Genomic DNA, 56062 nt, shown 5'->3' on the forward strand with positions numbered 1-56062 from the left:
TGGGCGCCCGCGGGGTGGCCGTGGTCGTCATGACCATGACCGTGGTCAGCATGGCCATGGCCCTGATGGGCGTGGTGGTCGCTGTGCGCGTGGGTGCTCATCGCAGCGCTCCCATCAGATAGACGAAGGTGAACACACCGATCCAGATGACGTCCAGGAAGTGCCAGAACATGCTGAGGCACATCAGGCGCCGGCGGTTGGCCGGGATCAGGCCGCGGCGGGCGACCTGGACCATCAGCGTCACCAGCCACACGCTGCCGAAGGTGACGTGCAGGCCGTGGGTGCCGACCAGCGTGAAGAAGGACGACAGGAAGGCGCTGCGGCCGGGACCGGCGCCCTCATGGATCAGGTGCGCGAACTCGAACAGCTCGATGCCCAGGAAGGCGAGGCCGAACAGCAGCGTGATGAACAGCCAGGCCTGGGTCTGGCCGGTGCGGCCCTTCTCCATCGCCAGCATGGCGAAGCCATAGGTGATGGAGGACAGCAGCAGCATGGAGGTGTTCAGCGCCACCAGCGGCAGGTCGAACAGCTCCTTCGGCGTCGGGCCGGCGGCGTAGCTGGTGCCCAGCACGCCGTAGGTCGCGAACAGCACCGCGAAGATGAGGCAGTCGCTCATCAGGTAGATCCAGAAGCCGAGCGCGGTGCTGGCGGCTTCGTGGGCGTGCTCGTCCCTCACATAGAAGACGGGCGGGGTGGCGTCACGCGGGGTGTCGTGCCCCACGTGACGGTCGTGCATGGCTTCAACGGTCGTCGTCATGCTTTACACCTGTCCGGAGAGCAGACGGGTCCGCTCGCTCTCGGTCCGCACCACCTCATCCACCGGGATGTGGAAGTCGCGGTTGTAGTTGAAGGTATGGTTGATGGCGACCGCCAGCAGGCCGATGAAGCTCACCGCGGCCAGCCACCAGATGTGCCAGACCAGGGCGAAACCGAGCACGGTGCTGATGCCGGCCAGGATGACGCCGGTGCCGGTGTTGCTCGGCATGTGGATCGGGCGGAAGCCTTCCAGCGGACGGTTGTAGCCGCGCTTCTTCATGTCCCACCACGCGTCGTTGTCATGAATGACCGGCGTGAAGGCGAAGTTGTAGCCCGGCGGCGGCGAGGAGGTCGCCCATTCCAGCGTACGGCCATCCCACGGGTCGCCGGTGACGTCGACCAACTGCTTGCGCTTCAGGACGCTGACGGCGATCTGGATCAGGAAGGAGCCGATGCCCAGCGCGATCAGGACGGCGCCGAAGGCGGCGATCTGGAACCAGATCTGCAGCGACGGATCCTCGAACACGCGCAGGCGGCGGGTGACGCCCATCAGGCCCAGGACATAGAGCGGCATGAAGGCGAAGTAGAAGCCGATCACCCAGAACCAGAAGGACATCTTGCCCCAGAACGGATCCAGGCGGAACCCGAAGGCCTTCGGCCACCAGTAGTAGATGCCGGCGAACAGGCCGAACAGCACGCCGCCGATGATGACGTTGTGGAAGTGGGCGATCAGGAACAGGCTGTTGTGCAGCACGAAGTCGGCGGGCGGAACCGCCAGCAGCACGCCGGTCATGCCGCCGAGTACGAAGGTCAGCATGAAGGCGATCGTCCACATCATCGGCAGCTCGAACCGGATGCGGCCGCGGTACATGGTGAACAGCCAGTTGAAGATCTTCGCACCCGTCGGGATCGAGATGATCATCGTCGTGATGCCGAAGAACGAGTTCACGCTGGCGCCCGAACCCATGGTGAAGAAGTGGTGCAGCCACACCAGGTAGGACAGGATGGTGATGACGACGGTCGCGTAGACCATCGAGGTGTAGCCGAACAGCTTCTTGCCGGTGAAGGTGGAGGTCACTTCCGAGAAGATGCCGAAGCACGGCAGGATCAGGATGTAGACTTCCGGATGGCCCCAGATCCAGATCAGGTTCACGTACATCATGGGGTTGCCGCCCATGTCGTTCGTGAAGAAGTGCGTGCCGACATAGCGGTCCAGCGACAGCAGGACCAGAACGGCGGTCAGGATCGGGAAGGAGGCGACGATCAGGACGTTGGTGCAGAGCGAGGTCCAGGTGAAGACCGGCATCTTCATCATGGTCATGCCGGGGGCGCGCATCTTCACGATCGTGCAGATCAGGTTGATGCCCGACAGCGTCGTTCCGACGCCCGCCACCTGCAAGGCCCAGATGTAATAGTCGGGGCCGACGTCCGGGCTGGCCTCCAGACCCGACAGCGGCGGATAGGCCAGCCAGCCGGTGCGCGCGAACTCGCCGACGAACAGCGAGGCCATGATCAGCACGGCGCCGCCGACGGTCATCCAGAAGCTGAAATTGTTCAGGAACGGGAAGGACACGTCGCGGGCGCCGATCTGCAGCGGCACGACATAGTTCATCAGCCCCGTCACCAGCGGCATGGCGACGAAGAAGATCATGATCACACCGTGGGCGGTGAAGACCTGATCGAAATGGTGGGAATTGAGGTAGCCCTCGCTTCCATTGAAGGCCATGGCCTGCTGGGCGCGCATCATGATGGCGTCGGCGAAGCCGCGCAGCAGCATGATCAGGCCCAGCACCATGTACATGATGCCGATGCGCTTGTGGTCGACGGTGGTGAACCACTCCGTCCACAGGTAGCCCCACAGCTTGAAATAGCTGAGGGCGGCGACCAGCGCGATGCCGCCGAGCACCACCGCGAAGAAGGTCGCGACGACGATCGGCTCGTGATAGGGGAAGGACTCCAGGCTGAGGCGCCCGAAGAGGAAGGTCGTCAGTGTCTCAAGCATGCCGGTGTGCCCAATCAGGGATTGGCCAGCCGCTGCGGCCCGGCCGGGGAGGCGGACGCGCTGATCGGCGTGACGGTGGGGCGCTGCACGGCGCCCGAGTTTGACGCAGCGGCTTCAACGGCCTCGGCGACGGTGCACAGGCCGGTCGGCTGGGTGTCCGGGAAACCGGCCAGCGTGTTGGCCCGCAGGATCGCCTCGGCGGCGGCCTTGCCGCCCGCGTTCAGCCCGCCCGCGCGGTCGATGGCGGCCATGTCGCTCATGCACATGGTGCCGGGGCGAACGCACATGTTGACGACGGCGTTGAACAGCTTCGGATCGACGCTGCCGTAATGCTGGACCGGAACCGCCTCGCTCGGCTTTTCCAGCGCCAGATAGGCGTTGCGGTCGAGCGACCCGTTGGCCGACTTCACCTTCGACACCCAGCCGTCGAAATTCTCGTTCGACAGGCCGAGGAAGTTGAAGCGCATGTGCGAGAAGCCGGCGCCGCTGTAGTTGGACGAGAATCCCTTGTAGGTCCCCGGCTCGTTGATCACGGCGTGGAGCTTCGTCTCCATGCCCGGCATGGCGTAGATCATGCCCGCCAGCGCCGGAACGTAGAAGGAGTTCATCACCGACGACGCGGTGATGCTGAAGCGGATCGGCCGGTCGACCGGCGCCGCCATCTCGTTCACGGACGCGATGCCGTATTCCGGATAGACGAACAGCCACTTCCAGTCGAGCGCCACCACCTGCACGTCCAGCGGCTTGGCGCCGGCGGGAACGGGCTTGTCCGCCGCGATGCGGTCGAGCGGACGGTAGGGGTCGAGCTTGTGGGTGGTCACCCAGGTGATGGCACCCAGGCAGATGATGATCAGGAGCGGGGCGGCCCAGATCACCAGTTCAAGCTGCGTCGAATGGTCCCAGTCCGGTTCGTAGCGGGCCGTGCTATTGGACTGACGATAACGCCAGGCGAACAGCACGGTAAGCGCCATGACCGGGACGATGATCAGCAGCATCAGCAGGGTGGAGATGACCACAAGGTCTCCCTGCTGGCTTGCAACGTCGCCGGCCGGGTTCAGCACGACCAGGTTGCAGCCACTCAACGCCGCCATCACTGGCAGCAGGGCGATTGCGCGATAACGGCTCAAGGCAGGACCTGTTTCATAAGGTTTGCTTTGGGGAGACAGCTAGCGGCAATAGCCTAGCTGTGACATTGGACAATTTGTCCAATGCCTCACGCCTGCGCGCTTGACAGGGCACTGAAAGTTGGTGCCCCATATTGTATGATCTGCGGATCATCGCAAGCGAAATAACGCAGCCGGAGCCGACATGATGACTTCATCGATTGCGGCGGTTGAACGGGATGCGAGGCTGGTGAACGCGCGGCATCACGGGGTCAACCCCGGAGAAATTGCCATCGGCGTGATCATCGGCCGAACGTCCGAGTTTTTCGACTTCTTCGTTTACGCCATTGCTTCCGTGATCGTCTTCCCGAAGCTGGTGTTCCCCTATGTCGATCCGCTGACCGGGACCCTTTGGTCTTTCGCCATCTTCGCGCTGGCCTTCGTCGCGCGACCGATCGGCACCTTCATTTTCATGGCCATCGACGAGAGTTACGGGCGCAGCGCCAAGCTGACCATCGCCCTGTTCCTGCTGGGCATCTCCACGGTGGCGCTGGCCTTTCTTCCGGACTACGAGGCGATCGGCGTCGCCGCCGCATGGCTGCTGGCACTGTCGCGCATCGGCCAGGGCATCGCGCTGGGCGGCACCTGGGACGGTCTGGCCTCGCTGCTGGCGATGAACGCGCCGGAGAATCGGCGCGGCTGGTACGCCATGATCCCGCAGCTGGGCGCGCCGATCGGCCTGATCGTGGCGAGCGGCCTGTTCGCCTACATGGTCAACAGCCTGTCGGCGGAGGATTTCTTCGCCTGGGGCTGGCGCTATCCCTTCTTCGTGGCCTTCGCCATCAATGTGGTGGCCCTGTTCTCCCGCCTGCGTCTGGTGCAGACGCCGGAGTTCGAACGCCTGTTCCTGAACCGCGAACTGCAGCCGGCCCCCGTGGTGGAAACGCTGCAGATGGAAGGCAAGCGCGTGGTGATCGGCGCCTTCGCCCCGCTGGCGAGCTTCGCCCTGTTCCACATGGTCACCGTCTTCCCGCTGTCCTGGATCTTCGTGTATGCGCGGGACGAGACCGGCGTCTTCCTGATGATCGAGGTGATCGCCGCCGTCTTCGGCACGCTGGCCATCGTCGCGTCGGGCTACATCGCCGACAGGGTGGGGCGGCGGACGCTGCTCGGCACCTGTGCCGCGGCGATCGCGGTGTTCAGCGGCTTCGCCCCGATGCTGCTCGACGCCGGCAAGGTGGGCGAGCTGGTGTTCATGGTGCTGGGCTTCGTCATCCTCGGCCTGTCCTTCGGCCAATCGTCGGGGTCGGTGGCGTCGGGCTTCAGCCAGCAGTACCGCTACACAGGCTCGGCGATGACCTCCGATCTGGCCTGGCTGTTCGGGGCCGGCTTCGCGCCCTTCGTCGCGCTCTACCTGTCCAGCCATTTCGGGCTGTTCGCGTCGGGCCTTTACCTGCTGTCGGGCGCGATCTGCACGCTGGTGGCGCTGCGGATCAACAAGACGCTGTCGTCCTGACGGGGTTGCGCCCGCCCGCCGCCACTCTTGCGGCGGGCGGGCAACCCTCATGACTTGTCGGATACGCCGTCACCGCCAATCTTGATCGGTGCAACGAACCGGAAAAGGCGGCCCGTCCCCATGCGATTGTCATCCCATTCCCGTCCCGCCTTCCCTGGTCGCGGGCGTCTTCTCGTGGTGACGCTGGCCGCCCTGGCGGGCCTATCGGCCTGCGCCGGGTTCGAGCCGGACTACCGCAAGCCGGGCGCCCAGCGCCTGACCGGGCCGGAGCTGTCGACGCTGCTCGGCGGCCACACGCTGAGCATCGTGAATGCACGCGGCAAATCCTACCTGAACCGCTTTTCCAAGGACGGGTCGATCGTCATTTCCGGCGCCAAGGGCAACGAATACGGCCATTGGACGGTGTCGGACGACCGTTATTGCCTGACGCTGGAGATCGATCCGCGCCAGCAATGCATGGAGATCTACAAGCTTCCCGATGGCCGCTACCAGATGGTCAACGCCGACGGGTCGCTGCGCAACACCTTCACGGTGGATTGACGTCAGCCTGACTCGAGTGCGTTGACGGTCAGCCGTCCGGCCGGCCAGGAGCGGACGAGGCCGGCGGCGCGAAGTTCCGGCAGGACGGCGCCGACCTGCTCCGCCGACAGCCCGGTCGCCTGGACGATGGCGGGGCAGGTCTGCGGTCCGCTTGCCAGCGCCGTCAGCACCGCGCCAGCGGTTGCGGACAGTGCGTCAGCTGGGCGTGGCGGGGTGTGGCTGCGGGCGGCGGCGACCATGACCGCGAGCATGCGCAGCTGACCGAGTCGCTGCATCGCCTCCCCGCCCGGATCGTCCTGCAAGGACAGCGCGGTGTGGCAGCGGGCGGTGATCCGGGCGAACACGGCAAGATCGTCGCTCCGGCCGGCGACGATGGCAGCCGCCGCTTCCTGAGCCAACGTCTCCAATTCCGCATCGGCGACCGCCCAATCCCCCCGCTCGACGGCGGCAAGCAGCTCGTCGCCCAGCGTCCGCAAGGCCGCTTCCAACGCGCTCATTCGCTCCCCTCCGGTTCCGGGTCGGGCAGGGCGGGCCAGTCGGCCGGCGTCCAACGGGCGCAGGCATAGCCCGGCGCCGGATCGGCGAGCGGCAGGGTCAGGCAGGCGATGCGCGGGGCGCTGGCCTGGCTCGCCCGCGGCTGGAACAACAGGGCGACGCCGCACGCCTCGATGATCTTGTCCTCTTCGCCGTTGGCGCGGCAGTAGCGGTTGAAGCGGTGCGACAGGGCCATGCTGTTGGCGACGATCACCCGGCAATAGCCGGCGCGCGACGAGGCTCCGCCCTCCTTCGCCTGCCAGCGTTCGGTGGTCAGTCCGCTGTCCATCACCGGGGTGACCAGCCAGTCCACCATCATGCCCGAGGCGATCCAGGCGCTCGGTTCCGTCCGCCCCAGATCCTCGCAGATGGCGACGGCGAGCCGGCCGAGGTCGGGCAGTTCGAACAGGGTGAAGCGGTCGCCGGTCTCGATGTTCTCGCGCGCGCAGTCCAGCAGCCGGCCGTTGCGGTCGCGCAGGTCGTAGGAGCGGCACTGGTCGCTGTCGAGGTCCCAGCAATGCAGCTTGGTCTGGCTGGCGATCACCCGGCCGCAGCGGTCGAGCAGGATCACGCGGTTGCGCGGCCGGCCCTCCACCTCCTCTTTCACGCCGAGCAGGGCATAGCGGATCGGCCCATCCACCGCCTGGGCACGCAGCGCCTGCTGGATCGCCGCCAGCGAGTCGGCATGGACCGAGACCTCCGGGAACAGCACGAAATTGGCGCCCTGTTCTGCCAGCCCGGCGATGGCGTCGGCGGCGCGGCGGCCAAGCGCGCGCGGGGCGGGGTCGTACCAGTCCTCGCCGTCGCGGCGGAACTGGTGGATGGCGAGTTCGTCCTCAGCCTCGGCCAGCGGGACCACGCCGACGATGGGCGTCCAGGCAGGATCGCTCGGGTCCTGGTCGGACACCGCGGCGATGCGCCGGTACTCCACCGCGATGCGCCGTTTCGGATCGCCGTCGCGCTCCGCCTCGATGGTCAGGCTGGGCGGCACCGCCAGCAGGTTGGTGAACAGATCGACGGGATCGAACGCCTCCGGATCGGCGCCGGGTGAAAGGGCGTTGGGCGGTGCCGTCTCGCGGATGTTCATGGCGCGGGCGAGCAGGCCGGGCCGCAGGATCAGCTGCCCGTCGGCCGGATCGGCGTTGAACCGCCCGTCGCGGTTCAGGCGGCGGCGCGCCTCCAGCCGCTCGGCGGGAAGAGGGTCGTCGGCCCGATGGCGATAGCGGCAGGCCAGCGGCGCGAACCATGCGTCGATGGCCTGCGCCGCCGCCAATGTCCGGTCCAACTCCGATCCGGCCCACTCCTCCAGCGCCCGGACACCGGACCGCAGGCGCTCCGCCGCCTCGTCGGCCAGCTGCCCGGCGCGGGCGTGGTCCGCCTCCAGCTTTTCGGCCAGAATGCGGACCTCGTCGCGGCGCTCCTGCAACCGGCGCCACAGGCTCATGAACAGGTCGGCCGGGTGCTGCATCTGGGTCAGGAGCTTGCCGGCTGGACGGCCGCCGGCTGGAACTGCAGGATCTTCGGCGTCCGCATGTCCTCGGCGATGGGGGCGTCGCTGGCCGCACCGCGCATGGCGGAGACGGGGCGGGGGAAGCCGCTGCGGTCGCTGTAGTCCGGCACCGGCAGGCTGCGGTAATGGGCCTCCTCCTGGTGCAGCTTCTGGGCGCAGACGATGTCCACCGCCGTCGCCGCCAGCACGGCGCCGAAGGCGATCCCGGCATTCCCGGCGCGCGGATTGTCCCGCATCCCCTCCGCCAGCGTCGCCATGTCGACGGCGTCGCCGGCGATGCGGCTCCAGATCCAGGGCTTGGGATCGCCAAGAGCCAGCAGGCCGACGCCGGCGGTGATCTCCCGCACGCCATAGGCGCGGATCAGGTTGGTTTTGTCCTCCATCCCCATCCAGCGGGCGATGGTTCGGCCGGCCATCAGCTCGGCGACGCCGAGGCCGATGCTGAACCAGCCCAGCCCGCGGGCGAGGTTGTCTCCGGCCGAGGAGCGGTTGTAATAGGCCATGTCTTCACCTCAGGGCTTGAGGACCACCTTGATGCAGCCGTCCCGCTTGTCGCGGAAGGTCTTGTACATCTCGGGTCCCTGATCGAGCGGAACGGTGTGGGTGATGACGAAGGACGGGTCGATCTGTCCTTCCTGGATCCGGTTCAGCAGATCGTCGGTCCAGCGGTTGACATGGGTCTGGCCCATGCGCCAGGTCAGGCCCTTGTTCATCGCCATGCCGAAGGGCATCTTGTCGATCAGCCCGCCATAGACGCCGGGGATCGACAGCGTGCCGGCCGGGCGGCAGACATAGATCATCTCGCGCAGCACATGGGCGCGGTCCGATTCCAGCATCAGCGCCTGCTTGGCCCGGTCCATCATGCTGTCGATGGTGGCGGTGGCGTGCGCCTCCATGCCGACGGCGTCGATGCATTTCTCCGGACCCTTGCCGCCGGTCAGCTCGTTTAGCCGCTCGACGACGCTCTCCTCCTCGAAATTGATGGTGATGGCGCCGCCGGCCTTGGCCATCGCCAGCCGTTCCGGCACGCGGTCGATGGCGATCACCTGTTTGGCGCCGAGCAGGACGGCGCTGCGGATCGTCATCTGCCCGACCGGGCCGCAGCCCCAGATCGCCACGGTGTCGGTCGGCTGGATGTCGCACTGGGCGGCGGCCTGCCAGCCGGTGGGGAAGATGTCGCCCAGGAACAGAACCTGTTCGTCGGTCAGCCCGCTGGGGACCTTGATGTGGGTGCGGTCGGCCATCGGCACCCGCACATATTCGGCCTGCCCGCCGGCATAGCCGCCGGTCAGGTGGGTGTAGCCGAACAGCCCGGCGGTGGTGTGGCCGAACAGCTTGTCAGCCAGCGCCTTGTTGCGGTTGGAGCGCTCGCAGACTGAATAGTTGCCGCGCTTGCACTGGTCGCATTCGCCGCACCAGATGGTGAAGGGAACCACCACCCGCTCGCCGACCTTCAGCGCGCTCTTGGCGTCGGATCCCACCTCGACGACTTCGCCCATGAATTCATGGCCGACGATGTCGCCCTTCTCCATGCCCGGCATGAAATTGTCGTGCAGGTGAAGGTCGGACCCGCAGATGGCGCAGGTTGTCACCTTGACGATGGCATCGCGCGGATGCTCGATCTCCGGATCCGGGACCGTGTCGCAGCGGATGTCGTTGGCGCCATGCCAGACCAGTGCTCTCATCGATATCTCCCCGACTCTTGCCTTCGTGACGGTCGCGTTCAGCAACAGGACCGGCGGCCGGAGCGTTCCGATGCCGTCCGGTCCTTTGTCGAAAGGCGATGGTCAGAGGATCAGTGCCTTTTCGCGGGCGACGCCGCCCGACATGATGGCGGTCTGGCCGTCGTCCAGGCTGTTGCGCAGGGCGGGGAAGTCGATCTCCTCCTCCTGCCGGATATGGCCGTCGACGATGCGTTTCAGGTCCAGCGCGACGGCGAGCCAGCGCGGATCGTCCTTCGGCGTCTGTTCCAGGTCGAACAGGTGCATCTTCATCTCGGCATGCTCGCCGTAGAGATGCTTGGCGTCCTCCTCCTTCCGCGCCTGGTCGTGCAGCAGCGGATAGACGACGTCCTCCTCCGCCATGGCATGGGCGGCCAGCCGGCGCTTCAGGCGAAGCAGCAGCTGGGTGCGGCGGCCCGGCGCGTCCATCGGGGTCTGCACCATCTCCACCAGCAGCGACTGGATGTGGCGGTGGTCGTCGATCAGCGCGTCGATGCCGTCGCGCCCTGCGGCATGGCGGGCGGTGCCGGCCAACTGCGCCACCACCGGCGGCAGCAGCCGGCTCGCCACCAGCGCCAGCGCCGCCCCGCCGGCCATCATCGCCAGCCCGCGCGCCGACAGCCAGCCCGTATCGTCTCCGTGCGAATAGCCTGCTCCCGAATACCGTGCCATGGCGGGGCTCCTTCCTGCCGGTTGGGTGATCTGGCTCACCAACAGGCGCGCGAGCCCCGGCGTTCCGGCAGGCGTTCCGCTGACCGTCAGCGCGCGGGCAGGGGCGGAGCGGACGGTTGCCGCGACGCCCGCGGCGTATCCGCTGTCGTCACCAGCAGGTGGAGCAGCAGCAGGGCGGTGAAGAACAGGTAGGATTGCAGGACGTTGAGGGGGGTATCGGCAAGCTCGTTCAGGGGATGGAAGAAGTCGTTGCTCACGATCGCGAATCCGATGCCCAGCAGCAGCAGCTTGCCGAGGCCGCGGCGCCGGTCCCGGGCGGCGAGGTCGATCAGGACGAACAGCAGATAGGCGCAAACCGGCAGCAGCACGCCGTAATGCGGGATCCAGGCGATCGGCGTGCCGATGGTGAAGCAGGTGCCGGCCACCAGGAAGGAGGCGATGGGCTGCCGCCGGTCGCCCATTTCGCCGCCGGCCCCGTCCCGGATCCGCCACAGCAGGCCGAACAGGACGAACAGGATGCCGGAGACCAGAGTCGCGCCATGGACGAGCGCATTGTAGGCCGGGAAGGCGCTGCCCCGCCATTCGGCCTCGCCGTTGGTGTTCAACAGCAGGTTGGGACCGTTCTGCAGCAGGCGGTGCAGAAGCCCGTTCAAGGTCTGGTTGGCATAATAGCTTTCGCCATGCTGGCCCAGGAACGACAACACGTCGAGGTAATGCAGCGACGGGCCGAAGCCGTAAAGGGCGCTGGCGGCGGCGAAGCCGGGAATCACCACCGCCGCCCAGCCGATGGCGAACCCCCATTCCCGGCGCAGCAGCGCCCAGATCAGGAAGAGCGACATCTGCGGCTTGATCAGCGTCGATGCGCCGAGCAGCGCGCCGGCGAGCGCCCGCTGGTCGCGCACGTAGAACAGGGTGGCGAAGACGAAGGCGGCGTTCAGCCACACCTGCATCTGGCCGACGGCGAAGGCCTTGACGATCGGGAAGAAGCACAGCGTCGCCACCGCGCCGAGTGCCGCGAGCGTCAGCCGGCTGACCCCGTTGCGCACGGTGTGGTCGAAGCCCATGCGTTCGGCCAGTTCGCGCATCAGCAGCGCCATGCCGCCGGCGGTGGCGACGACCATCAGCAGGTTGATCAGGGCATAGATCCGCAGATGGAGCAGACCGAGCGCGGACATCGCCTCCAGCACCAGCAGCGAGGTCAGCGGATATTGGAACTTCACATGCTTGGTGAAGAAGATGGCGTCGTAGACGTTGCCTTGCCCATTGTCATGCAGCCAGGTGAAGGCCGTCATCATGGGTTCCCAGGAATCGAGCGGCAGGTGTTCCGGCGACTTGCCCAGGATCAGAAGCAGGACGTCCCAGACCGTGGTGTCGAGCGCTGCATCCAGAAAGGGCCTGAGAACGACGCCGAGCAGCGTGTCGACACTGAGAACGAACAGAAACGCGACGGACAGCATCCAGGCGGCGAAGCGGTGGTTGCCGATAACGCCAACCGCCGCACCGCCGCCATTGCTCAAGGGCCCATCCCCCAAGGGCCCATCCAATGATCCGTCTGCCGCGCTTGCGAATTCCTTCGAGTCCATCGGCGACCACTCCCTGGCGTTGTGCCCGGCTTCAACTGCCGGCAGGTCCGCGAAACTATGCCAGAGCACTGCGGATGGGGAATGTGCCCCGCCCGTGCCGGATGGGAGTAATGCCATTAAACGCCAGACACCCGCGGCGGTAGCAAGCTACCCCGCCGCGGCGGCGCCGGCGCGTTCGGAGGAAGAAAGAAGGGGCGGGAAGCAGGGGGCTCGCGCGGAATCGCTCAGCCCGGCTTTCCCGCTTCCCGGTTGCGCGGCCGCTTGCCGGCATCCTCCTTCGGGGTCGGCGGGGCGGCGTGCTGGTCGGGCAGATCGCGGCGCTGGCCGGTGCCCTCGCCGACGGTGACGGTGGTCGACGGCCCGCCGCCGACGGTGTGCGGCAGGTCGTCGGAACTGCCGGTGCCGACGCCCATGCCCTGGCCGGCGCGGCCGGGAGTGACCGGTCCGCCCCCCTGGGCGCCCGGCTTGGGGCTGTCGGCGTTGGAGACGTGCCGGTCCTGATCCTGATTCCTGGACTTGTCCATCTGGTTCTCCCGGTTTTGGTTGTCCTTCGGCCAACATCCCGTCCCGGCCGGAGTTCCGGCACCGGCCAGACGGACAGGGACCGGAACGCCCGCATGCCGCCACGGTTTTCTGTCGGCGGCGGTCACGGCGACCGCGGAATCATGGAGACAGCCGAACCGCCGCCGCAGACCACGGAGACACCATGTCGGCACAACGCCCGCCCACCTATCCGCCGCCCCAGGCCAGCGGTCTCAGCGCGGTGCTGGAGCGCAACATCCACGCATTGCAAGCCCGCCGCAAACGGGAGGAGGTGGAGGCGACGCTGCAGGACCGCATCGCCGATACCGTCACCCGCTTCACCGGCAGCATGCGCTTCGTCTATCTGCACCTGATCCTGTTCGGCGGCTGGATCCTGATCAATCTGGGTTGGCTGCCCATCGTCAAGCCGTGGGATCCGTCCTTCGTCGTGCTGGCGATGATCGCGTCGGTGGAGGCGATCTTCCTCTCCACCTTCGTCCTCATCAGCCAGAACCGCATGGCCGCGGTGTCGGACAAGCGCGCCGACCTCGACCTGCAGATCAGCCTGCTGGCCGAGCATGAGGTGACGAAGCTGGTCACGCTGGTCTCCGCCATCGCCGGCCATCTGGGGGTGGAGACGGAGGTCGACGCCGAACTGGACGTCATCCGCCAGGATGTCGCCCCCGATGCCGTGCTGGATGAAATCGAAGCGACCCAGGCAAAGAACGAACAGGAGTGAATCGCCCGCCGCCGCCGGTCTTCCGGCAACCCGCCGTTGCCGAACGCATGGAGGTTATGCGTTTAGGGAATCCCTTGTTTCTGCTTGAATTATTGTTCTTGGGCCGGAAAGTATTCTAAGGTCAAACTCCCCACAATTTCGGGTCCGGCACAGGAGCCGTCCCGACAGAGACCAGCTTCAGGCCCCGGTGACCCGACGGTGATGGCGTCCTCTCACATAATCGTCGGTGGCGCCACCTGGTTCTACCTGTCGAGCCGGTACGGGATGACCTTCGACGCGGTCGCCTTCGGCGCGGCGATTCTGGGGGCGCTGGCGCCGGACATCGACCATCCGAAGTCGACGCTGGGGCAGATGGTCAAGCCGCTGTCCACCGCGATCTCCAACATCTTCGGTCATCGCGGCGTCACCCATTCGGCGCTGGCCATCGCCGGCTGCCTGTGGGTCCTGCACGAACATGCCGCCTACCAGCGCCTGCTGATCCCCTTCATTGTCGGCTATCTCACCCATCTGGCCGGCGACCTGCTGACCCCGGCCGGCCTGCCGCTGCTGTGGCCGATCAAGCGGCGGCGCAATTTCGCCCTGCCGATCCTGAAGACCGGCGGTTTTTCCGAACAATTGGCGGTGACGCTGATGGCGGGCTGGATGATCTCCGGCCTGTTCGCCAACGGCTGGCCGGAATTCCCGCTGCAACGGCCCTGGCGCTCTGTCGTCGCAGCGGCGCAGACCTATCTGGGGGAGAGCGGCATGGAGAAGGCCGCGCCGCCGATCCCCGTGCGCAAGCCGCCGGAAACCAGCCGGCCCAAGCCGCTGAAGGGCTGAACCCCGGCCGTTCGGGTGTTCGGTCCATTAATCCATCGAATTTGCGGAATCCTGCCGGACATTCCCCCTGTACCGTCGGCGGGAAGCCATCACTGCCGACTTTTATTCGGTAAAAACGGATACTCCCGCCGTGTGGCCGCGAAAACCGGCCGGATGTTCTGAGATTTTGCCGCAGTGCTCATAATTCATTCTGCGTGAGCGCCTATAATCGGAATTTAAATCGGAGAAATGGCGAAAATACCAGTTGGAAAGGAACCCGGAAAATCGGTTAGCCTGACAGGCATCGGATCGGCCTCCGCAACCCGTCGGACAGGTGCCGCTCCACGCCCCCCGACCAGAGCCAGCCACGCGATGAACCAGATGACCGACCCGAGCGCCGCCCCCGCCTCCGAGCCGTCCCTCTCCAGTGGAACCGGCCCCTTCGCCGCCTTCGCCCCCGTCGTTCGTCCGGCCAGCCCGTTGCGTCAGGCGATCACCGCCGCCTATCGCCGGCCGGAGCCGGACTGCGTGGCGTGGCTGGTCGATCAGGCGACGCTGCCGGCCGAGGTGACCAATGCTGCGGCCCAGACCGCCCGCACGCTGATCGCCGCGTTGCGCGCCAAGCCGCAGGGACGCGGGGTGGAGGGGCTGATCCACGAATACAGCCTGTCGAGCCAGGAAGGCGTCGCGCTGATGTGTCTGGCGGAGGCGCTGCTGCGCATTCCCGACCGCGCCACCCGCGACGCGCTGATCCGCGACAAGATCGCCGGCGGCGACTGGCGCGCCCATCTCGGCAACAGCCCGTCGCTGTTCGTCAACGCCGCGACCTGGGGGCTGCTGGTCACCGGCAAGGTCACGGGTGTGCTGGCCGACAGCTTCGGCGGCGAGCAGGCGCTGTCCTCGGCGCTGACCAAGCTGATCCTGCGTGGTGGCGAGCCGCTGATCCGCCGTGGTGTCGACATGGCCATGCGGATGATGGGCGAGCAGTTCGTCACCGGCCAGACCATCGACGAGGCTCTGTCCAACAGCCGCAAGATGGAGGCGGAAGGCTTCCGCTATTCCTACGACATGCTCGGCGAAGCGGCGACCACCGCCGCCGATGCCGACCGCTACTACGCCGACTACGAGAAAGCCATCCACGCCATCGGCAAGGCGTCGGCCGGGCGCGGCATCTATGACGGCCCCGGCATCTCGATCAAGCTGTCGGCCCTGCATCCGCGCTATTCGCGCGCCCAGGCCGACCGCGTGATGGCCGAACTGCTGCCGCGCGTCACCGAACTGGCCCGGCTGGCCCGCAGCTACGACATCGGCCTGAACATCGACGCCGAGGAGGCCGACCGGCTGGAGCTGTCGCTCGACCTGCTGGAAGCGCTGTGCTTCGATCCGGACCTGAAGGGCTGGAACGGCATCGGCTTCGTCGTCCAGGCCTATGGCAAGCGCTGCCCCTATGTCATCGACTTCGTCGTCGATCTGGCCCGGCGCAGCGGCCACCGGCTGATGGTCCGTCTGGTGAAGGGCGCCTATTGGGACAGCGAGATCAAGCGCGCCCAGGTCGACGGGCTGGAGGATTTCCCGGTCTACACCCGCAAGCTGCACACCGACGTGTCCTATGCCGCCTGCGCCCGCCGGCTGCTGTCGGCGCCCGACGCGGTGTTCCCGCAGTTCGCCACCCACAACGCGCAGACGCTGGCGACCATCTACCAGATGGCCGCGCATCTGAACGGCGCGTTCAAGGTCGGCCAGTACGAGTTCCAGTGCCTGCACGGCATGGGCGAGCCGCTCTATAAGGAAGTGGTCGGCCCGCTGAAGCGGCCCTGCCGCGTCTATGCCCCGGTCGGCACGCACGAGACGCTGTTGGCCTATCTCGTCCGCCGCCTGCTGGAGAACGGTGCCAACAGCTCCTTCGTCAACCGCATCGCCGACAAGAGCGTGTCGATCGACGATCTGGTCGCCGACCCGGTGGCCCAGGCCCGCGCCGCCCTGCCGGTGGGCGAGAAGAACCCGCTGATCGCCCTGCCCAAGGATCTCTACGGCGCGGAGCGGGCGAACTCCGCCGGTCTCGACCTGTCGAACGAAACCACGCTGGCCGACCTCTCCGCCGCGATGCGCGACAGCGCCGCCGTGACCTGGACCGCCGCCCCGCTGCTGGCGGATGGCGAACGTCATGGCGAGCGCCAAGGCAAGGCCCAGCCGGTGCTGAACCCGGCCGACCACCGCGACGTCGTCGGAAGTTGCGTCGAGGCCAGCCCGGCCGACATCGCCGACGCCTTCCTGTTCGCCGAAGCCGCAGCCCCGGTCTGGGCCGCCACCCCGCCGGCCCAGCGCGCCGCCTGCCTGTTCCGCGCCGCCGACGAGATGCAGGCGCGCATGCCGACCCTGCTGGGCCTCATCATCCGCGAGGCCGGCAAGTCCACCGCCAACGCCATCGCCGAGGTGCGCGAGGCCATCGACTTCCTGCGCTATTACGGCGCCCGCGTCCGCGACGGCTTCGACAACGGTACGCACCGTCCGCTGGGCCCGGTGGTCTGCATCAGCCCATGGAACTTTCCGCTCGCCATCTTCTCGGGCCAAGTCGCCGCGGCGCTCGCCGCCGGCAACCCGGTGCTGGCCAAGCCGGCGGAGGAAACCCCGCTGATCGCGGCGGAGGCCGTGCGCATCCTGCACGCCGCCGGCGTTCCCGCCGGTGCGGTCCAGCTTCTGCCCGGCGCGGGGGAGGTCGGCGCCGCCCTGGTCGGCCATGCCGGCACCCGCGCGGTGATGTTCACCGGCTCCACCGAAGTGGCCCGCCTGATCCAGCGCCAGCTGGCCGGGCGCCTGTCGCCGGACGGCGCGCCGATCCCGCTGATCGCCGAAACCGGCGGTCAGAACGCCATGATCGTCGACAGCTCCGCCCTGGCGGAGCAGGTGGTCGGCGACGTCATCGCCTCCGCCTTCGACAGCGCCGGCCAGCGCTGCTCGGCCCTGCGCATCCTCTGCCTGCAGGAGGATGTCGCCAACCGCACCCTGACCATGCTGAAGGGCGCGATGCGCGAGCTGCGCCTCGGCAGCCCCGACCGTCTCGCCATCGACGTCGGTCCCGTCATCACGGCGGAGGCGCGCGACGGCATCACCCGCCATATCGAGGCGATGCGGGCCAAGGGCCGCCGGGTGGAGTCGCTGCCGCTGCCGCCGGAGACCGCCAACGGCACCTTCGTCGCACCGACCATCATCGAGATCGACGGCATCGCCGACCTTCAGCGCGAGGTGTTCGGCCCGGTCCTGCATGTGCTGCGCTTCCGCCGCGATGATCTGGACCGGCTGGTCGACGCCATCAACGGCACCGGCTATGGCCTGACCTTCGGCCTGCACACCCGCATCGACGCCACCATCGACCGCGTGACCAGCCGGATCGAGGCCGGCAACCTGTACGTCAACCGCAACACCATCGGCGCGGTGGTCGGCGTACAGCCCTTCGGCGGCCATGGCCTGTCCGGCACCGGCCCGAAGGCCGGCGGCCCGCTGTACCTGTCCCGCCTGCTGTCCGTACGTCCGTCCCTGGAGCTGGGCATGCGCGGCAGCGACGCCGTACGTGCGCCGGCGCATGCGCTGGCCGACTGGTTGGCCGACCAGGGCAAGGCGGACATCGCCACCAACGTCCGGGCGCTGGCGAAGCGCTCCCCTGTCGGCGGCAGCGTCGAACTGGCCGGTCCGGTGGGTGAGCAGAACATCTACAGCCTGATCCCGCGCGGCCGAATCCTGCTGCTGCCGCAGACGGAGGAGGGGCTGTACCGCCTGCTGGGCGCGGCGCTCGCCACCGGCAACGAGGTGGTGGTCGACGGCGACGGCACCGTCACCGCCGGCCTGAAGGGTCTGCCGGCCGAGTTTGCCGCCCGCGTTCGGGTGACAGCGGCCTGGACCGGCTTCGGCCCGTTGGCCGGTGCGCTGGTGGAGGGTGACTCCGCCCGTCTGCTGGCCGCCAACCGCCGCATCGCCGAACTGCCCGGCCCCATCGTCCTGACCCAAGGCGTGCCAATGGGCGGCAAGGGTGTGGAGATCGCCTGGCTTATGAACGAGCGCTCCGTCAGCACCAACACCACCGCCGCCGGCGGCAACGCCAGCCTCGTGGCGATGAGCTGAGAACGGGAAGGGGAAATCCCCCTCTCCCCGCTATCGCGCAAACTTCGTTTGCGCTGTCGCGACAGGCGGATCAAAGATCCGCCGAAAGCGGGGAGAGGGTCGGGGTGAGGGGGATGCATTGCGTGGATCTGGTGGGGAGTGGGGAGTGGGCGATTCTTGAAGATCCTCGCCGCGCACCCCCCTCACCCTAACCCTCTCCCCGGGGGGGGGAGGGGATTTCAGCAAGCGTCCGGCGCAGCCGCTCCGCCGTTTCGGCATCGGCCGGAAAGAACGCCTCGATCGCCAGTTCCGACAGCGTGACATCCACCGCCGTCCCGAAGACGGTGGTCGTGCTGAACAGGCTCAGCAAACCAACGGACGTGTGCAGCCGCAGCGGCACCACCACGTCGGGATGGTGCCCAGCCTCGCCACCGCCATCATCCAATGACGAGGCCGGCGCCGGATACCCCTGCAACTCGCTGCGCAGAGCCACCAGCACCGGATCGGCGCTCGCTTCGATCTGGCGGGTCAGGCGGGACAGCACATGCTCCCGCCATTGCGCCCAGTTGCCGATGCGGCCGGCCAGCCCCTCGGGATGCAGGCTGAGGCGCAGGACATTGACCGGCCCCGCCAGCAACTCCGCCGACACCCCCTCCAGCAGCGGCGCCACCGCCCGGTTCGCCGCCAGCAGGTGCCAATGCCGGTCCACCGCCAGCGCCGGAAAAGGTTCGTGCCCGGTCAGCACCAGATCCACCGCCTTGCGCGCCGCTTCCATCGCCGGATTGTCCAGGCTGTGTTCGCTGTAGACCGGGGCGAAGCCGGCGGCGACCAGCAGGGCGTTGCGGTCCCGCAACGGCACGTCCAGCCGTTCCGCCAGATGGATCAGCATGCCCCGGCTCGGCTGCGACCGGCCGGTTTCCAGAAAGCTGACATGCCGGGTGGAGATGTCCGCCTCGCAGGCGAGATCGAGTTGGCTGAGGCCGCGCCGCTGCCGCCAGGAGCGCAGCAGGGCGCCGACCGGCGGACCCGCCGGTGCCCTGCCGTTGCGGCCGGTGGTCTGAGAGGTGCCATGGGGCATGGGACGTGCTCCGAACCGGGATCTTCTGCCATCGTTGCCGTCATCCGCGGGCGAAGGCCAGCAGTTCCGCGTTGAAGCGGTCGCGGAGGGTGATGAACAGGCCGTGCGGCGCCCCCTCGTAGAAGGACAGCGTGGCGTTCGGCATCAGCGCCACCGTGCGTTCGGCGAGCGCCAGCGGCGTCGTCACGTCGCGGTCGCCATGGACGACCAGCGTCGGCACGGCGATGGCCGGCAGCTCCTTGCGAAAATCGGCCGAGGTGATGGCGCGGTTGCACTCCAGCAGGGCCAACAGCGAGGATTGCAGCGCCATGTCCACGATCCACCCCTTCATCTCCGCCGAGGTCTCCTCGTTCACGAAGGGGTCGATGTTGTCGCCGAGCCATTTCGGGAAATCTCGCAGCAGCTGCTCCGTCCGGAACGCCTCGAACAGCGCCGGATCGACGCCGTCCGGGTTGTCGTCGGTGCGCGCCATCAGCGGTGTGATGGTTCCCACCATCACCACGCCTTTCACCCGCCCGGAGCCATGCCGGGTCAGATAGCGCACGATCTCCCCCGTCGCCATCGAATGGCCGACCAGCGTCACGTCGCGCAGATCCAGCCCGTCGATCAGAGCGGCGATGTCATCCGCCAGCCGGTCGAAGCCGTAGCCGGACGGTGACTCGTCCGATTTCCCATGGCCGCGGCGGTCGAAGGCGATGCAGCGGCAGCCCTGTTCGGACAGCGGCGCCATCTGATAGGCCCAGGCGTCGGAGGTCAGCGACCAGCTCGACACGAACAGGATCGGCTGGCCGCCCTCTTTCTTGCCCCAATCGCGGTAAAACAGGCGCACGCCGTCGTCGGTCTGGAAGAAGCCCATGATCGATCTCCCTGCGAAAGAATTGCGGTTCAGGCCGTCGGCATCTGGTCGAGGAAGCCGGTGACGCTGCGCAGCCGGCCGTCCGCCGCCAGCAGGGCGAAATCGGTGCCGCGGGCGAGCGGCTCGCCGCCCTCCGGCCCCAGCGCCCAGGAGAAGCGCAGCCGGTCATTGTGCCCGTCCACAGCCCCGAGCAGGCTGAAGCGCAGGCCGGGGAACTGCCGCTGCACCGCGTCGATCAGTGCGTCCAGCCCATCATGGCCGCTCACCTCCGCCAGCGGGTCGAGATAGCTGGCATCCTCGCTCCAACCCTGCGCGATCAAGGCGCGGCGCTGCTGCGGGTCGGTCTCGTTCCAGGCGGCGATGTAGAGGTCGGCGATTGCGGCGGGGGTGTGGGTCGCGTCGGTCATCGTCAGGTCCCTTTCTCGGTCCGTTGTCCTGGCCGCCGGATTGTCCCGGCGAACCCAGAATTGCCCGATGGCGGGAGCTGAATCGATTACGTGCCAGGTAATGCCGTACACGAATGATCCCGCGGCGCGCGCATGCCTGCCATCACCGTCGCACTGCGGTACGCATGCCCGCGATCCGGCTAAGGTCCACAACCATCACCTTTGCCGTCACCGCCGCCGTTCGGATCCTTCATGCGTCTCATCTTCCTGCTCGGCCTCGCCGGCTTTGCCAGCGCCTTTTCCCTGCGCACCACCGATCCGATGCTGACGCTGATCGCCGACGATCTCGGCGTGACGGTGCGGCAGGCGGCGCTTCTGGCCTCCGCCTACACGTTGCCCTATGCGCTGATGCAGATCGTGCTGGGGCCGGTCGGCGACGCCATCGGCAAGTCGCGGCTGGTCCGGCTTGCCCTGTCGGTCCTGACCGTCGGCCTTGTGCTGTCCACCATGGCGCCGAGCTACGGCACGGTGATGGCCGGGCGCGTCCTTGCCGGCGCCTTCGCCGGCGGCATCATCCCGGCCTCCATGGCGCTGATCGGCGACCGCGTGCCCTATGAGGAGCGCCAGATCGCCATCAGCCGCTTCCTGCTGGCTGTGATCCTCGGGCAGATGTCGGGCTCCGCCGTCTCAGGCGCCTTGGCCGAGGCCTTCGGCTGGCGCATGGTGTTCGGCCTGTCCGCCGGGCTGACCGCGCTGATCTGCGTCGCCGCCCTCATTGGCTTGGCGCGCGAGGTGGAGACCCGCTCCCCCCTGTCGGTGGCGGATGCGCAGCAGCGCTATGCCACCGTGCTGACCAACCCGGCCTCCCTGTTCGTCTTCGCCACTGTGGCGGCGGAAGGGCTGCTGATCTTCGGCGTCTTCCCCTTCGTGGCGCCGGTGCTGATCGAACATGGCGCGGCCGGAGCCTTCCAGGCCGGGCTGACCATCGCCGCCTTCGCCATCGGCGGCGTCGCCTACAGCGCCGTGGTGCGGCGGCTGATCGCCTCGCTCGGCCAATGGGGCATGATGAAGGCCGGCGGTCTGGCGGCCGGTCTCGCCTATCTGGTCATCGCCTTCCCGGTGCCCTGGCCGGTGGTGAGCCTGTGCTTCCTGGTCGCCGGCTTCGGCTTCTACATGCTGCACAACACCATGCAGACCCAGGCGACGGAGCTGGCGCCGACCGCCCGCGGATCAGCGCTGGCCCTGTTCGCGTCGAGCTTCTTCATCGGCCAGGGGATCGGTCCTGTGCTGTACGGCACCATCTCCACCCACACCGGCTTCGGCCCGCTGTTCCTCGGCGTCGGCGCGCTGACCGCCGGTCTGGGCTTCGCCTCGGCCCGGCTGATCCAGCGGGGGCGGGCGTAGGCCCCGTTACAAACAAGCCCTGATATAGGGCCGGTTCGCCTCCCACAGCTCGTCCAGGATGGCGACGGCTGCCGTGCTGGAGTTGATGACGGGATCGATCAGCAGGGCCTGCAGCGCCAGCTCCTTCGATCCGCGCAGCGCCGCCTCCACCGACAATTGCTGCACGTTGGCCTGGACCGACAGCAGCTTGACGATACCGTCGGGCAGGCGGCCGAGCGAGATCGGGTGGACGCCGGCGGCGTCTGCCACCAGCGGCACCTCCACCGCCAGCTCGTCGGGCAGGCCGGGGATCACGCCGCGGTTGATGACGATGCCGCTCTCGATGAAGCGCTTCTGGTTGTGCAGTTGCCCGGCGATCACCGCCACCGCCCGCTCGCCCCAGGACGGCTTGGTCCAGTCGTCGGGGATCGGCTTGCTGCCGTCGATGACGCCGTCCATCAGGTCGCGCAGGATGACGCGGCCCTCTTCGTCATGCTTGAAGTCGAAGCCATGCTCCCCGGCCTCCCAGCCATAGGGCAGGAACTCACCGGTGTGGTCGTCGCTGGGGGTGACCCACAGGCCGAAGGCGTGGAACAGGCGCCGCGCCAGCGGGGTGAAGGACGGGTCGTGCGTCGCCTCCTTCTCCCGCAGCAGCGGGTAGAGGTCGCGCCCCGTCGCCTTCTCGCGGATCGCGGTCAGCCATTGGAAATGGTTCAGCCCGGCGCCCCAGACATCGACCTCCTTCTCCGCCATGCCCAGGATCTGGCAGATGAACCAGCGCGCCAGAAAGATGCCGTGGCAAAGCCCCAGCGTCCGCACGGAGGTGCAGCGCGACAGGCCCAGGACGATGCGGCTTTCCGGATTCGACAGGTTGATGAACAGTGCGTCCGGGCAGATCGCCTCGACGTCGCGGACGATGTCGACGATCAGCGGCAGGGTGCGCAGGGTGAAGAACAGACCGCCGGGACCGCCGTTCTCGCCCAGCGTGTGGCGGATGCCGTGCTTCTTCGGCACCTCGAAATCCAGCCTCCACAGCCGGTTGCGGTCGATGGCGATGGCGCACAGCACGAAACCGGCGCCCTGCAGGGCCGCTTTGCGGTCGGTGGTCTTCTCGATGGTGATGCCGGCGTCACCGTGGCGGTTCATCACCTCGGCCAGCGCCGCCATGCGGTCGAGCGCCTCGGGGTTGGTGTCGACCAGCGTCAGGGTGCTGCCGGCCAGTTCGGTGGTGGAAAACAAATCTTGGAACAGGCTGAGCCCGAAGGCGGCGCTGCCGGCGCCGATGAAGACGATTTTCGTGGTGTTGGGCATGTCGGGTTTCCTCCGTGGTCGGAGCGGCTGACCGCCGTCTTATCGGAACAGGCTACGCCTTTCGGAGAGGTCCGCACAGTACTCGCGTGCACTCGCTCCCGGATGCGCCACCGCGTCGCGCCCACATCATTCGCATGCTTGTCCCATGGCGAAGACGGTCCGGCTGCGGCATGCTGGGAAAAACGAATGTCTCCGTGGGAGGATAGCAATGGACAGTTTCAGCCAGCCCGTGTCCCAGGCCGCCGATGCCAGACCGCTGAGTTTCCCGCCAGATTTCCGTTGGGGCGCGTCCACCGCCTCCTACCAGATCGAAGGCGCGGTGGCGGAGGACGGGCGCGGGCCTTGCGTGTGGGACACCTTCACCGCGCAAGGGCGCATCATGGACGGCAGCAGCGCCGCCGTCGCCTGCGACCATTACCACCGCTATCCGGAAGACATCGCGCTGATGAAGGCGGCGGGCTTCGACAGCTACCGCTTCTCCATCGCCTGGCCGCGCATCCTGCCGACGGGGACCGGGGCGGTGGAGACGCGTGGCCTCGATTTCTACGACCGGCTGGTCGACGGGCTGCTGGAGGCCGGGATCACGCCGATGGCCTGCCTCTATCACTGGGACCTGCCGCAGCCGCTGGAGGATGCCGGCGGCTGGCAGGGGCGGGAGATCATCGGCCCCTTCGCCGACTACGCCCGCATCGTCGCCGCCCGGCTGGCTGACCGGGTCAAGACCTGGATGATGCTGAACGAGCCGAACGTGGTCGCCATCTTCGGCTATGGCGTGGGGGAGCACGCCCCCGGCCACAAGTTGGGCGAACAGGGCATCCTGCGGGCTCTGCACCACCAGAATCTGGCGCAGGGCGCGGCGTTGCGCGCCATCGCGGCGGAGCATTCCGGCCTGACGCTGGGCACCGTCCTGAACCTGCAGCCAGCCGTTCCCGACAGTGACCGGCCGGAGGACGTGGCCGCCGCCGCCCGCTGGGACGCGGTGTGGAACCGGGTGACGCTGGACGGGGTGATGCGCGGGCAGATCCCGGCGCTGCTGGCCGACCGGATGGCGGATTTCGTGCTGCCCGGCGACGAGGAGGCGATCCGCTATCCCATCGACCTGCTGGGCATCAACTACTACTCCCGCATGACGATGAAGCATGAGGAGGGCCGGCCCTTCAATGTCGGCTGGGGCGAGGCGCAGTGCCGGCGCTGGACCGGCATGGCCTGGCCGGTGCAGCCGGAGGGGCTGTACGACCTGCTGACCGAATTCCGCACCGACTACGGCAACCCCGCCGTCTTCATCGCGGAAAACGGCTGCGCCTATGACGACATCGTGACGCCGGACGGCCAGATCCACGATGCCGAGCGGGTGCTGTACTACCGCGAGCATCTGGAATCGGTGGCGAAGGCGCTGGCCGACGGCTGCAACGTGAAGGGCTATCTGTGCTGGAGCCTGCTGGACAACTTCGAATGGGCCTTCGGCCTGTCGAAGCGGTTCGGCATCGTGCGGGTCGATTATGATACGCTGGAACGCACGCCGAAGGACAGCTATCGCTTCCTTGCCGAGGTTGTGAGAACGGGGAGGCTTTAACCCTTCTTTCGCCCCTGACCCTGTACTTTTGGCGATAGACGTCCTATTCGTTAGCCATACGGACGTTAAGGATTGAGGGCGGGAGCCCGGGATGGGCGACATGACCGACGACACAGACGGCAAGACCGACGGCGGCAAAACCGGCGGTGACCAATCCGCCGCCGGCAGGCCGGACAATGGCGCACCGGGCTTTACCCGCCGCTTCCTGATGCTGGCGGGCGGCTATTGGTTCGGACGGACCCGGGTGACCGTCTGGGCGATGACCGTGGCGCTGGTCGTGCTGACGATCGGGCAGGTGTCGATCCCGGTGCTGATCAATCTGTGGAGCGAGCGGCTGTTCGACGCGCTCGAACAGCGCTCCATGGACCGGTTGATGACCATGATCGGCCTGGTCGGGCTGATCATCGTCTACAACATCGTCATCGTTGTGCTGCATCTGCGGGTGAAGCGCCGGTTGCAGATGGGCTGGCGCGACTGGCTGACGCGCAAGCTGCTGGAGGACTGGCTGCGCCGCGGCCGCCACCACCAGATCGCCTATCTGCCGGGCGAGCACGACAACCCCGACGGCCGCATCGCCGAGGACATCCGCATCACGGCGGAGGTCGCCATCGACCTCGGCCATTCGCTGACCTACTGCGCGCTGCTGCTGGTCAGCTTCACCAACATCCTGTGGATGCTGTCCGGCACCCTGACGGTCACGGTCTTCGGGTCCGAGCTGTCGGTGCCGGGCCATCTGCTCTATGTGGCGCTGATCTATGCCGTGGTGGGCACCAGCATCGCCATGCTGATCGGCCAGCCGCTGGTCAACGCCGTCAACCGCCGCCAGGGCTACGAGGCCGATTTCCGCTTCGCGCTGGCCCGCATCCGCGAGAACGGCCAGACCATCGCGCTGCTGCACGGAGAATCGGCCGAGCGCGGACATCTCACCGGCCTGTTCGCCGGGGTGGCGCGGGGCTGGAACCGCCAGACCGCGGCGCTCGCCAATATGATGGTGTTCAGCGCCAGCTATTCCGTGCTGTCGGCGGCTTTTCCGATCCTGGTCGCCGCCCCCCGCTATATCACCGGCGCCATCACGCTGGGCGTGCTGATGCAGACGGCGCAGGCCTTCCAGCAGACGGTGGGCGCCCTGTCCTGGCCGATCGACAATCTGCCGCGGGCCGCCGAATGGCGCGCGTCGGTGGAACGCGTGCTGAACCTGCACGACGCGCTGGTTCGGCTGGACCGCGAGGTCTGCGACGTCCCGGACGGCCATATCCAGGTCGTGCGCGCGGACGAGCACAAGTCCCTGACCTTCACCGGCGTCGCCATCGACGAGCCGAACGGCACTGCCGTGGTCCATTCCTTCGATCTGGAGGTGCGGCCGGGCGACCGCGTGCTGATCGGCGGCGACGCGACGGCGACCATCCGCCTGTTCCGTGCCGTGGCCGGCGTCTGGCCCTGGGGCCGCGGGCTCATCACCCTGCCGGCCCACACCCGCGTCTTCTTCATGCCCGAGCGTCCCTATCTGCCGCATGCCACCCTGCGCGCGGTGCTGGCCTATCCCGGCACGGCCTCGTCGTTGGCCGACGACAAGGCGGCCGACGCGCTGGTCAGCGTCGGGCTGCCCGACCTCGTCGACCGGCTCGACAGCCTCGACCGTTGGGACGAGGTGCTGTCGGTGCCCGAACGCCAACGCCTGGGCTTCGCCCGGCTGCTGATCCGCCGCCCCGACTGGATCTTCCTGGAGGACGCCACCGACAGCCTCGACCCCCCGGCGGAGGAGGAGCTGCTGACGCTGATGGAGCGGGAACTGCCGAACGCCACCCTGTTGACCATCGGCCACCACGCCGGGCTGGACGCCCACCACGGCCGCAAGCTGGTGCTGGAGCGCACCAACGGCGCCGTCACCCTGCGCGAGGAGGTGCGGGAGGTCCTGCCGGCGACGGAAAGCGCGGCCTGACTCTCCCCGCTCCCGAACCTTGGGCGCGAACCTTGGAACCGATCCAAAAAGCTGCCACACTGCGCGGCGGACACCGTTCGCACCCACAGCATCGCCGCCCCGCACAACCATGGACATGAGCGTGAAGAAGACCAGCATCAACGCGGCATGGCGGGGGCTGGCGAACTGCCGGGGGTGCGGCATCCGGGAGTCGGCGCTGTTCGCCGATCTGACCGAATCCGATTTCAACCTGATCCACCTGCCGATCGACGAGATGACGGTGGCGCCGGGCGCCGCGCTCTACCATGTCGGCGACGAGCCGGCCGCGCTCTTCACCGTGCGCGGCGGGCTGGTGAAGCTGGTGCAGTATCTGCCGAATGGCGGCCAGCGCATCGTCCGGCTCCTGCGCACCGGCGACACCGCCGGGCTGGAGGCGGCGCTGGGCGAGCCCTACCGCCACACCGCCATTGCCATCCACCCCGTCCTGACCTGCCGCATCCCCCGCGCGGTGATCCAGCGCCTGTCGGAGGAGACGCAGCACCTGCACCAGCAACTGATGCGGCGCTGGCATCAGGCGGTGGAGCGGGCCGACGCCTTTCTGGTCGAACTCGGCACCGGCAGCGCCAGGGCGCGGGTCGCCCGGCTGTTCCTGACCCTGGTGGACGACCAGGGCGAATGCGACTTCTTCGGGCGGGAGGATGTCGGCGCCGTGCTGGGCATCACCACCGAGACCGCCAGCCGCGTCGTCGCCGAACTGAAGCGGCAAGGCCTGCTGGACGAGCTGCGGCCCAACCGCTTCCGCTGCGACGTGGACGCCCTGCGCGAGCTGGCGGACGGGCCGTAGCCCGCCCCCCTGGATCCGAACGCCGTCCTCAGGCCGCCCGCATCTCCTCCACCAGCCCGTCGACCTGACCGGCCAGCGTCCGCAGTTGATCCTGCACGGTGGAGGAGGCCGACAGCACGCGGTTGGCCGACTCCCCCGACTCGCGCGCCGCATCGGCGACGGAGTCGATGTTGCCGCGCACATGCTGGGTGCTGTCCGCCGCCTCGCCGACATTGCGGGCGATCTCGCGGGTTGCGGCGCTCTGCTGTTCCACCGCGGCGGCGATGGTGGCGGCGATCTCGTTCACTTCGCGGATGGTGCCGGCGATGGAGCGGATGGCGTCCACCGCCTCCTGGGTCACCGATTGCATGGCGGCGATCTGGGCGGAGATGTCCTCCGTCGCCTTGGCGGTCTGGGTGGCGAGGCCCTTCACCTCGCTTGCCACGACGGCAAAGCCCTTGCCGGCTTCCCCGGCGCGCGCCGCCTCGATCGTCGCGTTCAGCGCCAACAGGTTGGTCTGGCCGGCGATCGACTGGATCAGCCCGACCACCTCGCCGATGCGGCCGGCGGTCTGGGCCAGCCCTTCAACCGTGCGGTCGGTGCGTTCGGCCTCGTCCGCCGCCTTGCGGGCGATCTGGCTGGAGGCATGGACCTGGGTGCCGATCTCCTGGATCGAAGCCGACAGTTCCTCCGTCGCCGCGGCGACCGCCTTGACGTTGCCCTCCGCCTGCTGCGAGCTTCCGGCGGCGGTCGTCGCCTCCCCGGCGGTCAGGTCGGCGCTGCGGGTCATGCGCTCGGCCATGTCCTGCATCTCGCCGGCCGCCTGGGCGACGCGGTCGAGCACGCCGCGGACGCTGCTCTCGAAATTCTCCGCCATCTCGACCATGGCGCGGCGGCGTTCGCCGGCGGCCCGGCCGCGTTCGGCCTCCGCCCGCGCATTGGCGGCGTTCGCCTCGTTGGCGGTGTCGCGGAAGATCATCAGGGCGCGGGTCATGTCGCCGATCTCGTCCGCCCCGGCGGCGGGGATCGGCGCATCCAGCCGGCCCTCGGCGATCTCCCGCATGGCGTCGGACAGCGCGCTCAGCCGGGCGACGATGTGGCGGCCGACCACCAGCCAAGCCAGCGCTGCGGCGCCGATCAGGCTGCCGACGGCGAACAGGATCAGCATCTTGCGGCCGGCGGCGATGGTGCCTTCGGTGCCGGTCACCGCCGCCTTCGCCTGGTCCCGCATGGCGGCGATTTCGCGGTCGACGGTAGCGGCGAAGCGCTGGGCCAGCAGCCGGTTCTCGGCCAGCATCCGCTCGGTGTCGGCCGCCGCCGCCAGTTCGGCGCGGCGCAGGGCGATCACCCCTTCCTCGCCGCGGCCGAAGCCGATCAGCGCCTTCGCCAGCGCCGTCAGCACCTCGGTGCCGGCGGTATCGTCGCCGGACTGCCCGCGCAGGGTGCCGACGCGCTCATAAAGCGACGAGGACGCGGCGGTGAAGCGCTTTTCCAGGAGATCCAGGCGGGCGGCGTCGGGGGCCTGCGCCGCCTCGTTCAGCGCGCCGGTCAGGGCGGTGCCGTAGGTCGACAGCTCCAGATTGGTGCGGAAGCGCTCCAGCCCGCTGCCCAGCAGGTCCTGCACCGCCTCCTGCACCTGCGAGCGGATGTCGAAATTGGCGCGCTTGATGTCGCTCTGCACCTTGCGCAGCGGCGCCTTCAGCCCGTCGAGCAGTTGGGCGGCCTGCGTCCTGGCGGCGGTCAGTCGCTCGGCCAGCCGGCGGTCGACCGCCCCGCTGCTGTTTTCGGTGCCGTCCAGGGCGGCGCGGCGCAGGTCGAAAACATTGTCCTTGCCATAGCCGAACAGGAACAGCGCGTCGATCTTGCCGGCGGTGTCGGGGGCCAAGCGGTCGCCCAGCGTGCCGAGGGTCCCCGTCACCTGCGACGACGCCTCCAGATAGGATTGCTGCAGCTCGCCGATGGTCTTGGCGTCCTGCGCCGTGCCGGAGCGGTTCATGGCGTCGAGCGCGCCGGCGATGCCGCTGCGCAGATCATAGAGCGCGATCATCGACCGCACGGCGTCGGACAGCGTCCCCATGTCGCGATCGGTGCCGCCGTCCAGCGCCATGCCCTTCTGCTGCAAGGCCTCTCCGGCGCCATCGACCAGCGGCGCCAGCGTCTTGAGGAAGCCGTCATAGGTCTGGGCCAGCCGGGTGGACGCGGCCTCGCGCCGGTCATGCACGGACAGGCGCCGTGCCACGCCGTCGTTGATACCGTCCAGCGTGGCGATCAGCGCGTTGCCGGTCTCGCGCACCTCCGTCAGCAGCGGGTCCTGCGGCCGGCGCCCGGCCAGCTCGTCGACCAGCGACAGGAAGCCGCGGGCGCGTTCCTTGGCTTCGGTCCGGATGCGCTCCCGCTCCTCCTGGCTGGCGGCGCCGTCCAGGGTGGGGGCGGCCGAGGCAATGGCGCCGCTTGCGCCGGCCAGCCGGGTCGCCAGTTCCATCTCCGGCAGGCTGGTGTCGGCGATCTGCGCCATCGGCCGCTCCACCGCGGAGAAGGACATCAGGCCGACGGCGCTGGCCGCCACCGTCATCGCCGCCATGCCGGCGAAGGACAGCATCAGCTTTGCCCGCACGCCGAGACGGCGCCCGGTTTTGGCTGCGCCGGACTGTGGGACGGCGGGTGCGGCAGTGGTCATGGCGTCGGTTTCCCCACAAAGCAGGTAAGGGTGGGCTGGTAAGGGCAGGCAGGTAAGGGCGGATATGGTCGCTGCCGGCCGCAAGCCCGCATTGTGCGCAATCATGGAGCTGCAAGCTTCAAGACGTGCTTGCGACCATCGGCCACACCGGCCCTTGCATGATTTTCGAGGCGGTGAGCAGCCGTCAATCTCTTTTCCGCTAACTCGAAAAGATAGTCATAGACCTTCCGATATGCGGAAAACCCGACCATCGCGGGTGTGATAATTTCTTCGACGGGAAACTCCGTAACCCGCTTCCGAACTGCCAAGCCCAGGTCTATGCGCGTGGATCATAGCCATAGCGGGCAGCACGAAAGGCATCCCGGCCATCGACCGACCCTATCCCTGTGCTTACCCCCACCGGTGAAAAACCGATCACTTGGATAGCGGGACGGCCATACCGATGCCGAGTGGAAGCACCGGGGTGGCGTGGCTAGCTTGGGATCAGCACGTTACCCAAGGGATTTCGAGAATGCCGCAGGATGCCAGCCACCCTTTCGCCAGTTCGTCCTTTGAGGGCTCCATGACCGTTGGGACCGCCGGGCTTCCCCCTTCAGCATCCGGTGGTTCCGACGACGGGATGATCGCCGGCATCCGCTCCGTCCTCGCGGAGTGCGGCGGGCTGGCGGTCGATGCCGGCACCCTCGCCATCGACGACGACCTCTATTCCGCCGGCCTCACCTCGCACGGCTGCGTCGGCCTGATGCTGGGGCTGGAGGAGCAGTTCGACGTCGAATTTCCGGAAAAGCTGCTGAACCGCCGCACCTTCGAGAGCATCGCGGCGATCCGCGACGCGGTGCGCGGTCTGGTCGACGGGGGCGAGGCGTGAACGCCGCCCCGGCCGCCCTGGCCGAGCGGGCGACAGCCTCCGCTCCGGTCAATGTCGCGGCCCGTGCGCGTGCCGTCGGTGCCGAGATCGCCGCGCGCCATGCCGATGCCGTCGACCGCGACGGCCGCTTCCCCACCGAGGCCTTCGACGCCCTGCGCGAGCAAGGGCTGCTGGGCGTCATGGTTCCGGCGGACCTCGGCGGTGCCGGCGCCTCGCTGTTCGACGTGGCGGCGGCCTGCCATGCGCTGGCCCGCGGCTGCGCCGCCACCGGCATGATCTATGCCATGCACCAGATCCAGGTCGCCTGTCTGGTCAATCACGGCACCAACGATTGGCACCGCGACCTGATGGCGCGCATCGCCGCCGAACAGCTCCTGCTCGGCTCCGCCACGACGGAGAAGGAGACCGGCGGCGACATCCGCAACAGCGTCTGCGCCGTTCAGGCTGAACCGGGGGCCGAAGGCGGGCGCTTCACCCTGGCGAAGAACGCGTCGGTCATCTCCTACGGCGACCAGTCCGATGTGATCCTGGTCACCGCGCGGCGCAACCCCGACGCGCCGTCGTCGGATCAGGTGCTGGTGGTGGTGACCAAGGACGATTACCGGCTGGAGAAGACCTCGCTCTGGGACGCGATGGGCATGCGCGGCACCTGCTCCGACGGCTACCGGCTGGAGGCGGTGGGCGTCATCGACCAGATCCTGCCCTTGCCCTATGCCGACCTGTCGGCCCAGACCATGCTGCCGGTCACCCACATCCTGTGGAGCAGCACCTGGCTCGGCATCGCCGCCGACGCGGTCAGCCGCGCCCGTGCCTTCGTCCGGTCGGAGGCCAAGCGCAAGCCCGGCACCACCCCGGCGTCGGCCGTGCGGCTGGCCGAGGCGACGGCCAAGCTCCAGCAGATGAAGGCCGTCATCCTCGCCGCCATCCGCCAGTACGAGATGGCCTGCGGCTCGCCGGAGCAGCTGACCAGCCTGTCCTTCGCCACGGCGATGAGCACGCTGAAGGTCACCACCTCCGAACTGGTGCGCGAGGTGGTGGAGGCGGCGATCCGCACCTGCGGGTTGGCCGGCTACCGCAACGACACCCCCTACAGCCTGGGTCGCCACCTGCGCGACGCCCATTCCGCCGCGCTCATGATCGGCAACGACCGCATCATGTCGCATGTCGCCACTCAGCTTCTCGTCCAGCGGGACGGGTTGGGGCCCTTCGAATGAACATGGTCGACATCACCGCGGCCCAGGCCGCCTATCGCGACGATCTGGTGGAAGCCGGGCTGCTGATCCCCACGGGCGTGGACGGCCTCTATGGCCGCAGCGGCGTCTTCGAGGATGTGGTGGAGCGTTTCGACGCCCTGGTCACCCGCTGGGGCGGCCAGGACGGGGCGGAGGTCATGCGCTTCCCGCCGGCCCTGAACCGCCAGTATTTCGAGGAAAGCGAGTATCTGAAGAGCTTTCCCCATCTGGCCGGCACCATCCACAGCTTCGGCGGCGACGAGAAAGCGCACCGCACCCTGCTGCGCCGGCTGGAGGAGGGGCAGGACTGGACCGAGGATCAGGTCGCGACCGACGTGGTGATGACCCCGGCTGCCTGCTACCCGGTCTATCCGACCATCGCCCAACGCGGCGCGCTGCCCGGTGACGGCAAGCTGATCGACGTCTTCTCCTACTGCTTCCGGCGCGAGCCGTCGATCGACCCCGCCCGCATGCAGCTGTTCCGCATGCGCGAATACATCCGCATCGGCACCCCCGATCAGGTCGTGGAATTCCGCGAACTGTGGCTGGAGCGCGGGCGCGAGATGATGGGGGCGCTGGAGGTGCCGCTGGACGTCGACGTCGCCAACGATCCCTTCTTCGGCCGGGCCGGCGCCATGCTGTCGAGCAGCCAGCGCGAGCAGAAGCTGAAGTTCGAGCTGCTGATCCCGATCACCAGCAATGAGAAGCCGACCGCCTGCCTCAGCTTCAACTATCACCAGGACCATTTCGGCCATCTGTGGGACATCCACACCGCCGACGGCGGCGTCGCCCACACCGCCTGCGTCGGCTTCGGCATGGAGCGCGTGGCGCTGGCGCTGTTCCGCCACCACGGCTTCGACACCGCGCAGTGGCCGGCCTCGGTCCGCAAGGTCCTGTGGGGGTGACCGCCAGCATGTGGACTCCGCATCGGCCCGACGGCTACGACCGCCATCCCCTGCACCAGGGTGAGCGGATTTGGCCGGAGACCAACTGCTACGTCGATCTGTGGATCGAGGCGCTGCATGCCCGCGGCTTGGAACCGCGGGCGATGCTGGGCTTCACCGTCGCCCAGGATTTCGAAGGCGACCAGTTCACCTTCTTCAAGGTGCCGCTGGAGGATCTGGAGACGCTGTACGGCCTGCGCGTGCAGGAGCTGGCGATCTACGACAGCGTCGAAGCCCATGTGGCGGAGCAGTTGAAGCGCAGCCGGGATGGTGGGCTGGTTCTGGTGGAGGTCGACGGCTTCCACCTGCCGGACACCCGCGGCACGTCGTACGGCACCACCCATGTGAAGACGACGGTCGGCATCGTCCGCATCGACCCGGCGGCGCGGACGATGGATTACTTCCACAATGCCGGCTTCTATCGGCTGGAGGGCGCCGATTATGAGGGCGTCGCCGCCGCGGCGGCCGGTCCGCTCTTCCCCTATGTCGAGTTCGTGAAGCCCGGCGCCCCGCCGCTGGAAGGGAGCGCGCTGGTCACAGCGTCACTCGACCTGCTGCGCCGCCATCTCGCCCGCCGGCCGGCCGGCAATCCGGTGACGGCCTACCGCGCCGCCTTCCCGGAGCATCTCGACCGGCTGCTGAGCCGGCCGATGGAGTATTTCCACCTCTACGCCTTCAACCTGCTGCGCCAGCTCGGCGCCAATTTCGAGTTGCTGGGCGCCCATGTCCGCTGGCTCGACGGCCCGGCCGACGCGGCGGAGGCCTGCCAGTCCATCGCAGAGGGCGCCAAGGCCATGCAGTTCCAGCTGGCCCGCACCGTGGCCCGGCGCAAGGCGCCCGACCTAACCGACAGCTTCGACCGGCTGGAACGGGGCTACGACACCGTCCTGGGCAGTCTGGCCCGGCGATACGGGTGAGTGGCGATGGCCCGTATCCGATCCGTCACCGGACGCCGGCAGACCCTTCTGGACCAGGGATGGACTCTGACCGCATCGGCACCGGGCGGATCTGATAACGGGGCGGAGGGTATCCCGGCCCCGGTTCCCGGCACCGCCGCGCAGGCGCTCCAGGCCGCCGGCCTGTGGTCGGCGGAGGATCCCGCTCCGCTCCATGACAAGGATGTCGTCTACCGCACCCGCCTGACCGGACATGGCCCGCGCATCCTGCGCTTCCACGGCCTCGCCACGATCGCCGAGGTCCGGCTGGACGGCGAGCGCATCCTGACCTCCGACAGCATGTATCTGGCCCATGAGGTGCCGGTGACGCTGAATGGCGAGGCGGAGCTGTCCATCCGCTTCCACGCCCTGCACCCGGCGCTGGCGGCGAAGAAGGGCCGTGCCCGCTGGCGGCCCAAGCTGGCCGAGCCGGCGGGGCTGCGCTTCGTCCGCACCACCCTGCTGGGCCATATGCCGGGCTGGTGCCCGCCCATCCATGCCGTCGGCCCCTTCCGCCCGGTGGAGCTGGTGGAGGAGACCGGTCCTTGCCGTGTGCTCGGCGCCGATCTACGCAGCGGCTATGACGGGCGGGACGGCCATCTGTCGCTGCGCCTGACGGTGGAGGGGGCGGCGGCCGGTGCCACCGGATCGGTGGAGGTCGCCGGCCGGACGGCGCCGCTCGTCTTCGACGGCGTCGATGGGTTCAGCGCCGACCTGACCCTGCCGGGGGTCGAACCCTGGTGGCCGCACACCCATGGCGAGCCGGTCCTGCACGGCGTGACCGCCCGCATCGGATCGGCCGAGGTCGATCTCGGCCGCGTCGGCTTCCGCTCGCTGGATGTCGACCGTGGCCCGGACGGCAACGGCTTCGCCCTGCTGGTGAACGGCGTCCGCGTGTTCTGTCGCGGCGGCTGCTGGGTGCCGGTCGATCTGGTCGGGCTGTCGTCCGACCGTGCGGCCTACGAATCCGAACTGCGCCGGATGCGCGACGCCGGCGCCAACATGGTCCGCGTGGGCGGCACCATGCTGTACGAAGGCGACGCCTTCTTCGAACTGTGCGACGAGCTGGGCATCCTGGTCTGGCAGGACGCTATGTTCGCCAATTTCGACTATCCCACCGATCCGGCCTTCCTCGACAGCGTGCGGGCGGAGATCGCGCAACTGCTCGACCGCACCCAGGCCTCGCCCTCGCTGGCGGTGCTGTGCGGCGGCAGCGAGATGGAGCAGCAGGCGGCCATGCTCGGCCTGCCCCGCGCTTCCTGGAGCCAGCCGGCGCTGACCGCGGTGATCGCGGAGGAAGCGGCGGCCCGGCGGCCCGACCTGATCCGCGTCGCCAACTCCCCCAGTGGCGGGGCCTTGCCCTTCATCGCCAATGCCGGGGTGACCCACTATTACGGCGTCGGCGCCTATATGAAGCCGCTGGAGGATGCCCGGTGCGCCGGCGTGCGCTTCGCCAGCGAATGCCTCGCCTTCGCCAATCTGTGCGAGGACGATCCGCTGGGCGTCCCGGCGCTCCACCATCCCCGCTGGAAGGAACGGGTGCCGCGCGACCCCGGCGCCTCCTGGGACTTCGAGGATGTGCGGGAGCATTATCTGGAAGCGCTCTATGACGTCGATCCGCGCCGCCTGCGCTACGAGGATCCCGACCGCTACCGCCGCCTGTCGCGCGCCGTGACCGGGGAGGTGATGCAGGCGGTGGTCGACGAATGGCGGCGCGCCGGATCGACCTGCGCCGGCGGGCTGGTCTGGCAGTGGCGCGATCCCTGGCCGGGCGCCGGCTGGGGGGTGGTCACCGCCGACGGCACGCCGAAGCCGGCCTGGCACGCGCTGAAGCGCGCTTTCCGGCCGCTGCGGGTGATCCTGACCGACGAGGGCGTCAACGGGCTGGCGGTGCATCTGGTCAACGACACCGCCCAACCGGTGGAGGCGCTGCTGCGGCTCACCGCATGGCGCAATGGGGCGCGGGACGGGGCGGTTCCGGTGCTGAAGGCGGAGCGTCCGGTGACGCTGCCGGCGAGAGGTGCGATCTCACTGGCCGCCGCCGAATTGTCCGACCGCTTTTTTGACACGACCTACAGCTACAGGTTTGGGCCTATCCCACACGATGTGGTGACGGCGCAATTGCTGTCGGCCGAAAGGGAAGCGGAACCAATTGACGAGTCTCATTATTTCCCCAAGGGACGCTCGCTGCCACGGTCCGATCTCGGTTTGACCGCAGTGGTGGAGGGCCAGGAGGGGAACTGGGCGTTGCGGCTTGCCACGGCGCGGTTCGCCTGTTCGGTGCATGTGGAGGACGAGCGGTTCCAGGCGGAAGACGCCTGGTTCCATCTTCCGCCCGGCGTCGAGCGGGTCATCCGCCTGCGGCCGCGGGCAGGTTCGGGGGTTACGGACGGGACGGCATCGGCCGGACGATTGGTGCCGGACGGCGAGGTCCATGCGCTGAATGCGCTGGCGCCCGTCCGCTACAGGGGGAACGCATGAAGCCGACACCGGTGGTGTTCGATGGTTGTTTCGGATGGCTGCATCCGGCGCAGGGCCTGCGCGGGGTGGTCCTGTGCGGTGCCTACGGCTACGAGGAGCTGTGCGCGCACCGCGCCTGGAGAAGCTTCGCCGAAGGGCTGGCCGCGGCCGGGTTGCCGACATTGCGTTTCGATTATCCCGGATCCGGCGATTCGGCCGGGGAGGACAGCGACCCCGACCGGGTGCGCGCCTGGGTGGACGGCGTCAAGGCGGCGGTCCGCCGCCTGCGCGAGGACACCGGCGTCACCGAACTGACCCTGGTCGGCTACCGCATGGGCTCGCTGCTCGCCACGGCGGCGGCGCAGGAGCTGGCCGACGAGGGGCAGGGCGTCGACACGCTGGCTCTGGTGTCGCCGATCACCTCGGGCCGCAAGGCGCTGCGTGAACTGCAGACCCTGGCGGCCATCGTGCTGCGTCCGGTCTGCAATCCGGAGCCGCCGGAACGCGCCTCCTGGCTGAACGTGATCGGCATGCCGGTGACGCCCGAAACGGCGCTGGCGCTGGGCGCCCTCAACCCGTTCGACCGGCCGGCGCTGCCCGCCCCGCGCATCCTGATCGCCGACCGTCCGGAAGGCAAGACGCCGGTGAAGCTCGCCACCCGCTGGCGCGCCATGGGTGCGGTGGCGGAGCCGATGGCCGTCAGCGGCGTGATGGAACTGGTCCAGCAGCCCCAGGGCGCCCAGGCCGCCGCGGTGCTGGACCCGGTCCTGCGCTGGATCGCCGCCGGCCCGATCGCCAGCGGCGCCACCCCGCCGCCGGACCGCCCGGCCGGCCTGATGATGCCGACGGCGGTCGAACGTCCGGTCTTCTTCGGGTCGGCGCCGGAGCTGTTCGGCATCTATTGCACCCCGGTCCTGGCCGATCCCGCCGGCAACCGGCCCGCCATCCTGTTCCTGAACAGCGGCGCCACCCACCATGTCGGCTCCGGCCGCGCCACCGTGGTCCAGGCGCGGCGGCTGGCGGCGCGCGGCTATGCCTCGCTCAGGATCGACGCGGCCGGCATCGGCGACAGCCCCGACCGGCCCGGCTTCCCGGACAATCTGCTCTACAACAAGGAGGTGATCGCCGACGTCCGCGCCGCGCTGAACTGGTTGGAGCAGCAGGGGCACGAGCGCGTCGTCGTCATCGGCCTGTGCGCCGGCGGCACGCCGGCCCTGCATGCCGGCCTGGGCGACGACCGCGTGGTCGGGCAAATCGTGCTGAATCCCGGCCGGTTCGAGCTGGGCGGCGGCATCGCCGTGCTCGATCTGATGCGGTCTGTCCCCTTCCGCTCCACCAAGGAATATCTGCTGGAGGCGCTGAAGCCGGCCCGCCTGCGTGCCAGCATCCGCAAGCCCGCCCGCACCGTCGGGCTGGCCAAGCGTCTGACCGGCCGCTTCGTCCGCAAGCTGCTTCTCCGCACCGGCCTGACCCGCCATGCCCTGCGCATGTTCCGCCGCCTGTCGGCGGAAGGCCGGCGGGTGCTGGTGGTCTACAGCAGCGACGACATGACGCTGGCCGAATTCTACCTGCATCTGGGCGAGGGCGGCCGCGCCCTGGACGGCCTGCCCGGCATTGAGGTGGTCTATCTCGACCGCTCCGACCACAGCCTGACGGTGTGGGAGGCGCGCGACCGTCTGGACCGTCTGATCGACCGCCATCTGACCTGCCTGGAAACCGCCGCCCACTCAGATCCCGCCGCCTGCGGCCTCACCGGCTGGAGCCTCGGCCTGCCATCGGGGGGCCTGCCGTCCGGCGAGCGGGTGGGGTAGGGCGGGGGAAATGCCGCTACTCCGTCCGGCGCACGGCCCCAGCACGGCGCGCCTTGACGAGTGCGATGAATTTTTAGCGCAGATCGTTGAAGAAGCGGGCGGGCAGCAAGCCATAGGTGACGCTGCCTGCATCGTCCGGCCGCGCCGGCCGCAAGTCCGGACCGGGCCAGACAAACCGGTTCGCTTCCGTCAGAACCACCCAGGATCGTTCGGTGTCGAGGCCGAGCCGGACTTTCGTCGCAGCAGGAATTTCAACAGCTGAAGCCAAGTCCGCCGGCGGGGAATGCGTGATCGGCAGGACCGTCACGCAAAGGTCGCCCTCTTCCGTCATGGTCGTCAGGACGACGGCGCAGGGGCGATCCTTGACCCCTTCCTCCTGTCCGCGCAGATGCTCCGCCCGCCAGAGATAGCTATAGCGGATGACGAGACCGGGGACAGGGGTTGGGAACGGCACGGTTTTTTACGATGTCGGGGGAAGCTCGTCGTCGAAGGCGCCTGCATCGGCCGGAGGGTGGGCAGATTCAAGCGCAGCAATGTCGGCTTCGGTGAAGTCCTCCGGCCCCATGACACGTCGTTCCCGCCGCTTCAAGCGACGGTACTCTTCGGTCGAGATCAGCACGGTGCTTTGCCGCCCATCACGTGTGACGGTGACAGGCTGGCTCAAAGCAATATCCTGGTATCGGCTGATGTCACGTTGGAACTCGGCGTCCGACACCCTGATGACGGCCATGGCACTTACCCTCTGCAGATCTCAAAAAGTTAGAGGTGCTGCGTGAGTTTGTCCAGTTCCCCTCCGCCTACCCCAGCAGCTCCGCCAGCGACCGCGCCACCACCTGGGTCGCCCGGCGCAGGTCTTCCAGCACCAGCTTCTCGTCGGCGCGGTGGCCGTTGGCCTCCAGCAGGTCGCGCGGGCCGGCGCCGTAGAGGATGGTGGGGATGCCGGCCTCCGAGTAATGACGGGCGTCGGTGTAGAGCGGAATGCCGTTCTGGCCGACCGGCACGCCCAGCACCTCCTGCGCGTGGGCTGCGAACAGCGCCGCCAGCCGCGGCGCGTCGCCGACCGAGCGGAAGGGGCGGGCCAGCAGGATGCGGCGGATGGTGACGCGGATGCCCTCGCGGCCCGTCGCGGCGCGCTCGATCAGGCCGCGCAGTTCGGCCTCCACCTCCGCCGGGTTTTCCTCCGGGATCATGCGGCGGTCGAGGCGGAAGGTGACGCGGTCGGGCACCACGTTGGTGTTGATGCCGCCCTGGATCAGCCCGACCGTCAGCGACGGGCAGGTGATGCCGACGACGTTCGAGCGGCGCGTCGCCAACTCCGGACGGTGGGCATAGAGGGCGGCCAGGATACCGGTCGCCGCCTCCAGCGCGTCATGGCCGGTGTCGGGGCGGGCGGCATGGGCGGACTTGCCGTCGACCTGCACCTCCAGATGCAGGCAGCCATTGTGCCCGGTCACCACCGAATAGGCGAAGCTGGCCGACACCGCATAGTCCGGTTTGGAAATCCCCTGGTCGAGCAGCCATTTCGGCCCGATCTCGCCGCCGGCCTCCTCGTCATAGGTCAAATGCAGCTCAACCGTGCCCTTCAGCGGCGCCTCTGAGGCCATCAGCGCCCGCAGCGCAAAGGCGTAGGTGGCGAAGTCCGACTTCGACACCGCCACGCCGCGGCCATACATCACCCCGTCGCGGATTTCCGCGCCATAGGGATCGCTCGACCAGCCCTCACCGGGCGGCACCACGTCGCCATGGGCGTTCAGCGCCACGGTCGGTCCATCGCCGAAGCGGTGGCGGATCACCAGATTGGTGGCGCTGATCATGCCGTTGGCCCGCACCAGTTCGGCCGGCACCGGGTGGCGTTCCACCGTGAAGCCCATCGCCTCCAGCAGTTCGGCGGCGCGGACGGCATGGGGGGCGCAGTCGCCCGGCGGGTTGTCGGACGGCACCTTCACCAGCTCCGCCAGGAAACGGACCTCGTCGTCGAAGCGGGCATTCACCGCCTCATCCAGTGTGGCGGCGAGGGAGGGGGACAGGTCGGTCATGGCAGGCGGTCCGTCACGGGATGGAGGGGGAGGTTGCGGGCTGGAAATGGTCGACGAAGCGGGCGAGCACGCGGACGCCGGCCTCGGCATCGGCGGCGGTGATGCGTTCGGCCGGGTTGTGCGAGATGCCGCGTTCGCAGCGCACGAACAGCATGGCGATGTCGGTCAGCGCCTCCATCGCCATGGCGTCGTGGCCGGCGCCGCTCGGCAACTCCGGCGCGTCCAGTCCTTCGGCCGCCGCGGCATCGGTGAACTGTGCCATCAGCGCCGGGTGGCAGGCCACCGCCGGGCTTTCATGCAGCGTCTCGAAGCCGATGGCGACGCCGCGGGCGTCGGCGATGGCCTCCAGCCGGGCGCGGACGGCGCCGACCCGCTCCAGCCGCAATCCATCGCGGTCGGCGCGCAGGTCGACGGTGAAGCGAACCTTGCCGGGAATGACGTTGGTGGCGCCGGGCGACGCCTCGATCCGGCCGACGGTGCCGACCAGCCGCTCCTGCCCGGAACAGAGCTGCTCCACCGCCAGGATCATCTCGGCGGAGGCGGCCAGCGCATCGCGGCGCAGGGTCATCGGCACGGTGCCGGCATGGCCGGCCATCCCCTCCACCGTCACCGCCAGCCGGGTGGCACCGGCGATGGCGGTGACAACGCCGACCGGCCGGCCCAGCGCCTCCAGCACCGGCCCCTGTTCGATGTGAAGTTCCACATAGGCCAGGACGGCATGCGGCTCGTAGGCCGCGCTTGCCCAGGCGGCGGGTTCAAGCCCGAAGGCGGTCATCGCGTCGGCCAGCCGCGTGCCGGCGGCGTCGCGCGTCTCCAGCACCGCCGGGTCGAAGGTGCCGGCGATGGCGCGGCTGCCGATCAGGGTCGATTGGAAGCGCGTGCCCTCCTCGTCGCCGAAGCCGATCACCTCGATGGCGAAGGGCAGGCGCCGGCGGCGGGCGTTCAGGTCGGCGACCACGGCGATGCCGCTCAGCACCCCCAGCATGCCGTCATAGCGCCCGGCATCGCGCACGGTGTCGAGGTGGGAGCCGATCAGCAGGGCCGGCAGTCCCGGCTGATCGCCCTCGTAGCGGCCGATGACGTTGCCGACCGCATCCTCGCGCACGCTCATCCCCGCCTCGCGCATCCAGCCGGCGACGAGGTCGTTGGCGCGGCGGTGTTCCGGCGTCAGGTAGAGGCGCGACAGCCGGTCATCCTCGGCGCTGATCGCCGCCAGCGCGTCGATGCGGTCGAGAAGGGCCGGTCCAGAGAGCGGGGATTCGGGCATCGGCGGGTCCGGACTGCGCTGGGGAAACAGGACGATGCCCCCGGTTATACGCCGAAGCCACCGCTCCGCCCTAGCCCCCGGCCGGTGAAGACAGTTTCAAAGAATCCCGGAAAGGGGGACGTTCAGCGCCTTCCGATCATGCCGCAGCGCAAAAAGGCAGGAGAAAGATCGTTGGGGGTGCCGAATATTGCCTACCACCCTCTGGAAGGCCGGTGGCAGACTTCATAAATGAAGCCGAACAAAATCTGCCGATGAGCCTGTGTTTTTGCTGCGAGTGCGAAAGAAACTGCTGAGGGGAGGTGCGTCCATGACGTCGTTCGATCCCGACATGCCTTTCGAAAACGCAACGCCGATTGGCCGCCCGCTAGGTGGGCAGGGTGGCGGCCTTTGGTTCAACGACCGCACCGAACTGGCCCAGGCCCGCACGCTGGCGGGATGGATCATGATTCTGGCGGAAGACCGCGGGCTGGACGACCGCCAGCTGGCCGTCGCGACCGGGCTCGACCTTGAGGATGTGCGGGCGGTGCGGGAGGGGGCGGTGGCGATGCTGCCGCCCCGGCTGCTGAACGGCGCGCTGGCAAGGCTGGAGGGCCGGAACGACGAAGGGCGGCTGCAATAGCTGCAAGCCGCCCTTCCGAACGCTGAAAAACCGAGGCGTCGCGTCAGGCGACGGCCAGGACATCCACATACATGTTGGCCGGGGCCGACAGGTGGATGCGGTACAGCATGCCGGACTGGTCGACGATGATGTCGGCGACCGGATTCTTGGTCGACAGGTCGGTCACCGCGGCGCGGACGTTGCGCGGCAGTTGGTCCAGCGCGACGTCGCGATAGCCGGACTTGTCGGAAAGCTTGATGGTCTTGTTGCCCATGATGGCAGCTGCTCTGTTCCAGAAGGCTTGAGAGGGGATACTCGATTGGCCGCGGGACAATGGTCCCAGCCGGTTAACCAACGGTTAAGTATCCCCTCCGGCCTTCCGGTCCTCCGCGCAGGGCAGCAGCGCTTCCGGTGCAGGAGGGGCGGGCGCCCCTCGCAAGCCGTTGAGTCAGCGCCGGTCGCGCCTCTCGCTGCCTGCCATGGCGTCACTACGCCGCAGAGTGTCGTCCTCCGGCAGCGGCTGCTTGCCCAGCACCATGGAGCTGTTGTCGAGCGCGGCCACCATGGCGTCTCGCGCCGGGGCGCCGGGACCGGTCACGCTGCCTTCGCCCTGCGGGGCTGCCGGTTCCACCCGCTCGCCCATTCCGACGCTGGTGGTCTGGCCCGGCGCGGTGCGGCCGGCGACGCGCAGGTCGTTCTGCACATGGCCGACGCCCGACACGCTTTCGGCGATGTCCTCCGCCCGGCGGCGGGCGGCGCGGTCCTCCACGGTCCCGGACAGCGTCACCTCGCCGCCCTCCACCTTCACGCCGATGTCGGAGGCGTCGATGTGGTGGTCGTCGGTCAGGCGTTCGTTGATGTCCTCCAGGATGCGTTCGTCGGAGCGGCGGTAGTTGCGCGGACCGACGCCGCGATAGCGGGCCTGCGGGCTCATCTTGACGAACTCTTCGCTCCAGGGATGGCGGTGCATGGCGGTCTCCGTCCTGCGGTTTCCGGGATCATTGGCCGTTCAACACATGTGGCCCCACACCGTTCCAAAACCTTGCCGGAAGACGGCAGCGCGCCGCGCATGACGGCTACCGCTCAAAAAAGCCGCAACCAACTCAACGGTCGGGAGTTGGGTTCGAAAAGGGCTTTGGCTGAGGACGTGCCATGACACATTCAAAACGAAGCGTCGCCCTCTGGGCGATGGTCATCCTGTTGGCGTTGCTTGGGCTCGGCGCGCTGGGCGGCGGGCTGTGGCTGATCCTGCTGGGCGGGTCCTGGTACTACGCCATCGCAGGGCTGCTGTTCCTGGCGACCGCTGCGCTGTTGGCGAAGCGCTCCCCGACGGCGCTGTCGATCTATGCGCTGCTGGTGATCGGCACGCTGATCTGGGCACTGTGGGAGGTCGGGCTGGATTGGTGGCCGCTGTCGGCGCGCGGCGACGTGGTCGCGGTGATCGGCTTCCTGCTTCTGCTGCCCTGGGTCACCCGGCGCCTGGGCGAGCGCGAACCGATGGCCGGCGAACGGGCGCCGGGCGCTTATCCCGTCGGCGCCTTCCGCGGCACCGGCATCCCGCTGACCGTCTCGCTGGTGATCGTGCTGCTGGTCGGCGTCGTCTCCTGGTTCACCGACCCGCACCGCATCGATGGAACCGTTCCGCCGCGGCAGCAGACCGCTTCAGCCTCGGCTGCAGGCACCGGCTCCGGCCCCGCGATCCCGGACGGGGAGTGGCAGGCCTATGGCCGGACCGGCTACGGCCAGCGCTATTCGCCGCTGACCGGCATCACGCCGGAGAATGCCGACAAGCTTCAGGTCGCCTGGACCTATGAGACCGGCGACCTGCGCGGCCAGCCCGGCGATCCCAAGGAAACCACCTTCGAGGTGACGCCGCTGAAGATCGGCAACCGCCTGTTCCTGTGCTCGCCGCACCAGCATGTGATCGCGCTGGACGCCACCACCGGCAAGGAGGTCTGGCGCCGCGACCTGAAGATCGACCAGAAGCAATTGGCGCTGCAGCACCTGACCTGCCGCGGCCTGTCCTATCATCCGGCTCAGCAGGCGGCCCAACAGGCGGCCCAACAGACCGCCGCCTCCGCTCCCGTTGCCGGCGGCGCCTGTGCCGCCAAACTGTTCATGCCGACCGCCGACGGCCGTCTGGTCGCGCTGAACCCGGAAGATGGGTCGATCTGCACCGGCTTCGGCCAGGATGGCCAGATCAACCTGTGGGCCAACATGCCGAACGTCCGGCCCGGCGCCTATTATTCGACCTCCCCGCCGGTGGTGACGGCCAACCTCGTCATCGTTGGCGGCACGGTGCTGGACAATGTGTCGGTTCACGAGCAGTCGGGCGTGATCCGCGCCTTCGACGTCAATGACGGCCATCTGGTGTGGAACTGGGATTCGGCCAAGCCGGACCAGACCGCGCCGATCCCCGACGGCCAGACCTACACCGTCAATTCGCCCAACAGCTGGTCGATCTCCAGCGTCGACGAGGCACTGGGCATGGTCTATGTGCCGCTCGGCAACCAGCCGCCCGACCAGTTCGGCGGCAACCGCAGCCCGGCGGTGGAGCGCTTCTCCTCCTCTGTCGTGGCGCTCGATCTGGCGACGGGGCAGGTGCGCTGGGTCTTCCAGACCGTGCATCACGATCTGTGGGATTATGACGTGCCGGCGCAGCCCAGCCTGATCGACCTGACCGTCGACGGCCAGACCGTTCCGGCCCTGGTCCAGCCGACCAAGCAGGGAGAGCTGTTCGTGCTGGACCGCCGCACCGGCAAGCCGATCCTGCCGGTGACCGAGAAGCCGGCGCCGCAGGGTGCCGCCGAAGGCGATCACAGCGCCCCGACCCAGCCGGTCTCCGCCCTGTCCTACGACCCGCCGCCGCTGACCGGGGCGGACATGTGGGGGGCGACGATGTTCGACCAGCTTGCCTGCCGCATCGCGCTGAAGCGCCTGCGCTATGACGGCCGCTTCACCCCACCGTCGCTGCAGGGCTCGCTGATCTATCCCGGCAATTTCGGCGTGTTCAACTGGGGCAGCGTCGCCGTCGATCCCAAGCGCCAGATCGCCTTCACCACGCCGGCCTATCTGGCCTTCGTTTCGCAGCTGGTGCCGCGCAAGAACGACACGGATCTGTATGTCCAGGGCGGCGAACGGCCGAAATTCAGCCTGCCGGCGCTGAACGAGAATTTCGGCGCACCCTATGCGGTGAAGCTCGCCCCCTTCGTCTCGGTCCTGGGCCTGCCCTGTCAGGCGCCGCCCTGGGGCTATGTCGCCGCGGCCGATCTGACGACCGGCAAGATCGTCTGGAAGCACAAGAACGGCACCACCCGCGACGCCGCGCCGGTGCCGCTGCCCTTCCGCATGGGCGTGCCCAACCTGGGCGGCCCGATCATGACCGCGGGCGGCGTGGCCTTCCTGTCCGGCACCATCGACTATTATGTGCGGGCCTACGACGTTTCCACCGGCAAGCAGCTGTGGGAAAGCCGCCTTCCGGCCGGCGGTCAGGCCACGCCGATGACCTACCAGGGCGAGGACGGCCGGCAATATGTGCTGGTGGTGGCCGGCGGGCACGGCTCGCTCGGAACCAAGGCGGGCGATTCGGTGATCGCCTATGCGCTGCCGAAGTGAGGGGGTGGGGGAAGTACATTGCCCCCTCCCCAACCCTCCCCCACCTTCGGTGGGAGAGGGAGTAAGTGTCGAAGCGGCGGAGTTCCCTCTCCCGCGATAGCGGGGGAGGGTTAGGGAGGGGCATTCGCCAGCCATCCCCTCCCCAAAAAAACCAACAAAAAACCCGCCCCGGTTCCCCAGGGCGGGCTTTTTCCCCACACAATCCTCAGCGCGTTGGCACCGGCGGCGTCTGCGAGTAGTCGTAGAATCCGCGGCCGTACTTCTTGCCGATCCAGCCGGCCTCGACATACTTCACCAGCAGCGGGCAGGGGCGGTACTTGCTGTCAGCCAAGCCTTCATACAGCACCTGCATCACCGCCAGACAGGTGTCCAGTCCGATGAAGTCGGCCAGCTCCAGCGGACCCATCGGGTGGTTGGCGCCCAGCTTCAACGCAGTGTCGATGGCCTCGACGCCACCGACGCCCTCATACAGGGTGTAGACCGCTTCGTTGATCATCGGCAGCAGGATGCGGTTGACGATGAAGGCCGGGAAATCCTCGGCCACCGCGGCGGTCTTGCCGATGGCGAGGGTCAGTTCCTTGATGGCGTTGAAGGTCGGCTCGTCGGTCGCGATGCCGCGGATCAGCTCGACCAGCTGCATCACCGGCACCGGGTTCATGAAGTGCATGCCCATGAACTTGGCCGGACGGTCGGTCGCCGCCGCCAGACGGGTGATCGAGATCGACGAGGTGTTCGTCGCGATCAGCGCCTCCGGCTTCAGGTGCGGGACCAGCTTCTTCAGCAGGTCGCGCTTCAGCGCCTCGTTCTCGGTCGCGGCTTCGATCACCAGATCGGATTCGCCGAACACAGACAGGTCGGTGCCGGTCACGATCCGGCCGAGGGCGGCGGTCTTCGCCTGCTCCTCCATCTTGCCCTTCTGGATCTGCCGGTCGTAATTCCGGCCGATGGAGGCGAGCGCCTTTTCCAGGACCGCGTCGCTGATGTCGGACAGGACGACATCATAGCCGGCCTGGGCGCAGACCTGGGCAATACCGCTGCCCATCTGGCCGGCGCCGATGATGCCAATCTTCTTGATCGTGGTCATGGAGGCTGTCCCGCGAAGGATGTGGGTAAAATGGTCCATCGCGGCGGGCACCGGGTCATGCCGGTGACCGCCGCGGCGGTCCGGATCAGCGCGCCTTATCCAAGCTTTTCCGTCAGCTCCGGCACGGCCTTGAACAGGTCCGCGACGAGGCCGTAATCGGCGACCTGGAAGATGGGCGCTTCCTCATCCTTGTTGATCGCGACGATGACCTTGCTGTCCTTCATGCCGGCGAGGTGCTGGATCGCACCCGAAATGCCGACGGCGATGTACAGCTCCGGCGCCACGATCTTGCCGGTTTGCCCGACTTGGTAGTCATTCGGCACGAAACCCGCGTCCACGGCGGCGCGCGAGGCACCCACCGCGGCACCCAGCTTGTCGGCCAGGGCCTCCAGCATCGGGAAATTGTCGCCCGACTGCATGCCGCGGCCACCCGACACCACCACGCGGGCGGCGGTCAGCTCCGGACGCTCCGACTTGGTCAGTTCGGCCGAGACGAAGCTCGACAGGCCGGCCGCACCGGCGCCCGCGACCTGCTCGATCGAGGCCGAACCGCCTTCGGCGGCGGCGGTCTCGAAGGCGGTGGTGCGGACGGTGACGACCTTCACCGGGTCGGCCGACTGCACCGTGGCAATCGCGTTGCCGGCGTAGATCGGCCGCTCGAAGGTGTCGGCCGACACCACGGCGGTGATGTCGGAGATGGCGGCGACGTCCAGCAATGCTGCGACGCGCGGCAGAAGGTTCTTGCCGACCGAGGTGGCGCCGGCCAGGACATGGCCGTAACCGCCTTTGGCGATGGAAACCACCAGCGGGGCGACGTCTTCCGGCAGCTGGTGCTCGTAAGCGGCATCGTCGGCCAGCAGCACCTTGGCGACGCCAGCGACCTTGGCGGCCGCATCGGCGGCGGCCTGCGCACCCTTGCCGGCGACCAGGATGTGGATGTCGCCACCGATCTTGGAAGCGGCGGTAACGGCGTTCAGCGTGGCGGGCTTCAGCGAGGCGCCGTCGTGTTCCGCGATGACGAGAATGTTGGCCATGGTCAGTTCATCCCCCTCAGATCACGCGCGCATCGTTCTTGAGCTTGTCGACCAGCGTGGCGACGTCCGGCACCTTGATGCCGGCCTGGCGCTTCGCCGGCTCGGTCACCTTGAGCGTCTTCAGACGCGGGGCGACATCGACACCCAGCGCATCCGGGGCGACGGTCTCCAGCGGCTTCTTCTTCGCCTTCATGATGTTGGGCAGCGAAGCGTAGCGCGGCTCGTTGAGGCGCAGGTCGGCGGTGACCACCGCCGGCAGCTTCAGCTCCACCGTCTCCAGACCGCCGTCGATCTCGCGCGTCACCGCCACCTTGCCGTCGCCGGCAACGATCTTGGAGGCGAAGGTGCCCTGGCCCCAGCCCAGCAGCGCGGCCAGCATCTGGCCGGTCTGGTTGCAGTCGTCGTCGATCGCCTGCTTGCCGAGGATGACGAGGCCGGGAGCCTCCTTCTCGACCAGGGCCTTCAGCACCTTGGCGACGGCGAGCGGCTCGGTCGTCACGTCGGTCTGCACCAGGATGGCGCGGTCTGCCCCCATGGCGAGAGCGGTGCGCAGGGTCTCCTGGGCCTGGGTCGGGCCGACGGAGACCACGACGATCTCGGTCGCCGTACCGGCTTCCTTCAGGCGCACGGCTTCCTCGACGGCGATCTCGTCGAAGGGGTTCATGCTCATCTTCACGTTGGCGGTCTCGACGCCGCTGCCATCCGCCTTGACGCGGATCTTCACGTTGTAGTCGACCACTCGCTTAACGGGGACGAGGACTTTCATAACTCACCCTGGCTGCTGAGCGCGCGCCTGTTACGGCGAACACCGCGAAAATTGCTGTGGTTGCGAACGGACCATAGGATCTGGCATTACCACTGTCAATGACGCGCCGGATGCGCGGGCGGGCTCATGTGCCTGCCTGATTGTCGCGGCCCCCGTTCTGCCACCTGGGCGTGAATGGGGCGTGAAGGGGGCGTGAATGCCGGAACGGCTCAGCGGTTGGCGCCGGGCACCCACAGCACGTCGTCCGCCCCGTTGCGGTTCACCACCCGGCTCAGCACGAACAGATGGTCCGACAGCCGGTTGACGTATTTCAGCGCCGCCGGCGTCACCAGTTCGTGCCGCGCCAGATCGGTCATCAGCCGTTCCGCCCGGCGCACGACGGTGCGCGCCAGATGCAGATGCGCCGCCGCCGGAGAGCCGCCGGGCAGGATGAAGGAGGTCAGCGGCGCCAGATCGGCGTTCATCGCGTCGATCTCCGCCTCCAGCCGGTCGACCTGCGCCTGGATGATGCGCAGCGGCGGGTATTTCGGCTCCTCCTCCTCCGGCGTGCAGAGGTCGGCGCCCAGGTCGAACAGGTCGTTCTGGATGCGGCCCAGCATGGCGTCGGCTTCCGTCAGGCCGGCGGTGTGCAGGCGCGCCATGCCGATGACGGCGTTCGCCTCGTCCACCGTGCCATAGGCGGCGACGCGGCGGTCATGCTTCGGCACCCGGCTGCCATCGCCGAGCGAGGTTTCGCCGGCGTCGCCGCCGCGCGTGTAGATCTTGGTCAGCTTCACCATGGGGAACCGTCAGCCTTTGGTCAGGATGGCGAGAACGAACAGCAGCAGCGCCGCACCCTGCAGCATCACGCGCAGCCGCATCGCCTTGTTGGAGCGGCGGGGATCGCCCCGGCCGCCGCGGGCCATGAAGAAGAGGCCGACGAACAGCGAGCCGACCACCGCCAGCATCGCCATGACCATCAGGATGGGGAAAAGATTTTGCATGGCCCCACTATATCCCAGCATCCGGCCCGCGCCTATGGCGACGCGGGCCCTTGAAATCGGTGTTCCGGGTAATCCCCCGGTTGCCAACGCCGCCGGACCGCATAGAGTGCGCGGCGTCGGGATCGGCGGATAGAGTGGAGATGCAGGCGATGCGGCGGCGGACTTTCCTGAAGACGGCCCTGAAGGCGACCGCGGTCGCCGCGGTCGGCACCGGTGCCTTCACGACGCTGAGCCGCAAGCCCGTCCAGGCGGCTCCCGGAACCGCGGCGCCGTCGATGTCCTTCCCCGACGACTTCCTGTGGGGTGTCTCCACCTCCAGCTACCAGATCGAGGGCGCGGTCGCCGAGGATGGGCGCGGTCCCAGCGTCTGGGATACCTACAGCCATTCCTATGGGCGAATCGCCAACGGCGACACCGGCGACGTGGCCTGCGACCATTACCACCGCTATGCCGAGGATGTGGACCTGATGGCGCGGGCCGGGATGAAGGCCTACCGCTTCTCCATCGCCTGGCCGCGGGTGATGCCACAGGGCACCGGTGCGGTGAACGCCAAGGGTCTGGACTTCTACGACCGGCTGACCGACACGCTGCTGGCGAAAGGCATCCAGCCCTGGCCCTGCCTCTTCCATTGGGACCTGCCGCAGGCCCTGCAGGATCGCGGCGGCTGGACCAACCGCGACATCGCCGGCTGGTTCACCGATTACGCGCTGGCGGTGACCGCCCGGCTGGGCGACCGCGCCAAGCACTGGGTGATGCTGAACGAGCCGTCGGTGGTCGCCATCTTCGGCCACGGCACCGGCGGCCATGCGCCCGGTCTGACCGGCCGCGAGACTTGCCTGAAGGCGATCCATCACCAGAATCTCGCCCAGGGCACCGCGCTGGCGGCGCTCCGCAAGGCGGGCGGCAAGAACTGGCAGCTCGGCACCGTGCTGTCGCTGCAGCCGTCCTGGCCGGTTGGCGGACTCGACTCGAACTATCCGGCATCGCTGATGTGGGATGCGGTGTGGAACCGCTCCTGCCTGGACCCGCTGTTCAAGGGCCGCTTCCCCGACCTGCTGGAGGCCGATTTCGCCCGCATCGCCAAGCCCGACGATCTGGCGCGCATCAAGCAGCCGGTCGACTTCCTCGGCGTCAATTACTACAGCCGCATGCACCAGCAGCCCGATCCGCAAGGGCTGTTCGGCACCGGCTACGGCTCGGCGCCGGAGGGCACGCGCAAGACCGGCATGGACTGGCCGGTGGAGCCGGACGGGCTGAGCGAGATCCTGGCCGAACTGCAGGAAAACTACGGCAATCCGCCGGTCTACGTGACGGAGAACGGCGCCGACTATCCCGACAGCATCGGCCCGAGCGGCCGTGTCGAGGACCGCGACCGCATCGCCTATCTGCGCGACCATCTGCTGGCCGCCGCCAAGTCGATCGACGAGGGCTGCAACCTCAAGGGCTATATGGCCTGGACGCTGCTGGACAATTTCGAATGGTCGGAGGGCTACCGCCGCCATTTCGGTCTGGTCCAGGTCGACCGCAAGACGCTGGCCCGCACCCCCAAGGCCAGCTACGACTGGTATGCGTCGGTCATCCGCAACAACGCCGTTCCACTGGCCTGAGGGCGCTGCGGTCATGCCGTCCCCCCGTCCGCCCCAGCCGACCCGATTCGCCATCCAGAAGGCGCGTGGCAAGGGGTGGAAGACGCTGGAGGTCGGGGAGGAGCTGGCCCATGCCAAGGCGCGCTTCGACCAAATGGTCGGCATCAACCCGCGGGCCTATTTCCGGCTGATCCAGCTCGATTACAACGCCGACTCCGCCTATGAGGGGATGGAGTTCAACTGGACGCTGATCGAGCTGTACGACCCGACCAAGGGCCCCACCAAGGGCGGGACCGTCCGTCCGGCGCCGAAGCCCGTCCCTGCAAGCCCTCACAAACTGAAGGGCAAGCACAAGGCCGCCGAACCCGTTGCCCTGCCGCTGCGCATCTATCTGACGGTGATCCTGATCGGCACGCTGGCGGGCGCCCTGGCCTACCTGCATTTCGCCGGCGGCCGGTAAATCGTCATCAGCCGTGAGTCTTTAGAGACTATTATCGGCCGTCATCCCCGCGAAGGCGGGGACCCAGAGTTTCCAATGCAAAAGCTTGCCAGGTCTGGAGTCCCGCCTTCGCGGGAATGACGACCGAGAGAAGCTTATTCTCACTCCGCCGTATAGCCCTTGCGGCGCATGCACAGCGCGAACATCTCCTTGCGATAGCCGAACTGCGGCGTTTCCGGCAACGGGCGCAGGGGATAGCCGCGCAGGCGCATGGTGGTGTCCACCTGCTCGGTGCATTCGTCGTAGGCGACGGTCGGCACATCCGGGCTGGCGGTCCACTCGCGGTAGGCGGGCGGGCTGCTGCAGCCGGACAGCAGGGCCATGGCGGACAGGGCCGCAAACAGGCAGGCCAGCCCCGGCAAGGCCGGCAGGAGTCGCGGGCGTGCGGTGTCGATCCCGGTCATGTCTTGCGTCTCGCTCCTTTTTCGCCCCCGATTTGACGCTACCACGGCCGGGGCGTTCCGATCCATTTTCGCGCACCATTTCCGGGAACGCGCCTTTTCGGCAACGCTGCGCGGCGGACAACGCAGACGCACCAAAATCGCCGCCGGAAAAGCGACGCAATCTGGTAACACGATCCAGTTTCCCCGATTCGGGGGGAGGTGTCGTGGCTCTGAAGTCGGTCTGGCGTCACGGACGGAGGGAGAGGCAATGTCTGGGATTTCGCGGCGGGTGCATGGTGGCGCCGCGGTGGCGGCTGTCGCGGTGGTGGTGTCGGCTCTGACCATGGGAACGCCCGCTCCGGCAAGGGCGGAGGCATCGGTCGCCGACATCCAGTGGGCGCAGACCATCCTGAAGGAAAAGGGCTTCAACATCGGCGGCCGGGCCAAGGGCCAGATGACGCCGGAAACCCGCTCCGCACTCAGCGCCTATCAGAAGTCGGTCGGCCTGCCCGCCACCGGCAACCTCGACCAGGCCACCATCGCCAGGATGATGGGCGAGCGCGAGAAGAAGGCCTCGCCGACCATGGGCAGCCTGTCCAAGAGCCAAGTCGGCCAGACCCGCCACGAGAAGGAGGTGACTCCGCGCGCCGCCCCGACCGGCCGGGTCGAGTCGGGCAACGAGAGCGTCGGCGGCATGGCCCAGTTCGGCGGCGCCCCGGTGTCGTCCTCGTCCTCCTCTTCCTCTTCGGCCAGCCACAGCGCGCCCACCACCGCCCCGGCGGCGCGCCCGTCGGCGAGCGCCCCGGCGTCCGCTGCGGCGCCTTCCGTCCCGACGCCCCAGAGCGCGCCGCGCCCATTGACCAACGCATCGGCCAGCGCGTCCGAGGGGCCGGTCCCGCAGGCCGCGCCGCGCGGGGCGGTGTCGGCGACGACGCCCGACGGCAAGCCGGTCCCGGTGGAGGAACCGGTTGCGGTCGGCGCGGCCCCCTCGGTCTGGCAGTCCAACGCCGCGCGTGCCGGTGTCGCCGGGCTGATCGCCGCGACGCTGGGCGGCATCGGCTTCGCATGGTGGCGCAGCGGCCAGGGCGTCGATCCACTCAGCCGCACACCGGCCGGCGACGACCGCCCGCGCGACACCCGCGTCGAGCCGAGCTTCGGCGGCCCACGCCGCCGGGAGGAACTGACGCCCGGCCCGCGTCTGACGGCTGAGGCGCGGCGGCGCTGAGCTTCGCCCCCTCCCCCACCCTCGGCCGGCCGAAGGCCGGTCCGATCGTGGGAGAGGGGACTGCCGCCGAATCGCAAATCGCCCCCTCTCCCTCGAAGAGGGGGAGGGAGGGACCCGCGGCGAAGCCGTGGGAGTGAGGGGGCAACCCTCCGCGCTCCTTCTCCTCACATCATCATCGGACAGCCGCCCCCGCCGCAGCCGCCCGGTGCGCAGGCGGGGGCGGGCGCCGGCGCCGGCTGCGGCTTGCCGACTCGCGGGGCCATAATGGCCTTGGCGACCTCGGTGCCGCCGCAGGACGGGCAGGGAATGCCGGTGGCCTTCTTGGTGTCATAATCGGCCATGTTGTCGAACCACTGGTCGAAATCATGGCCGCAGGCGCAGTGCAGGGCGTAGAGGATCATCGTGAAGCCTCGGAAAGCGGAAACCCGGCCGTTTTCTAGCCAAGCCTCCGGTGACTCGCCAGGATCTGCATCAATTGCCGCCGGCGTGACCCGCTGCTCCCCATCCGCGTGCATATCGACAAACCGACTCCGAGTGAGAGATGCCGGTCGACTCAAATGACTTCACTCGAAACACGGGATCGGCGAAAATAATTCGAAAGCAGCTGGCCTGTATTTTGATCGAAAGTGCGTAAATTATGTATCTAAGGCTGAAGCATCAGGCGAGCGATCAGGATAATCTGTATGACTTCACAATCGGTGGAATGCCATGTCCGGTTTCCGTGGGGGCATTCACTTACTTTTCGGCACCGGTTGAGCTGGTTGCATACGCGGAATCAGGGCGGATCACGATCGGGCGGTTCTGCTCAATCGCCGAAGGGGTGCGCATCTATTTCGGCGGCATGCACGCCATGCATGGTGCATCGACTTATCCGTTGGAAAAGTTGGCGCAATGGATGCCAGAGCTTAACGGGCCGCACAGCACATACAGCAAGGGACCGGTCACCATCGGCAACGATGTCTGGATCGGCGACGGTGCATCCATTCTTTCAGGCGTCACGATCGGTGACGGAGCCGTGATCGGGGCGTGCGCGGTCGTGTCGAAGGATGTTCCGCCCTATGCCATCGTTGCGGGCAACCCCGCCAAAATCATCCGCAAACGTTTGGCGGACGCCGATATCGAATTTCTTCTGTCGCTGCAGTGGTGGTCGTGGCCGACCGACAAGCTGCGGAAGTTCGCTCCCTACCTGTTTGGCAAAAGCGACCTGAACGCACTTCGTGCGGCCCTCGACCGCTGACATCACCGTGACTCGGTGACCCCCACCCGCGCGCACATCGACAGCAGCGGGCAGGTGGAGCAGCGCGGCCGTTCGCCGGTGCAGACCCATTTGCCGAAGGGTACCAGCCGTTCGTTGATCTCCACCCAATAGCGCTTCGGCAGCACCGCCAGCAGCGCCGCCATCGTCTTCTCCGGTGTACGCGCCGACACATAGCCCCAGCGGTTGGTGACGCGGTGGACATGGATGTCGACCGCCAGCGCCGGAATGTCGAAACCCACCGCCAGCGTCAGCGCCGCGATCTTCGGACCCACCCCACGGAAGCGCATCAGCCCGTCCGGCGTGTCGGGCACCTCGCCGCCATGCTCGTCGACGATGCGGCGGGACAGCTCGTGGATATCGCGGGCCTTCGGCTCGGGGAAGGTGGCGCCGTGCAGCAGGTCGACCAGCCGGTCCTCCGGCAGGACGGCCATGGCGGCGGGGGTGGCGGCAACCGCGAACAGCCGCTCGGCGACCGTCAGCGTCGTCTCGTCCCGTGTCCGGGCGGAGATCAGACTGGCGACCAGCTGCTCGAACGGGGAGGCATGGCCGCGGTCGCGCAGCTCGAACATCGCCGCCTTGGGATAGGGGGCGACGGCGATCCGCAGGCGGCGGAACGCCTCGTCGATGTCGAAGGTCTGGGACGCCGCGGACTGCAAACTCACTGGAGCCGTCTCCGGGAACGGGCTGAACGGACCGGGCGTCACGCAGGACCCCCATCCGACAACTCGCGACTCCCGGCGATGTTCCGGTCAGAGCGCCTTGATCTGCATCTTGATCGGCCCGTCCGCCCGGCCATGGACGAACTGGTCGACATAGGCGTTGCCCGAATTGTCGATGTCGCGGGCGTGGCCGGTCCAGATGATGCGGCCCTGATGGATCATGGCGACGCGGTCGGCGATCTTGCGGGCCGAGGCCATGTCGTGGGTGATGGTGACGGCGGTGGCGCCGAGATCCTTCACGCACTGCACGATCAACTCGTTGATGACGTCGGCCATGATCGGGTCGAGGCCGGTCGTCGGCTCGTCGAAGAAGATGATCTCCGGCTCGTCGGCGATGGCGCGGGCAAGGCCGACGCGCTTCTGCATGCCGCCCGACAGCTCCGCCGGCGACAGTTCCGCCACGTCGGGGGTGAGGCCGACCGCGCCCAGCTTGGCGATGGCGATTTCCTTGGCCTGGGCACGCGGCATATGTTCGCCCTGGATCAGGCCGAAGGCGACGTTTTCCCAGACCGGCAGACTGTCGAACAGGGCGGCGCCCTGGAACAGCATGCCGAACTTGTGCAGCATCTTCTCCCGCTCGCGCGAGCGCAGCCGGGTCGTCTCGACGCCATCGACCTGGATCGAGCCGGAATCCGGCGTCAGCAGGCCGAGGATGCTCTTCAG

Annotated in this window: 52 protein-coding genes (2 of these 52 cut by a window edge); 21 read left to right on the forward strand and 31 right to left on the reverse strand. The window is 68.2% G+C overall.

Annotated features, from left to right (window positions below):
* The 4 genes in view from cyoD to cyoA are tightly spaced (at most 14 nt apart) and all read right to left on the reverse strand, a layout consistent with a single transcriptional unit that may run on beyond the window.
* On the reverse strand, nucleotides 1–101 hold the start of the coding sequence (gene cyoD / locus M5E06_RS34840) for a cytochrome o ubiquinol oxidase subunit IV (RefSeq protein WP_252142164.1). It extends 322 nt beyond the left edge of the window; only the first 101 of its 423 coding nucleotides appear in the window; it begins with the start codon at nucleotides 99–101; its stop codon lies beyond the left edge, outside the window.
* The gene (gene cyoC / locus M5E06_RS34845) at nucleotides 98–757 is read right to left on the reverse strand and encodes a cytochrome o ubiquinol oxidase subunit III (protein ID WP_502802036.1); all 660 of its coding nucleotides are present in this window, start codon (nucleotides 755–757) and stop codon (nucleotides 98–100) included. The genes cyoD and cyoC overlap by 4 nt, the downstream gene beginning before the upstream one ends.
* Before the next feature lie 3 nt (nucleotides 758–760).
* Nucleotides 761–2758: a cytochrome o ubiquinol oxidase subunit I gene (gene cyoB / locus M5E06_RS34850; protein ID WP_109150890.1), complete on the reverse strand. Its 1998-nt coding sequence runs from the start codon at nucleotides 2756–2758 to the stop codon at nucleotides 761–763.
* Between the two features lie 14 nt (nucleotides 2759–2772).
* On the reverse strand, nucleotides 2773–3885 hold the full coding sequence (cyoA, locus tag M5E06_RS34855) for a ubiquinol oxidase subunit II (protein WP_109150889.1): 1113 nt from the start codon (nucleotides 3883–3885) through the stop codon (nucleotides 2773–2775).
* Nucleotides 3886–4066: 181 nt separating this feature from the next.
* On the opposite strand from cyoA, the gene M5E06_RS34860 reads away from it, so the two are divergent.
* Together M5E06_RS34860 and M5E06_RS34865 are read left to right on the forward strand one after the other, a co-directional pair.
* Nucleotides 4067–5377, forward strand: a complete 1311-nt coding sequence (locus tag M5E06_RS34860) for an MFS transporter (RefSeq protein ID WP_109150888.1) — start codon at nucleotides 4067–4069, stop codon at nucleotides 5375–5377.
* Between the two features lie 120 nt (nucleotides 5378–5497).
* Nucleotides 5498–5917 (forward strand): hypothetical protein, encoded by a 420-nt coding sequence (locus tag M5E06_RS34865; protein ID WP_252142165.1) that lies wholly within the window; start codon nucleotides 5498–5500, stop codon nucleotides 5915–5917.
* A gap of 2 nt (nucleotides 5918–5919) precedes the next feature.
* Here M5E06_RS34865 and M5E06_RS34870 read toward each other — a convergent pair whose 3' ends face one another.
* From M5E06_RS34870 to M5E06_RS34900, 7 genes are all read right to left on the reverse strand, one after another.
* Complete coding sequence (locus M5E06_RS34870; protein ID WP_252142166.1) at nucleotides 5920–6414, reverse strand: DprA-like winged helix domain-containing protein; 495 nt, start codon at nucleotides 6412–6414, stop codon at nucleotides 5920–5922.
* Nucleotides 6411–7919, reverse strand: coding sequence for a nitrilase-related carbon-nitrogen hydrolase (locus tag M5E06_RS34875; protein ID WP_252142167.1), 1509 nt, complete (start codon nucleotides 7917–7919; stop codon nucleotides 6411–6413). The genes M5E06_RS34870 and M5E06_RS34875 overlap by 4 nt, the downstream gene beginning before the upstream one ends.
* Before the next feature lie 5 nt (nucleotides 7920–7924).
* Nucleotides 7925–8464 carry a cyclase dehydrase gene (locus tag M5E06_RS34880; RefSeq protein WP_252142168.1) on the reverse strand — a complete coding sequence of 180 codons (540 nt, stop codon included), beginning with the start codon at nucleotides 8462–8464 and terminating at the stop codon, nucleotides 7925–7927.
* Between the two features lie 9 nt (nucleotides 8465–8473).
* Entirely contained in the window at nucleotides 8474–9646 is a 1173-nt protein-coding gene (locus tag M5E06_RS34885; RefSeq protein ID WP_252142169.1) for a zinc-dependent alcohol dehydrogenase, read from the reverse strand.
* A 102-nt stretch (nucleotides 9647–9748) separates the two neighbouring features.
* On the reverse strand, nucleotides 9749–10354 hold the full coding sequence (locus M5E06_RS34890; RefSeq protein ID WP_109073613.1) for a hemerythrin domain-containing protein: 606 nt from the start codon (nucleotides 10352–10354) through the stop codon (nucleotides 9749–9751).
* 86 nt (nucleotides 10355–10440) lie between these two features.
* Nucleotides 10441–11871, reverse strand: coding sequence for a glycosyltransferase family 87 protein (locus tag M5E06_RS34895; RefSeq protein ID WP_252142170.1), 1431 nt, complete (start codon nucleotides 11869–11871; stop codon nucleotides 10441–10443).
* 290 nt (nucleotides 11872–12161) lie between these two features.
* Entirely contained in the window at nucleotides 12162–12461 is a 300-nt protein-coding gene (locus M5E06_RS34900) for a hypothetical protein (RefSeq protein WP_252142171.1), read from the reverse strand.
* A gap of 182 nt (nucleotides 12462–12643) precedes the next feature.
* Between M5E06_RS34900 and M5E06_RS34905 the strand changes: the two genes are divergently transcribed.
* The 3 genes from M5E06_RS34905 to putA all read left to right on the forward strand — a co-directional run bounded on the left by M5E06_RS34905 (nucleotide 12644) and on the right by putA (nucleotide 18112).
* The gene (locus tag M5E06_RS34905; RefSeq protein WP_109152327.1) at nucleotides 12644–13198 is read left to right on the forward strand and encodes a DUF1003 domain-containing protein; all 555 of its coding nucleotides are present in this window, start codon (nucleotides 12644–12646) and stop codon (nucleotides 13196–13198) included.
* A gap of 201 nt (nucleotides 13199–13399) precedes the next feature.
* Nucleotides 13400–14017 (forward strand): metal-dependent hydrolase, encoded by a 618-nt coding sequence (locus M5E06_RS34910; protein WP_109073610.1) that lies wholly within the window; start codon nucleotides 13400–13402, stop codon nucleotides 14015–14017.
* 360 nt (nucleotides 14018–14377) lie between these two features.
* Nucleotides 14378–18112, forward strand: a complete 3735-nt coding sequence (gene putA, locus M5E06_RS34915) for a trifunctional transcriptional regulator/proline dehydrogenase/L-glutamate gamma-semialdehyde dehydrogenase (protein WP_252142172.1) — start codon at nucleotides 14378–14380, stop codon at nucleotides 18110–18112.
* A gap of 187 nt (nucleotides 18113–18299) precedes the next feature.
* Here putA and M5E06_RS34920 read toward each other — a convergent pair whose 3' ends face one another.
* Genes M5E06_RS34920 through M5E06_RS34930 form a run of 3 tightly spaced genes read right to left on the reverse strand, consistent with a single transcriptional unit; the run spans nucleotide 18300 to nucleotide 20432 of the window.
* Nucleotides 18300–19169 (reverse strand): helix-turn-helix domain-containing protein, encoded by an 870-nt coding sequence (locus M5E06_RS34920; protein WP_252142173.1) that lies wholly within the window; start codon nucleotides 19167–19169, stop codon nucleotides 18300–18302.
* Nucleotides 19170–19209: 40 nt separating this feature from the next.
* On the reverse strand, nucleotides 19210–20025 hold the full coding sequence (locus M5E06_RS34925; RefSeq protein WP_252142174.1) for an alpha/beta fold hydrolase: 816 nt from the start codon (nucleotides 20023–20025) through the stop codon (nucleotides 19210–19212).
* A gap of 29 nt (nucleotides 20026–20054) precedes the next feature.
* Nucleotides 20055–20432 (reverse strand): nuclear transport factor 2 family protein, encoded by a 378-nt coding sequence (locus M5E06_RS34930; RefSeq protein ID WP_252142175.1) that lies wholly within the window; start codon nucleotides 20430–20432, stop codon nucleotides 20055–20057.
* 231 nt (nucleotides 20433–20663) lie between these two features.
* Here M5E06_RS34930 and M5E06_RS34935 point away from each other — a divergent pair, with 231 nt between their 5' ends.
* Complete coding sequence (locus M5E06_RS34935) at nucleotides 20664–21815, forward strand: MFS transporter (protein WP_252142176.1); 1152 nt, start codon at nucleotides 20664–20666, stop codon at nucleotides 21813–21815.
* 6 nt (nucleotides 21816–21821) lie between these two features.
* Here the strand turns inward: M5E06_RS34935 and M5E06_RS34940 are convergent, their stop codons facing one another.
* Nucleotides 21822–23105, reverse strand: coding sequence for a family 4 glycosyl hydrolase (locus tag M5E06_RS34940; protein ID WP_252142177.1), 1284 nt, complete (start codon nucleotides 23103–23105; stop codon nucleotides 21822–21824).
* A 208-nt stretch (nucleotides 23106–23313) separates the two neighbouring features.
* On the opposite strand from M5E06_RS34940, the gene M5E06_RS34945 reads away from it, so the two are divergent.
* From M5E06_RS34945 to M5E06_RS34955, 3 genes are all read left to right on the forward strand, one after another.
* Nucleotides 23314–24678, forward strand: a complete 1365-nt coding sequence (locus M5E06_RS34945; RefSeq protein ID WP_252142178.1) for a GH1 family beta-glucosidase — start codon at nucleotides 23314–23316, stop codon at nucleotides 24676–24678.
* A gap of 100 nt (nucleotides 24679–24778) precedes the next feature.
* Complete coding sequence (locus M5E06_RS34950; RefSeq protein ID WP_252142179.1) at nucleotides 24779–26617, forward strand: ABC transporter ATP-binding protein/permease; 1839 nt, start codon at nucleotides 24779–24781, stop codon at nucleotides 26615–26617.
* Between the two features lie 115 nt (nucleotides 26618–26732).
* A complete protein-coding gene (locus tag M5E06_RS34955) occupies nucleotides 26733–27440 on the forward strand; it encodes a Crp/Fnr family transcriptional regulator (protein ID WP_246457956.1) in 708 nt (235 codons plus the stop codon).
* 28 nt (nucleotides 27441–27468) lie between these two features.
* Here M5E06_RS34955 and M5E06_RS34960 read toward each other — a convergent pair whose 3' ends face one another.
* Nucleotides 27469–30096 carry a methyl-accepting chemotaxis protein gene (locus M5E06_RS34960; RefSeq protein ID WP_252142180.1) on the reverse strand — a complete coding sequence of 876 codons (2628 nt, stop codon included), beginning with the start codon at nucleotides 30094–30096 and terminating at the stop codon, nucleotides 27469–27471.
* A gap of 562 nt (nucleotides 30097–30658) precedes the next feature.
* Here M5E06_RS34960 and M5E06_RS34965 point away from each other — a divergent pair.
* From M5E06_RS34965 to M5E06_RS34990, 6 genes are read left to right on the forward strand one after another with little or no spacing between them, the layout of a single operon-like run.
* Nucleotides 30659–30964, forward strand: a complete 306-nt coding sequence (locus M5E06_RS34965) for an acyl carrier protein (protein ID WP_252142181.1) — start codon at nucleotides 30659–30661, stop codon at nucleotides 30962–30964.
* Nucleotides 30961–32178, forward strand: coding sequence for an acyl-CoA dehydrogenase family protein (locus tag M5E06_RS34970; RefSeq protein WP_252142182.1), 1218 nt, complete (start codon nucleotides 30961–30963; stop codon nucleotides 32176–32178). The genes M5E06_RS34965 and M5E06_RS34970 overlap by 4 nt, the downstream gene beginning before the upstream one ends.
* Nucleotides 32175–33101 carry an amino acid--[acyl-carrier-protein] ligase gene (locus M5E06_RS34975; RefSeq protein WP_252142183.1) on the forward strand — a complete coding sequence of 309 codons (927 nt, stop codon included), beginning with the start codon at nucleotides 32175–32177 and terminating at the stop codon, nucleotides 33099–33101. The genes M5E06_RS34970 and M5E06_RS34975 overlap by 4 nt, the downstream gene beginning before the upstream one ends.
* Before the next feature lie 8 nt (nucleotides 33102–33109).
* Nucleotides 33110–34057 carry a DUF1839 family protein gene (locus tag M5E06_RS34980; protein WP_252142184.1) on the forward strand — a complete coding sequence of 316 codons (948 nt, stop codon included), beginning with the start codon at nucleotides 33110–33112 and terminating at the stop codon, nucleotides 34055–34057.
* Between the two features lie 6 nt (nucleotides 34058–34063).
* A complete protein-coding gene (locus M5E06_RS34985) occupies nucleotides 34064–36556 on the forward strand; it encodes a glycoside hydrolase family 2 protein (protein WP_252142185.1) in 2493 nt (830 codons plus the stop codon).
* Complete coding sequence (locus M5E06_RS34990) at nucleotides 36553–38346, forward strand: alpha/beta hydrolase (protein ID WP_252142186.1); 1794 nt, start codon at nucleotides 36553–36555, stop codon at nucleotides 38344–38346. The genes M5E06_RS34985 and M5E06_RS34990 overlap by 4 nt, the downstream gene beginning before the upstream one ends.
* 73 nt (nucleotides 38347–38419) lie before the next feature.
* Here M5E06_RS34990 and M5E06_RS34995 read toward each other — a convergent pair whose 3' ends face one another.
* From M5E06_RS34995 to M5E06_RS35010, 4 genes are all read right to left on the reverse strand, one after another.
* Complete coding sequence (locus tag M5E06_RS34995; RefSeq protein WP_252142187.1) at nucleotides 38420–38800, reverse strand: hypothetical protein; 381 nt, start codon at nucleotides 38798–38800, stop codon at nucleotides 38420–38422.
* 6 nt (nucleotides 38801–38806) lie between these two features.
* Nucleotides 38807–39076 carry a type II toxin-antitoxin system Phd/YefM family antitoxin gene (locus tag M5E06_RS35000; protein ID WP_252142188.1) on the reverse strand — a complete coding sequence of 90 codons (270 nt, stop codon included), beginning with the start codon at nucleotides 39074–39076 and terminating at the stop codon, nucleotides 38807–38809.
* Between the two features lie 67 nt (nucleotides 39077–39143).
* The gene (locus M5E06_RS35005; protein ID WP_252142189.1) at nucleotides 39144–40382 is read right to left on the reverse strand and encodes a M20/M25/M40 family metallo-hydrolase; all 1239 of its coding nucleotides are present in this window, start codon (nucleotides 40380–40382) and stop codon (nucleotides 39144–39146) included.
* A gap of 13 nt (nucleotides 40383–40395) precedes the next feature.
* Nucleotides 40396–41649, reverse strand: a complete 1254-nt coding sequence (locus M5E06_RS35010) for an allantoate amidohydrolase (RefSeq protein ID WP_252142190.1) — start codon at nucleotides 41647–41649, stop codon at nucleotides 40396–40398.
* Nucleotides 41650–41956: 307 nt separating this feature from the next.
* Between M5E06_RS35010 and M5E06_RS35015 the strand changes: the two genes are divergently transcribed.
* Nucleotides 41957–42268: a hypothetical protein gene (locus M5E06_RS35015; RefSeq protein WP_252142191.1), complete on the forward strand. Its 312-nt coding sequence runs from the start codon at nucleotides 41957–41959 to the stop codon at nucleotides 42266–42268.
* A 43-nt stretch (nucleotides 42269–42311) separates the two neighbouring features.
* Here M5E06_RS35015 and M5E06_RS35020 read toward each other — a convergent pair whose 3' ends face one another.
* Nucleotides 42312–42521 (reverse strand): hypothetical protein, encoded by a 210-nt coding sequence (locus M5E06_RS35020; protein WP_109073591.1) that lies wholly within the window; start codon nucleotides 42519–42521, stop codon nucleotides 42312–42314.
* Nucleotides 42522–42695: 174 nt separating this feature from the next.
* Nucleotides 42696–43217, reverse strand: coding sequence for a BON domain-containing protein (locus M5E06_RS35025; protein ID WP_252142192.1), 522 nt, complete (start codon nucleotides 43215–43217; stop codon nucleotides 42696–42698).
* Between the two features lie 182 nt (nucleotides 43218–43399).
* On the opposite strand from M5E06_RS35025, the gene M5E06_RS35030 reads away from it, so the two are divergent.
* Nucleotides 43400–45862, forward strand: coding sequence for a glucose/quinate/shikimate family membrane-bound PQQ-dependent dehydrogenase (locus M5E06_RS35030; protein ID WP_252142193.1), 2463 nt, complete (start codon nucleotides 43400–43402; stop codon nucleotides 45860–45862).
* 205 nt (nucleotides 45863–46067) lie between these two features.
* On the opposite strand, the gene M5E06_RS35035 is transcribed toward M5E06_RS35030, so the two are convergent.
* The 5 genes from M5E06_RS35035 to M5E06_RS35055 all read right to left on the reverse strand — a co-directional run bounded on the left by M5E06_RS35035 (nucleotide 46068) and on the right by M5E06_RS35055 (nucleotide 49729).
* The gene (locus M5E06_RS35035) at nucleotides 46068–46946 is read right to left on the reverse strand and encodes a 3-hydroxybutyryl-CoA dehydrogenase (RefSeq protein WP_109073588.1); all 879 of its coding nucleotides are present in this window, start codon (nucleotides 46944–46946) and stop codon (nucleotides 46068–46070) included.
* Between the two features lie 95 nt (nucleotides 46947–47041).
* A complete protein-coding gene (locus M5E06_RS35040) occupies nucleotides 47042–47980 on the reverse strand; it encodes an FAD-binding protein (protein ID WP_252142194.1) in 939 nt (312 codons plus the stop codon).
* Between the two features lie 16 nt (nucleotides 47981–47996).
* Complete coding sequence (locus tag M5E06_RS35045) at nucleotides 47997–48746, reverse strand: electron transfer flavoprotein subunit beta/FixA family protein (protein WP_252142195.1); 750 nt, start codon at nucleotides 48744–48746, stop codon at nucleotides 47997–47999.
* A gap of 209 nt (nucleotides 48747–48955) precedes the next feature.
* Nucleotides 48956–49525, reverse strand: coding sequence for a cob(I)yrinic acid a,c-diamide adenosyltransferase (locus tag M5E06_RS35050; protein WP_252142196.1), 570 nt, complete (start codon nucleotides 49523–49525; stop codon nucleotides 48956–48958).
* A 9-nt stretch (nucleotides 49526–49534) separates the two neighbouring features.
* The gene (locus M5E06_RS35055; RefSeq protein WP_109073584.1) at nucleotides 49535–49729 is read right to left on the reverse strand and encodes a twin transmembrane helix small protein; all 195 of its coding nucleotides are present in this window, start codon (nucleotides 49727–49729) and stop codon (nucleotides 49535–49537) included.
* Nucleotides 49730–49878: 149 nt separating this feature from the next.
* On the opposite strand from M5E06_RS35055, the gene M5E06_RS35060 reads away from it, so the two are divergent.
* Nucleotides 49879–51336 (forward strand): GH1 family beta-glucosidase, encoded by a 1458-nt coding sequence (locus M5E06_RS35060; protein WP_252142197.1) that lies wholly within the window; start codon nucleotides 49879–49881, stop codon nucleotides 51334–51336.
* A 13-nt stretch (nucleotides 51337–51349) separates the two neighbouring features.
* Complete coding sequence (locus M5E06_RS35065) at nucleotides 51350–51775, forward strand: hypothetical protein (protein ID WP_252142198.1); 426 nt, start codon at nucleotides 51350–51352, stop codon at nucleotides 51773–51775.
* A gap of 140 nt (nucleotides 51776–51915) precedes the next feature.
* Here M5E06_RS35065 and M5E06_RS35070 read toward each other — a convergent pair whose 3' ends face one another.
* Nucleotides 51916–52218, reverse strand: a complete 303-nt coding sequence (locus M5E06_RS35070) for a hypothetical protein (protein WP_252142199.1) — start codon at nucleotides 52216–52218, stop codon at nucleotides 51916–51918.
* 247 nt (nucleotides 52219–52465) lie between these two features.
* Between M5E06_RS35070 and M5E06_RS35075 the strand changes: the two genes are divergently transcribed.
* Nucleotides 52466–53422: a peptidoglycan-binding domain-containing protein gene (locus M5E06_RS35075; protein WP_252142200.1), complete on the forward strand. Its 957-nt coding sequence runs from the start codon at nucleotides 52466–52468 to the stop codon at nucleotides 53420–53422.
* A 164-nt stretch (nucleotides 53423–53586) separates the two neighbouring features.
* Here the strand turns inward: M5E06_RS35075 and M5E06_RS35080 are convergent, their stop codons facing one another.
* The gene (locus tag M5E06_RS35080) at nucleotides 53587–53823 is read right to left on the reverse strand and encodes a DUF1178 family protein (RefSeq protein ID WP_252142201.1); all 237 of its coding nucleotides are present in this window, start codon (nucleotides 53821–53823) and stop codon (nucleotides 53587–53589) included.
* Between the two features lie 236 nt (nucleotides 53824–54059).
* Here M5E06_RS35080 and M5E06_RS35785 point away from each other — a divergent pair, with 236 nt between their 5' ends.
* The gene (locus tag M5E06_RS35785) at nucleotides 54060–54659 is read left to right on the forward strand and encodes a CatB-related O-acetyltransferase (protein ID WP_286209140.1); all 600 of its coding nucleotides are present in this window, start codon (nucleotides 54060–54062) and stop codon (nucleotides 54657–54659) included.
* Nucleotides 54660–54661: 2 nt separating this feature from the next.
* On the opposite strand, the gene M5E06_RS35090 is transcribed toward M5E06_RS35785, so the two are convergent.
* The gene (locus M5E06_RS35090) at nucleotides 54662–55342 is read right to left on the reverse strand and encodes an endonuclease III domain-containing protein (protein ID WP_252142202.1); all 681 of its coding nucleotides are present in this window, start codon (nucleotides 55340–55342) and stop codon (nucleotides 54662–54664) included.
* A gap of 87 nt (nucleotides 55343–55429) precedes the next feature.
* Nucleotides 55430–56062: the 3' portion of an ABC transporter ATP-binding protein gene (locus M5E06_RS35095; protein ID WP_109151157.1), read on the reverse strand. It continues 144 nt past the right edge of the window; only the last 633 of its 777 coding nucleotides appear in the window; its start codon lies beyond the right edge, outside the window; its stop codon occupies nucleotides 55430–55432.

This window comes from Azospirillum sp. A1-3, assembly GCF_023806445.1.
GTDB lineage: Bacteria > Pseudomonadota > Alphaproteobacteria > Azospirillales > Azospirillaceae > Azospirillum.

Bases quoted from the DNA above. Each gene is read 5' to 3' on its own strand.
- cyoC (WP_502802036.1), bottom strand. From the start codon at position 757: ATGACGACGACCGTTGAAGCCATGCACGACCGTCACGTGGGGCACGAC.
- cyoB (WP_109150890.1), bottom strand. From the start codon at position 2,758: ATGCTTGAGACACTGACGACCTTCCTCTTCGGGCGCCTCAGCCTGGAG.
- M5E06_RS34860 (WP_109150888.1), top strand. From the start codon at position 4,067: ATGATGACTTCATCGATTGCGGCGGTTGAACGGGATGCGAGGCTGGTG.
- M5E06_RS34865 (WP_252142165.1), top strand. From the start codon at position 5,498: ATGCGATTGTCATCCCATTCCCGTCCCGCCTTCCCTGGTCGCGGGCGT.
- M5E06_RS34870 (WP_252142166.1), bottom strand. From the start codon at position 6,414: ATGAGCGCGTTGGAAGCGGCCTTGCGGACGCTGGGCGACGAGCTGCTT.
- M5E06_RS34875 (WP_252142167.1), bottom strand. From the start codon at position 7,919: ATGCAGCACCCGGCCGACCTGTTCATGAGCCTGTGGCGCCGGTTGCAG.
- M5E06_RS34880 (WP_252142168.1), bottom strand. From the start codon at position 8,464: ATGGCCTATTACAACCGCTCCTCGGCCGGAGACAACCTCGCCCGCGGG.
- M5E06_RS34885 (WP_252142169.1), bottom strand. From the start codon at position 9,646: ATGAGAGCACTGGTCTGGCATGGCGCCAACGACATCCGCTGCGACACG.
- M5E06_RS34890 (WP_109073613.1), bottom strand. From the start codon at position 10,354: ATGGCACGGTATTCGGGAGCAGGCTATTCGCACGGAGACGATACGGGC.
- M5E06_RS34900 (WP_252142171.1), bottom strand. From the start codon at position 12,461: ATGGACAAGTCCAGGAATCAGGATCAGGACCGGCACGTCTCCAACGCC.
- M5E06_RS34905 (WP_109152327.1), top strand. From the start codon at position 12,644: ATGTCGGCACAACGCCCGCCCACCTATCCGCCGCCCCAGGCCAGCGGT.
- M5E06_RS34910 (WP_109073610.1), top strand. From the start codon at position 13,400: ATGGCGTCCTCTCACATAATCGTCGGTGGCGCCACCTGGTTCTACCTG.
- putA (WP_252142172.1), top strand. From the start codon at position 14,378: ATGACCGACCCGAGCGCCGCCCCCGCCTCCGAGCCGTCCCTCTCCAGT.
- M5E06_RS34920 (WP_252142173.1), bottom strand. From the start codon at position 19,169: ATGCCCCATGGCACCTCTCAGACCACCGGCCGCAACGGCAGGGCACCG.
- M5E06_RS34925 (WP_252142174.1), bottom strand. From the start codon at position 20,025: ATGGGCTTCTTCCAGACCGACGACGGCGTGCGCCTGTTTTACCGCGAT.
- M5E06_RS34930 (WP_252142175.1), bottom strand. From the start codon at position 20,432: ATGACCGACGCGACCCACACCCCCGCCGCAATCGCCGACCTCTACATC.
- M5E06_RS34935 (WP_252142176.1), top strand. From the start codon at position 20,664: ATGCGTCTCATCTTCCTGCTCGGCCTCGCCGGCTTTGCCAGCGCCTTT.
- M5E06_RS34940 (WP_252142177.1), bottom strand. From the start codon at position 23,105: ATGCCCAACACCACGAAAATCGTCTTCATCGGCGCCGGCAGCGCCGCC.
- M5E06_RS34945 (WP_252142178.1), top strand. From the start codon at position 23,314: ATGGACAGTTTCAGCCAGCCCGTGTCCCAGGCCGCCGATGCCAGACCG.
- M5E06_RS34950 (WP_252142179.1), top strand. From the start codon at position 24,779: ATGACCGACGACACAGACGGCAAGACCGACGGCGGCAAAACCGGCGGT.
- M5E06_RS34955 (WP_246457956.1), top strand. From the start codon at position 26,733: ATGAGCGTGAAGAAGACCAGCATCAACGCGGCATGGCGGGGGCTGGCG.
- M5E06_RS34960 (WP_252142180.1), bottom strand. From the start codon at position 30,096: ATGACCACTGCCGCACCCGCCGTCCCACAGTCCGGCGCAGCCAAAACC.
- M5E06_RS34965 (WP_252142181.1), top strand. From the start codon at position 30,659: ATGACCGTTGGGACCGCCGGGCTTCCCCCTTCAGCATCCGGTGGTTCC.
- M5E06_RS34975 (WP_252142183.1), top strand. From the start codon at position 32,175: ATGAACATGGTCGACATCACCGCGGCCCAGGCCGCCTATCGCGACGAT.
- M5E06_RS34980 (WP_252142184.1), top strand. From the start codon at position 33,110: ATGTGGACTCCGCATCGGCCCGACGGCTACGACCGCCATCCCCTGCAC.
- M5E06_RS34985 (WP_252142185.1), top strand. From the start codon at position 34,064: ATGGCCCGTATCCGATCCGTCACCGGACGCCGGCAGACCCTTCTGGAC.
- M5E06_RS34990 (WP_252142186.1), top strand. From the start codon at position 36,553: ATGAAGCCGACACCGGTGGTGTTCGATGGTTGTTTCGGATGGCTGCAT.
- M5E06_RS35000 (WP_252142188.1), bottom strand. From the start codon at position 39,076: ATGGCCGTCATCAGGGTGTCGGACGCCGAGTTCCAACGTGACATCAGC.
- M5E06_RS35005 (WP_252142189.1), bottom strand. From the start codon at position 40,382: ATGACCGACCTGTCCCCCTCCCTCGCCGCCACACTGGATGAGGCGGTG.
- M5E06_RS35010 (WP_252142190.1), bottom strand. From the start codon at position 41,649: ATGCCCGAATCCCCGCTCTCTGGACCGGCCCTTCTCGACCGCATCGAC.
- M5E06_RS35015 (WP_252142191.1), top strand. From the start codon at position 41,957: ATGACGTCGTTCGATCCCGACATGCCTTTCGAAAACGCAACGCCGATT.
- M5E06_RS35020 (WP_109073591.1), bottom strand. From the start codon at position 42,521: ATGGGCAACAAGACCATCAAGCTTTCCGACAAGTCCGGCTATCGCGAC.
- M5E06_RS35025 (WP_252142192.1), bottom strand. From the start codon at position 43,217: ATGCACCGCCATCCCTGGAGCGAAGAGTTCGTCAAGATGAGCCCGCAG.
- M5E06_RS35030 (WP_252142193.1), top strand. From the start codon at position 43,400: ATGACACATTCAAAACGAAGCGTCGCCCTCTGGGCGATGGTCATCCTG.
- M5E06_RS35035 (WP_109073588.1), bottom strand. From the start codon at position 46,946: ATGACCACGATCAAGAAGATTGGCATCATCGGCGCCGGCCAGATGGGC.
- M5E06_RS35040 (WP_252142194.1), bottom strand. From the start codon at position 47,980: ATGGCCAACATTCTCGTCATCGCGGAACACGACGGCGCCTCGCTGAAG.
- M5E06_RS35045 (WP_252142195.1), bottom strand. From the start codon at position 48,746: ATGAAAGTCCTCGTCCCCGTTAAGCGAGTGGTCGACTACAACGTGAAG.
- M5E06_RS35050 (WP_252142196.1), bottom strand. From the start codon at position 49,525: ATGGTGAAGCTGACCAAGATCTACACGCGCGGCGGCGACGCCGGCGAA.
- M5E06_RS35055 (WP_109073584.1), bottom strand. From the start codon at position 49,729: ATGCAAAATCTTTTCCCCATCCTGATGGTCATGGCGATGCTGGCGGTG.
- M5E06_RS35060 (WP_252142197.1), top strand. From the start codon at position 49,879: ATGCGGCGGCGGACTTTCCTGAAGACGGCCCTGAAGGCGACCGCGGTC.
- M5E06_RS35065 (WP_252142198.1), top strand. From the start codon at position 51,350: ATGCCGTCCCCCCGTCCGCCCCAGCCGACCCGATTCGCCATCCAGAAG.
- M5E06_RS35070 (WP_252142199.1), bottom strand. From the start codon at position 52,218: ATGACCGGGATCGACACCGCACGCCCGCGACTCCTGCCGGCCTTGCCG.
- M5E06_RS35075 (WP_252142200.1), top strand. From the start codon at position 52,466: ATGTCTGGGATTTCGCGGCGGGTGCATGGTGGCGCCGCGGTGGCGGCT.
- M5E06_RS35080 (WP_252142201.1), bottom strand. From the start codon at position 53,823: ATGATCCTCTACGCCCTGCACTGCGCCTGCGGCCATGATTTCGACCAG.
- M5E06_RS35785 (WP_286209140.1), top strand. From the start codon at position 54,060: ATGTATCTAAGGCTGAAGCATCAGGCGAGCGATCAGGATAATCTGTAT.